The sequence below is a fragment of the Aliiglaciecola lipolytica E3 genome, assembly GCF_000314975.1.
Taxonomy (GTDB): Bacteria; Pseudomonadota; Gammaproteobacteria; order Enterobacterales; family Alteromonadaceae; genus Aliiglaciecola; species Aliiglaciecola lipolytica.
Genome location: NZ_BAEN01000046.1, coordinates 1 through 57,671, shown reverse-complemented (window position 1 = coordinate 57,671; position 57,671 = coordinate 1). Strand labels below are relative to the sequence as shown.

Here is a 57,671-nt window from a genome sequence, read left to right as displayed (position 1 = left end):
GGCTTTGAATTTAGCGGCTAAAGTCAACCCAAGTTCACCGCGCACTTCAACCCAGCGTCGAATTTCGGGTTCATTAGCCATAATTGTTTTGCTATTACCTATTTTAGTGATTGTTTCTATCCCGTTGTTGCTCGCCGAATACCCTTTATTCTTTGATACTCTAATGCTACTTGTGGCAATTCAGTTTCAACCTATTCGACGACATTTTAAAGCACTTCAGAAGGCGTTAAAAACTGACAAGAAGAATCTAGCGAGACACCATTTAAATGGCATGGTGTTACGCGAAACAGATAAACTTACACCAATGGGGATAGCAAAAGCGGCGATTGAGTCATTAAACCAACGTTTTATCTACCAACAGTTTTCAATCCTATTTTGGTATGTTCTTGCCGGCGGCCTAGTTGCTTTGATTGTGCGCATGTTTTTTGAACTAAGCCAGACGTGGAATACAAAACTAAGAAAAAACCAAGATTTTGGCGTTCCAGCAGCGCTTATTAGTCAGATACTGTTTTTAATCCCTCAGGTATTTTTCTTATTCATTTTTTCACTTGCTAACAATGTCATTGGAGCTTACAGAAGTTTAAAATCGGTTTCTCAAACGCAGCATTATAGTACTTATGTTAAGGCGATTATTGGCGGAAGTATGGGCTTTCAATTAGGTGGCCCCGCATTTTACCAAAATCTAAAAGTACGTTCTCAACGGGTAGGTGCTATCCGAGAAGTGCGCTTCGCTGATTTGCAAAGGAGTTGGAATAGTGTCAATCAGACATTACTAATGTTTTTAGCACTATTGACGTTAATATTAGCTATCATGTTTAAATTGGGTTAAGTGATCTTTTCAGTTAGTCCTACTCTATAATTGTCACAAGCAACAATTTCTCACTTACGTAAAATCGGAATTTTTTATGAATCAAGAAAATCATGTCATGGCCACCGGCGATTATAAAGTCGCAGATATTAATCTAGCGGAATGGGGTCGAAAAGAATTAACCATTGCTGAAAGCGAAATGCCTGCGTTGATGAAAATTCGTGAAAAATATCGCGCCTCGCAACCGTTGAAAGGAGCTAATATCCTCGGTTGTATTCATATGACAATCCAAACCGGCGTATTAATCGAAACCTTAGTCGACCTAGGTGCTAATGTACGATGGTCTTCTTGTAATATCTTCTCAACTCAAGATCAGGCGGCCGCAGCAATTGTTGCCGCAGGTGTACCTGTCTATGCATGGAAAGGCGAAACCGAAGAAGAGTATGAATGGTGTCTTGAACAAACCATTTTAAAAGATGGCGAGCCATGGAAAGCCAACATGGTTTTGGACGATGGCGGCGATTTAACCCAAATGCTACACGACAAATATCCTCAAGTACTAGAAAACGTGCACGGCATTACAGAAGAAACTACAACCGGTGTTCACCGTTTACTTGAAATGTTAGAAGCGGGTACGCTAAAAGTACCAGCAATTAACGTGAATGATTCTGTGACTAAATCTAAGAATGATAATAAATACGGTTGCCGACATAGTTTGAACGATGCTATCAAGCGTGCCATCGATCATTTGATGGCAGGAAAAAAAGCATTAGTAATTGGTTATGGTGATGTCGGCAAAGGCTCTGCACAATCTCTTCGCCAAGAAGGAATGATTGTGCGTATATCTGAGATTGATCCCATTTGCGCGATGCAAGCCTGTATGGATGGGTTTGAATTAGTTTCTCCTTATATCGATGGCAACAATACCGGCAAAATAGAAGATATCAATAGTCAGCTTCTGGACAACATTGATCTGGTAGTTACCACTACGGGAAATGTAAATGTTTGCGACGCAAACATTTTGAAGTCATTAAAGCCAGGGGCTGTGGTGTGTAATATTGGCCATTTCGACAATGAAATCGATACTGCTTTTATGCGTAAAAACTGGCGTTGGGACGAAATCAAACCGCAGGTCCATAAAGTGTTCCGAAGTGACGATGAACAAGATCATTTATTACTTTTATCAGAGGGCAGATTGGTTAACTTAGGCAATGCGACCGGACATCCTTCGCGAATCATGGATGGTTCATTTGCAAATCAGGTATTAGCACAAATTCTTTTATTCGAACAAGGCTATGCAAATCTTGATAGCGCGAAGCAAGCCGAAGCGTTGCGAGTTGAAGTATTGCCCAAACATCTCGATGAAGAAGTGGCGAGATACATGGTAGAAGGATTTGGTGGTGTGATCACTAAATTGACACAGCAACAAGCAGATTATATTCACGTCGCTGTTGAAGGCCCATTCAAATCAGACTCATATCGCTACTAGTTTTTTATTACTAAGGCTCTAAGCCTCCAATACACTGGCTGTTATTTGCGACAGTTAATAACAGCCAGTTATTACACCCTAAAATCTCGTTTATGCAATTTAGTTTTTTTACTATAAAGAACTAAATGCTATATTCATATTACATAATACTTATCAATCAATTTGAAAATGAAGACGGTATACCAAGGAAAGGACAAGTTCGCTAACTACACCTTGACTTATAGTGACAGGATACTGGTAGCTGTAGTCAATGGGGTTATTGGTGTAGAGCTTGCTACGCGATACAATAAAGATGTTGCTGAAATCGTAAAGTCTGTCCCAGATAAGTATTTTGGTTATATTGGCGATCTAACTAACTGTCAGGCGTATACAGCTGAAGCAATAGATATCATTCGACTTGCCCATCTATGTTCTGAACAAGCAGGCTGTGTGGTAGATGCTTATTGTGTAGGTACGGCACTGTCAATTGAACAGTTACGTCAAATGCGAGAGAAAGCCAACAATCCAGCTTCCTTAAACGACAGAATTTTCGAAAATCAACAACAGTGCATTTCATTTATCAACAGTGTGTTGAACGATATTGAGCAATCTCATGCAACCGCCGAATAGACAGGAAATCGAATTTTCACAACTGTCCCCATCTCACTTTGAACGCATCATAACCCTTGGAAATCAAGTTCATGGGGATAATTACCTTGATGCTAAAGGTATAGAATCACTCTATAAAAAGTCCTTTAAGGATGATATTAACGCCAGTTACGTGTCACTAATTGGAGACAAATTAATTGGATTTAGACTGACAATTGCTGCTACAAAGTGGACCCCAGACAAATGGTGTACTCCAGAAAAATGGAATATCCCAGAGCATCAGGTTTGTTACTTTAAATGCAACACCGTTGATAGCGCTTACCGTGGGGAAGGTGTCGGATCAAAACTACTGCAACTATCAATTCAAAAAGCGAGTCAACAAGGTGCATTAGCCGGTCTGGCACATATCTGGCTAGCCAGTCCCGGAAATAGTGCATTTCAGTATTTTTCAAAATGTGGCGGTGAGTTAGTAAAAGAACACCCAGAGAAGTGGCGAGCCATGAGTGTACATGAAGGGTATTGTTGTCCGGTATGCCCTGATATTTGTGAATGTGTCGCAGCTGAAATGCTTTTGAAATTCTAATAATTTTATCTTTTGGAGCGTTTTTCATAATGGGCTGCCAACAATAAGTTGCTTATGTGATATTCATAAAAATCGCTCGAACCGTATAAAACTCAACTACGTTTATAGGCCTAGTAAAATATGTATGACCCTATCGTTGAGCCCTATCCTCAATCTTGGCAACAATATCCTGACTCATATTGGGCCAGAAGTATCACAACATTTCCCGAGACAACGTCACTAGTCAATGACATTCAAGCAGACGTAGCCATTATTGGCGCAGGCTACACAGGCCTTTCTTGTGCATATCATTTAGCTAAACAATACGGTAAATCTGTAGTGGTCCTTGAAGCGAATGACCCTGGTTGGGGCTGTAGTGGCCGCAATGCCGGATTTGTACTTCCCGGTACTGGCAGACTGTCGCTAACAGATATGGAGGTCAAATGGGGGGAAGCTAAAGCCTATGGTGTTTTTCAGGAATACATGGAATCCATAGATTGTGTCAACGACTTCATCGAAAAAGGCCAAATTGATTGTGATAAAACACCAGGAGGTTATCTCAAGCTTGCCCATAAGCGAGCGAAAGTAGCAGGGCTACGAGAGCAGGCTGAAAAATTAAACGAACGTTATGGCGAGTCAGTCAGTTTTGTTTGTAGTAAAGATGTGAGTCGATCGTTTCTCAAAAGTGCCAATATGTATGGTGGAATATACTTCGATAAAAGCTTTGCCGTAAATCCGATGAAATTAGTGTTGGGTTATTATCAAATGGCCACAGAAGCGGGGGTGAAAACCTTTTCGAATTCACCGGTTATAAATTGGCAGAGTAAAAGTAATCACCAATGTTTGTATACACAAAATGGCCGAGTAACAGCAGAAAAAGTGATCATAGCCTCCAATGGTTACACAGGCAAAAAAATGCACTCATTAGTGAACAACTGCCATTTCCCTGTACTGTCGAGCATTATAGTTACACGACCTTTAAGTAGTGAAGAGCTAGAGAGTATTCAAATAAAAGCGGGTCTCATGGCCATGGATACTCGCAGAATGAAATATTATTACCGACTTTTGCCAGACAATAGGATCCTATTTGGTGGTCGCGGCGCAATTAGTGGCAAAAAGGCAGATAACCCTAAACATAAAAAACGCTTAACAGAAGGCCTCAAACAAACGTTTCCAATTTTGAATGGGATTGAAATTGATTATTTTTGGAGTGGATGGGTTAGCGCTACCTATGACAATTACCCCAGAATCCATCACAATAAAGATAAAACTGTCTACTATTCTATGGGATATTGTGGTTCAGGTTTAGCTTTTTCATCGTTAGCAGGAAAACGTTTAGCACAGAGTATGTATGAGCCGGAGTTACTTCCAGATTTGCCTTTTTGGCAATCGCCTCTTCGCAAGTTTCCGTTTTCTCGTTTCAGACGGGTTGGACTTAGTGCCTATTATACTCTGGCCTCTTTACGAGATTAAAAAAAAATGGGGCAGTGATAATCACTGCCCCATCAAAATCTTATTTAACAAATTGGCCGGAAATTACGAGTTAATGTAATCTAAAAGCTAAATTAGCTTAGTGTTATTTTGGCGAACTTACGTTTTCCTACTTGATAAACAGCTTGGCTTTCACTTGCTAGATGCAATCGCGTATCTTCGACTTTCTCGCCATCAATTTTAACAGCACCTTGTTTAATCATGCGCATAGCTTCAGAAGTTGAACCCACTAAATTAGCTTCTTTCAATAAATTGGCAATCGGCATCCCTTCGCCATTCGCTTCCACTTCTATCTCGGGAATATCATCAGGAATCGCATTTTTCTGGAAACGCTGAATAAAATCCTGATGTGCTCCTTCTGCGGCTTGCTGTGAATGAAAACGCGCAATAATCTCTTTTGCTAGTTCGATTTTAACATCTCGCGGATTTGTGCCGTTATCAACCGATTCCTTAAGTTGCGTTATTTCAGCAATTGGACGGAAGCTAAGTAAATCAAAATAACGCCACATAAGCTCATCAGAAATGGACATGATTTTACCGAACATATCGTTTGGCGCATCGGTAATGCCAATGTAATTGCCAAGAGACTTAGACATTTTCTGGACGCCATCTAATCCTTCAAGTAACGGCATCATCAACACTGTTTGCTGGGATTGTCCTTCCGATTTTTGTAATTCTCGTCCCATCAATAAATTAAAGCGCTGATCAGTTCCCCCTAATTCAACATCAGACTGCAACGCCACCGAATCCCAGCCTTGCACTAAAGGATAAAGGAACTCATGAATCGCGATCACTTGTCCGTTGTTATAACGCTTTTTAAAGTCGTCACGTTCCAACATACGTGCAACCGTTTGTCTTGCCGCTAATTTAATGAGTCCTGCCGCACCTAAGGTGTCCATCCACTCTGAGTTAAAACGTACGGTAGTTTTTTCAGGATCGAGAATTTTAAATACTTGCTCTTTGTACGTTTCAGCATTGGCGATTATGTCTTCTCGGCTTAAAGGCTTTCTGGTGACATTTTTACCCGTAGGGTCACCAATCATGCCGGTAAAGTCGCCGATCAAAAAAATCACTTCATGACCAAGTGTCTGAAAAGTTCTAAGTTTATTAATTAGTACTGTGTGACCTAGGTGCAAATCAGGGGCGGTAGGATCAAAGCCAGCTTTAATTTTTAAGGGTTTTCCCTCTTTTAGCTTGGCAATGAGCTCTTCTTCAATCAAAATTTCGTCCGCACCGCGCTTAATCTCACGGATTGCGTCCTGCCAATTTGTCATTTTACTACCTCAGTTTTCACAGTTTTAATTTTTTAACAGCCGCGCATTTTACCCGTGCAGAGTCGATTGTGAAAGGAATTCTGTATATTTTTATATAATCATGTAAGCTGTTGTATACTAACTCAACTGGTTATTTTTTAACCTGCATCTAGAAAATTAGCGCAAATCGTTATATTCTCAACTTAGCAAACTAATCAGAGATTTTCGTTACGTGGTACAAAGAACTTTAAAACGCTTACCAGCTAAACATAAAGCCCTATTGTCAGGCTTTGCATTATTTTTTCTTCTGTTGTTATTTATTCCAACCGAGTCGGCTAAAGCTTCAAAAAACAGTGTCATTCTAGAAATTGGCAAGCGCTATGACGTGCCACTGACGATTAATTCACAAGAAGAACTAGTCCAAGCGTTAGATGACGAACCCTTGCAGTGGCAAACTTACACTGTGGTCAGTGGTGACAATTTAGCTAAAATCTTCAAGCGCGCAAAATTAACTCCCCAAGAGACCTATTACGTTAGCGGTGCGGGGAAAGACGCCAAAAGACTATTAAAAATGCGTCCTGGTGATCATCTTCAATTACTTGTAGACGAACAAGGTAAACTCGAATCATTGCGTTATGAGTTGTCTTCAACTGAAACATTGTTTATCGAACGTCAGGCAGCAAAAAACTTTGCGAGTAGAGTCGACACGAAACAACTAGATACCCGATATAATTATGCTCAGGGCGAAATTACAAATAGCTTCTGGAATGCCGCAGTTAAAGCGAATTTGTCGGAAAAACATATCATGAGTCTGGCCGGTATTTTTGGTTGGGATATCGATTTTGCACTAGAACTGCGCGAAGGAGACAGTTTCAATGTTGTGTTTGAAGAACATTTTATCGATGGTGAATTTGTTGAAAGTGGCAAAATAGTCGCAGCCGAGTTCATCAATCAAGGAGAAGCATTTACGGCGATTTTGTACGACGATGGGAATTACTACACTCCCGAGGGACGTAGCATGCGCAAGAGTTTTTTGCGTGCTCCTGTAAATTTCAAATACATAAGTTCGAGCTTTAAGAAAAGACGTTTCCATCCGGTTCAGAAACGTTGGAAAGCCCACCGAGGCGTAGATTACGCCGCCGATAAGGGCACCCCTGTCATTGCTGCCGGAGACGGTAAAGTTATCCGTTCTACTTATGACAAATACAATGGAAACCATGTATTCATCCAACATGGTGAAAAATATGTAACTAAATATCTGCACTTTACTAAACGCGCAGTCAAACTTGGCCAATCTGTTAAACAAGGACAAGTTATAGGTTATGTAGGTGCGACTGGATTAGCTTCAGGCCCACATTTACATTACGAATTTTTGGTTGACGGTGTACATAGAAACCCGCGCACTGTTTCATTGCCTAAAGCACTGCCGATAGCAAAGTCGGACGCCCCTATTTTTGCGAAAATAGCAGAAAAGCGTGTGAGCCAATTAAACAATACAAAACGGATTATGCTTGCAATGAACCGCTAGCAATAGGAGCACTATGTCAAACCTGTATATAGGATTGATGTCTGGCACCAGTATGGATGGTGTTGATGTGGCGATTGTGGACTTTTCAAAAATTACCCCCAGTATTTTAGATTTTAAAACCTATGAATATCCTGCGGCATTAGTCCAAAAACTGAATTCATTATGTGCGCCTGCCACTAATGAACTGGTAAGCATGGGACATGCAGATCGAGAAGTCGCCGCGGTTTTTGCTTCTGCGGTCAATGACATGCTGCATAAAAATTCGTTAAATCCAACCGATATATGTGCCATCGGCTCCCATGGACAGACGATTCGACATCATCCAGATGGATACAAAGGGTTTACCATGCAAATCGGCGATCCTAATTCAATTGCCGTATTAACAGGTATAGACGTAATTGCCGATTTCAGACGCAAAGATATCGCTTTAGGTGGTCAAGGTGCACCTCTTGCTCCTGCGTTTCACCAAGCGGTATTTCGCCATTCCCATCATTCTAGAGTTATTTTAAATATCGGTGGTATTGCCAATATCACTTACATTCCTAGCGACGCATCAAAGCCGGTATTAGGTTTTGATACGGGTCCTGGAAATACTTTGATGGACGCGTGGTGTCAGAAACACTTAAAACAACCTTTCGATGTCAATGGCGCTTGGGCGGCAAAAGGAAGCCCTGACGCACAGCTACTCAAAAAACTATTAAGCGACCCCTTCTTTGCTTTACCCGCACCGAAAAGTACAGGCAGAGAAACCTTTCATCTACAATGGCTGGAACAACTTTTAGAAAATCATCCCAAAACAGATTCCAATGAATGCGTGCAAACGACACTTGCAATGTTAACCTGTTGTTCAATAGCTCAACAAATCAACCAGCTTGATGATGTAGACGAAGTTTTTGTGTGTGGTGGTGGGGCACGAAATGATTTCCTAATGGAATGTTTAGAGAATGAACTAGTTGAATGTAATTTATTCACCACGGACGTATTAGGGATATCTTCCGACAGCTTAGAAGCAATTGCCTTCGCATGGTTAGCCTACGCATATAAATCGGAAATACCTGGAAATATCCCTTCGGTTACCGGTGCTAATCGATATGCGATATTAGGCGGCTTATACCCAGCCAACTAAATATCGCTAACACTTATTAACTTATAAACGAAATAGAATTAAAAACGTGAAAAACCTTCAACGCACTTTAGATAAAACAGACTTGCAAATTTTAGCAGCTATGTATGAAGATCCGAGTTTAAGTAATAAAGATATTGCGGCGAAAGTGAAACTTGCCCCCTCCTCTAGTTTAGAAAGAATTAAGCGTTTGCAATCGGACGGAATAATTGAAGGCTTGAGTATGCGGGTCAATTTAAATTCTTTAGGTGGTCATATTCAAGCTATGATTTCAGTGCGTTTAAAAGATCACAATCGTGCAACCGTAGATAACTTTCAAATGTCGCTACTGCCCTTACCAGAAGTGATGAACATATTTCATATGGGGGGTGAGAACGATTTTTTCGTTCATGTTACTGTGGGTGATTCAATTCACCTTCGTGATTTTGTGTTTAACGCGATAACCGCTAGACCTGAAGTAAATCATGTTGAAACCGCGTTAGTTTATGAACACCAAGTTAGCCACACTTTACCTAACTTTCAATAAACTAGATTCGTGCATCTAAAAAGCACACTAGCGAACTCAACTTCACTAGTGTGCAAATTTGTTACGATGCTTTTTTATTTTCGATTGAAGCTTCTTGATACACTAGCGATTCCATTTTTGCTCCAGAGCTATAGTGCTGCATACATACCTGCATACTAATCTCCATATAGAGTTTATCAATCTGCTCTGGACTCATAAACTTCTGACTGAAATCTGAAACATACGGGTCGATATGTAGCCTAGCACTGTTGATGAAATGTGCCATTAACTCCTTAACGTTGTCAGTCCCCATAGCAATACGCATGGTAGTCATGTGAATTCCCGCTTTTTGTTGTTCTAACTGCGAGAGTTCTGAGTGAGATGTTAACGCCGGACACAATATTATGGTATTGCTCTGTCCTATACTCACTTGATGGCTAAAAGCAGGCTCTAATGCGTCAAAAAAGCGCACAAATGCCGCTCTGGGTAATTTAGCTTTTTCAAGATCAACGGTAAATAGTGCGCAAGGCCAGCCATGACGCATTTGGCTTTCACGAATATCTGCATTGGGATGATCAGACAACGCATGACTATTTACATTCAATGCTGGATGCGAAGCCAAAAATTGACTGAATATCTGTGTATTAATTACCTTGTTCATTACCCTTTGCTCAAGGGTTTTCATTCCGCTTAATACGTCGAACGCTTTTTCAGAATCTAGAAATGCACCTTTAATGTAGTACACATCCCAAAACATAGTGCGTGACCAATCAAAGTCATTTACACAATCTCCTTTTGGCTGAAACATACGATAGCCTTCACCTATTACCACGCCGGCAGTAGTAGCCCCAGTACCACAAATGTCTTTGGTATAACTATGCACAATATAGTCTGGCCTTCTGGCTTTATCTTTTTGCTGCAATGGTTGATGTAATATCGGTGTCGCCAATGTTGCATCTAACATCACCAAATGGTTTTCAGCGTGAGATATTTCACATATTCCAGCCACATCCAAAACATAGCCATGCGGGTTACATGGAGATTCTAAATACACATGTAATTGATTTTCTTGTAATCTCGATTGGTGCTTGCTTTTTACCTGTTGAATAAAGTCGCTAAACTCTTGCGCGCTATAACCATCAAACCATTCTAGTTGAATATTTAATCTATTTTCACGAGCAAAATAATCGTGTAACAGCTGATACACCCCGCCATAAACATTGCGCGACACAATAAGTACATCAGAATGAGAAAGTACATTTGATAGCAGCGCATCAATAGCAGCCATACCTGAATTGAAATTCCACGCTAAATAATCTGCTGAGTAAGGACCGGCTTCTAAGTCAACGATGGCATTCGCTAAAGATATATTGGTTGGATTTAATAATCGAGAATAAATCTGATGCGTAAACTCTTTTCCATGAAAAGCATCGTCAACCCACTCTGTACATGCATAGACATAAGTCGCAGTACGCACGATAACCGGCGTAGCAGAAAATAACGCGGGGACATTATCAAAAAGAGGATAATGACTTTTAGATATCTGCGAACCTGTTTGTTGCGTCATACTTTGGTATGTAGCGCGAAATGGATTTTGCAAGGTGTCTAATATTTTAGCTATTTGAAATGAAAGAAACTTTTTCGCGTTGAAATACGCCAGCTTATTTTCTTTACTTAGCCCGTCAAGTGTCTCACTGGTAATAGTCCAAAGTCGATTAACATCTACTTGAGCAAGATAAAAGTGCTTGGCTGTGTCAAACAATGCTTTACCATATTCAGAATCTGCGTCGATACCAAAATGAGCGAGCTGCTCCTGGGCAAGCTCATCGATGTTTAACGCTTCACTGGTATTACGTCTTGGCGAAAGTAGTTTGGCTTGGCTGACTTGTTGTTCATTATTCATTGGATTACTCTGCTTTAGTCATAGTGGATGACGGTTTAAATTTCCATAAAAACAATAATAAACAATATTATTCGGAATAAAACACATTAATCCGAATATTATTCAATATGCGAATGCTAATTTAGGAAAGATAAGTTTACTGTGGAGAATTGAGGTGACTAATTTATTGATCGCAAGCAAAGATGCTGATGCTTATTCAACCCTAATTGAACAAGCCAATCTTCCAGATCTCAACATATGGAAGTATCCACAACCTTATCTATCATCTGGTCATGAACAGAATATTGACATTATTTTCGGTGATCCAAACCTATGTGTAGAAGCGTTAGAAATTTGTCCAAATGTAAAATGGGTTCAATCTACTTGGGCAGGCATTAAACCGTTACTTAGTCGGTCGCGCCAAGACTTTATTTTAACGGGCGTTAAAGATGTATTTGGCCCCCAGATGCGAGAGTATGTCTTTGCTTATTTACTGTATTTTTCGCGACAAATTCAGAACTTTCAAAATTTGCAGAAAAAAACAACATGGACACAACTAGAACCGACGAGTTTAAACCATAAGACCATGGGGATTTTGGGGTTAGGCTCAATTGGTAGTGAAGTAGCAAAAACTGCGAAACATTTCGGTATGAAAGTAATAGGAATTGCACAAAACCAGCGTAATGAAACCTTTATCGACGAGTTTTATCGATTTGAGCAATATCAAACCTTCGCACGTAAATTAGATTATTTAGTTGTTTTGCTTCCTCACACTGAAAATACCGAGCGTATTATCGACAAACAATTTTTGGCCTTTTTGAAACCCGATTGCATACTCATTAATGCTGGCAGAGGACAAGTAATTGATGAACAAGATTTAGCGGATGCGCTTAAACACAATCAATTGAAAGCGGCAGTATTAGATGTATTTCAACAAGAACCCTTACCCGAAAGTCATCCTTTTTGGAAACTAGATAATCTGTTTATTACGCAACACACAGCGGCAATTTCTCAACCCTCGGAAATATGCAAAATATTCTTACGTAATTTTTCGCGATTCCAACAAGGTAAAGACCTGCAATACCGCATTGATTGGGCTAAAGGTTATTAAGGGTATTTTACCAAACACGCTCAACTCCCTTTTGTATTGCAAATAACTAAGCTTTTCGATTTTACATAGTAATATAATTAAGCATATATGTTGACTTGGGACTTTGTTATGCTGTATTAAAATCGTACAGAGCATTAACGAGTGATTAAAGCATCATAAAGGATGCATGAATTATGATTACGCATTCTGAACCCAGTAAGCGCAGCATTGAAGAATCCATAATACTTACGTTGAGTGGAGTAAGCAGTGTAGGTGTTATGCCTTTTACTGTACTACGCTTTATGCAATCTGATTGGGCTGTTGCCTTTCTAGACTTATTTGCAGTTTTGGCTTTAGGTTCATTATTTATCTACGTCTATCGGACTCATAAAACCGAACTACCTGCGCGCATTCTGGCATTTCTTTCGATGTTTATCGTTTTCGTCACAATATTATTGAAAGGCATTGGCCAGTTGATGTGGATATATCCTGCTTTAACTGCGATATTTTTCTTATTGCCAGCCAATATTGCCGCACTTTACAGCATTTCAATCTTGATCGCGATCGGCTATGTTTTGCGCGAACAGCTTACTTTGTTTCTTACTTTAGAGTTTTACATTTCTACGATTGCCACACTTTTATTTAGCTATGCTTTTTCCGATCGCATGCGGAAACAACAACTACAATTAACCGAGTTGGCCACCAAAGATCCATTAACCGATGCTGGCAATAGAAGAGCGATGGAACAAAAACTGTTGGAAGTGATTGCATTTCAAAGACGTGAACAAAATTTTCCAGCGTCACTAATATTAATGGATTTAGATAATTTCAAAAAGGTAAACGACGAATTTGGCCATGCTAAAGGCGATGACATTCTTAAAGTATTCGTCAACACAATTAAAAACCGAATTCGTTCCACGGACAAGCTTTATCGTTTTGGCGGAGAAGAGTTTGTCATTATTGCAGAAAACACCCCCCTAAAAGACGCAATTCTGCTCGCTGAGGAACTGCGGAGTTCTGTAGAAAAAGAAGGCTGGTTAGCGAAACACAAAGTCACTATTTCAGTAGGAACCGCAAAATACGAACCACACGAAACCGCTTTTGAGTGGTTGGGGCGTGCTGACCGTGCTATGTACCAAGCAAAAGAATTGGGGCGTAACAGCTGCTGTGTCGCTTAAGCTTTGCTAGACACTTTTTCCCAAGAAACTATTTTGTATACCTTTTCTTCACTATTCAGCGTTACTCTCAACGTAGCGCTTTAAACTGTTCAACTGAATATTTTGGACATCTGCTACAATTTTCGCTAATTGCTTAAAGCCGTCCTTATTTATGCCAGTCACACGATAGCTTAGCGTCACCTGGGTTCCTTTCGCTAATTCTTCAAATTGCCAATCAAGCGCGCCATGCATACCCATGCCTTGCAATGGACCAAGTCCACCCGTCATTCGTAAAAGTTTATTGGAGTCGACGAATGCAATATGCATATGTTCCGCTGAACGTTCTTTAGCGTTCTCACAAAAACAACCTCCCGCTTTAGGTTCGATAGAAAAAGTACCTTCTTCTCCCCACCAGCTATGACTTTTCGGCCACCAGAGATCTACATCATTAATCAATGCATCCCACACTTTTGCCGCCTCAACATCAGTCTCAAATTTGTTTTCTACAATAAACCCATTGTCAGAAACATATTTAACATTATCTTGCGCCCAGCTAGCTATCGAAAAAATGCATAAAAAATATAATAAAAAAGTTTTCATCAGTTGCCTCACTTTTAAAGCTCTGCACTTACCTTAACGACAAACTCTTGAAATTGAAATCTAAATCAACCGTCTTATTGAAACTGGAACAATCATGATAAATTTGTATTGCACCTAGATACGTTAACGATCAAAATATACCCCTTAAAGCGAACCAACAAAGTTGATTAAATGCCTTCGTCCGATAACCAGCCTAATTTTCTAACCAAATATTTAAGCAAACTTGAAATGTTTGGTTGGTTTTTATGTATATCATCGATGTTAACAATCATATTCGCCAAGGAAATAATGCCAACATTGCTTCCATTTGCTTGGATAGGGGCAATTGCAGGCGCTGGTATCATTGGCTGGGGGGCGGGCCAAAAACATAAAAGACGCTAATGTTTATTAGAGTATTCATTTGGCCTTCACAATATTCGTACTAATTGAATTTTAAACAACGACAATTCGATACTAAAATTACGTACAAACAACATATTTAGTGATATAAGATTTATGTTGTTTAACACTCTATGCTAGCGGAACTCAGCAAGTGATTAGATTCATTTTTATTTGCGAAAAATATCTAATTATACGCTCTTCAATAAGGAAACAATTATGCCTACTCAACTTAACGATGTTATTCAAATGTCACCAGAAAAACGGCATGCTTATTTGTTAACGCAGGTAACCATTCACCAAAAAATCTGGATCCTCACCGACGAACATGGTTGCGTAATGCTAAACAGTGAAGACGAAGATTGCGTACCAGTTTGGCCATCTCAAGAATTCGCTGAATACTGGGCAACCGGTGATTGGGCGAATTGCACACCTAAAGCTATCGCACTGAAAGATTGGTTTGAACGCTGGACTGGTGGGTTAGAAGGAGACGGCGTAAATATAGCGGTGTTTCCAAATCCAGATGAAGAAGGAATTGTCGTCTTCCCTGACGTATTTGACTCAGAACTAAGAAAAAAGAGCCAATCTAAATTAAATTAATCTTAAAAACTAAGTGAGGTACATCGCCTCACTTAGTTAATTTATACGCCTTTGCTTGGCTCTTTTGAACGAAAGTTATCTTTCAAGGCTAATAAGCACGGAGTAAGCACTAAAGTCAGCAAGGTTGCGAAGGCTAATCCACCAGCAACTGCCGTTGCTAATTGCGACCACCATTGTGTAGACGGTCCACCAACATCTACATTGCGTCCAATAAAATCAATATTGACTTCTAGAACCATCGGCAATAACCCCAGAATTGTCGTAACAGTCGTCATCATAACAGGCCTTAAACGCTGCGCACCTGTGCGAAGTATTGCTTCAGTTGTATTTAGCCCTTCCCTTTTTAGAATATTATAAGTATCGATAAGTACAATATTATTGTTAACAACTATACCTGCCAGTGCGATGACGCCGACCCCTGACATAACAATGCCAAAAGGTTTTTGAAATACGAGTAAGCCGAGAAATACTCCCACAATGGAAAACAACACTGCACTTAGAATTAAGAATGCTTGATAAAAACTATTAAACTGAGTGACCAAAATGATGGCCATGACAAAAAGAGCAATTAGAAATGCGTTTTGCAAAAAGGCTTGTGACTCTTCTTGTTGTTCATTTTGACCTTTGATGGTGATGTCCACACGCGGATCAAGCTCCAATGTAGGCAATTGCTTTTTGAGCTCGGGTAAGGCAATACTAAGCAATTCCCCAGGTACCATATTCGCTTCAACTTGCAGCACACGTTTGCTATCCACGTGACGAATCACATCCGTTTTTGGCTGGGCTTTGCGCTCGACAAAATTACTAATCGGCACTAACCCTGAGGCTGTCTTCAAGCGTAACTCATCGAGTTTACCAATGTACCTGTCAGTGCGTGGAAATCTTACTCTAATATCCAATTCATCATCCACATCATCGGGACGATACTCACCTATTTTCAGACCAGTGGTCACAAATTGTACGGTATTTCCCACCAGCGTCGCATCCGCGCCAAACCTTGCAGCATCACTGCGGTTTACTTTTAATTGCCATTCAATTCCAGGCTTAGATGCTGTATCTCCTATTGAAGTGAATTTCGGATTTGCATCTAACGCTTTGCGAATTTTTAAGGCCGCGTCGTTGAGCAATTCGGGATACCTAGAAGAAATTTCAATCTGTAGATCTTTTCCCGATTGAGGTCCTTCTTGATCAGGTGCGATTTCCACATCAAGGCCAGGCAAATCGCCAATACGTTGTTCAACTTCTTTAAGTATGTCATCTGAATGAGAGCGTAAATGCCAATCCACTAGATTCATGCGTAGATAGCCAATTTGATCCTGCCCCCCCGAGCGAGAATACAAGGTTTCAATTTCCGGCATATCGATAATTTTACTCTCTACCTCTTTAATTATTTTGTCTTTTTCATACACCGAATAATCTCCGGCAGACCGCACGGTAACGTTTACTCCGCGACTATCTACATGGGGGAAAAACTCAACACCTAAACCAGAAGAAAAATACCCTGTGAAACTAACAACACCTATTACAATTGCAACTAATAGACTTTTTAAAGGATTCGCAATCGCCAATGACAAGAACCGCACGTAGCGTCCGGTGTATCCACTCAGGGAGTGTATATCTCCAGATTCGGCTTGAATTAATTGTTGTCTAGTTGCCTCACTTACGTATCTAGGTTTACCAAACACAGCACCTAATGTCGGCACAAAAACAAGAGCCATCAGCAGGGAGGCACTGAGAACCGCGATTAAGGTGAATGGCAAATATTTCATAAATTCACCCATCATGCCTGGCCAAAACATCAAAGGTGCAAATGCTGCCAATGTGGTCGCTGTGGAGGCGATAATAGGCCAAGCCATCCGCCGTGCTGCGTTCTTATAAGCAGATTTTTTATCTTGCCCTTCACTCATGCACCTATCTGCATATTCAGTGACAACGATAGCACCGTCCACCAGCATTCCTACAGCCATGATAAGCGAAAATAACACCACCATATTTAATGTATAACCAAACATGGAGATAACCAGTATTCCAGTTAGGAAAGATCCTGGAATGGATACCCCTACCAAAATCGCTGTTCTTACCCCCAAAATTGCAACGATGACAATGGCGACTAGCACGACAGCGCTAGAGACATTATTTTGTAAATCCCCTAACATCATATTGACATCAATTGACTGATCCCCGGTGTAGGTCACTGTCACACTATTTGGCCATATTGAGGATTGTTGGGCCTGTTCAACAAACCCTTTAACTTTTTCAACAGTGATCAACAGGTTTTCCCCGGGACGTTTTTTCACTTCTATAGAAACAGAAGGATGGGAATTTAAACGCGCGAAACTTGAAGGATCTTTGTAAGAACGCCGCACCTGAGCAACATCTTCAAACGTAATAACCCTATCTCCATCCACTTTAACGGGCTGCTCTAGCACATCTTTTACACTTTCGAAGACCGAAGGTACTTTGACAGCAAAGCTGCCCGCGCCGGTATCCATAGTACCTGCAGGAACCAAGCGATTGTTCCGTGACAAGAGATTAAAAATGTCGTTTTGGTCAAGGCCATATGATTCTAGCAGTAGTGGATCGACAATAATTTCAACTAAATCTTCTCGATCGCCGCCAATGTCGACTTCCAGAACTTCAGAAATGCCTTCTAAGCCATTTTTCAACTCCCGGGCTGTTGTAACCAACGCTCTTTCAGATACAGGCCCAGACAACACCACAGTCAAAACTGCTTGCTGCCCCGCCATAGTGACTTCATGGATCGTGGGCTCTTCAGTCTCATCCGGTAACTTTGCTCTTGCCACTGTGACTTTATCACGCACATCTGCTAACGCATCTTTGGAGTCAAAACCAGCGATGAACTCCATCGTAATGCTGGCGTGTCCCTCTCCAGCAGTTGCTTTCATTTGCTTAATACCTTCAATAGAACGTAACTCTCGTTCCATTGGTTTAATCAGCATTCGTTCTGCATCTTCGGGCGCGATACCATCATGTACGATTGACACATAAATAAATGGGATCGGTACATCAGGATTCGATTCTTTGGGAATATTTAGATAGGTCACAGCACCTGAGACGATCAATAAAACAAAGATCATTAATACTGTGCGGGTATGGCCTATTGCAGCGGAGATTATATTTTTCATAAAACGTTAATTTAGTTACTTCTTGTCTGTTTCATCGTCTACCACGTCGACTTTGTCTCCATCTCGCACAAAACCTTGTCCACGTGTAATAATCCGTGCTTTCTCGCCAAGTCCCGCTAGCCACACACCTTGACTATCACTTTTCACAATATCAATTGGAACAAACTTAACTACATCCCCTTCTACGGTTTTTACACCTAAGTTTCCAGCTTCGTCTAATGCCATTACCGCTGGTGAAATTCTAATCGCCCAGTCTTGCTTAAGTGGAATACTGACCTCTGCACTCATACCAGCCAACAATTCTCGTTCAGGATTAGCGACTTCAACTTCCAGATTAAAAGTATTAGTGCCTGGATCAGAAATACTGGAAATATAACGAATTGTCCCGGTTGCTGTTTGTCCAGTGGTTAAGCGGCCATTTGCTGGTTGGCCCAAATAAAGTTTTTGAATCCAACTTTCAGTCACGTTTGCAGAGATTATCAATGGATCTAAATCTACCACTGTGGCTATGGTATCTCCCTCTCTTAACAAATCACCTATTTCTACTTCGCGTTTATTTAAGACACCATCAAATGGCGCAAGGATAACGGTTTTGGTCACGGCTAGTTGTAATCGTTCAATTTCGGCTTTTGCCGATGCTACATTCGCTTCCGCCTGAGCCAAAGCAGATTGAGATTGGAACCCTTTTTTACCCAGTGACTGAGCAGCACCGAGTTCAATCTCACGCTGTTTTAAAATGGATTTGGCTGAGTTTAATTGCGCGTTTAAATCATTACTGTCAATAGTGAGTAATTTTTGTCCTTGTTTAACCAGATGCCCTTCTTGAACATGAATCTGAGTTACTTGTCCTTTAATCTCCGAGCGCAAAGTAGCGATTCGATCTGGTTCAGTTCGGCCATACACGTTAATTTCACGGCTTACAGATTCTGCCGAAAAAGTTTCCACTTTCACTTTCGTCAATTGCTCTGTTGGTTCAATTTTTTTCTGTTCTGCTTGTTCTGCAAATAAATGTCCAGATGCAATCCACAGCGTTAGCAAAATAAAAATAAATAGTGCAATCCACGCTGGCTGTTGTCGAACTTTACTTATAACTTTAGACATTCTAACTCCTAGACATACGCAATTAACGGTACTCCGTCACGGCAGGAACTACCATCATTAATTCGTATCGAAATGTGTACAAAGTATCGTAGACACAAAAAAGCCAGCATAATGCTGGCTTATTAAATATTTTATGGATTTAAACACTAAACGATGAACCACACCCACATGTCGTAGTTGCATTAGGGTTATTGACTAAAAAGCGTGAACCTTCTAAACCTTCGGTATAGTCAACTGTCCCGCCCACTAAATACTGCAAGCTCATGGGATCAACAACTAACGTGACCTCGTTTTTATCAATAGTCATATCGCCTTCATTTACTTTTTCATCGAATGTGAAACCGTACTGAAACCCAGAGCAACCCCCTCCGGTTACATAGACTCGAAGTTTAAGATTAGGATTCTCTTCCTCTTCTATCAACGAACGAACCTTTACGGATGCGGCTTCAGAAAATTCAATTGGCACCGCCATTTCTACCGACATATATTACCTCTACCTTAACTAACAGGGGAAATACCCTATTGATATACCAATTATCTAATACCTGAGTAATCTAATCAACTATTCTGTGCTGGTTTGTAATACTTCAGCATTCCAATCAAAGGTCTTTTCCAGCTCACCTCGTTTTCTATTAAATTGAAAGATAGTGGATTTCACTTGAACTTTTTCCGGTGAAAAGTTTTTCGGTAAAATCATCTCTCCCTGAATCGTTTGAAAGTATTTGAAACTAAAACTTAGCGAAGGCGATTCCTCAGTCAACAACTCTGAGAGTTTATATTGGCGTGGTTTGCCATCTTCGCTTCCGATGACATTAATCTCGACGGTTCCTTTTACGACATTTTTAATTTTATCTTGCTGCATTAGTACTAGTTCAAACCAGTAAGCTCGATCACTCAGAGATTTCTTGATATCAAACGCTTCGATCAAAAAGCCATCCTGCTCCAACTCTGGAGCCATAACCCGCTGATAAAATTGTATTTCTTCTTTTAATCTCGCTTCATTTGAGAGGCCTTTTTCAAGTAAGTTTTGCGATTTTCTTACTGCCAGCCTTTGAACTTCAAGTTCCACTCCAAGTATATTGAGTTGTTTAGTCAACCGCTGATTTTCAGCGTTCAAATTTTCTATTGTATGTTCCAACGTACTTATTTGCGCTTTTTGAACATCAAAATGATCATTACCGTACATAAATGCAAAGTAAACCGCACCGGCCAATAGCGCCAGCAAGACCGAATAAAACTTAAAAGCGCCCCAAGTTTTACGAATTTCGTCAGGTATCAAAACTTCATTTTTCCTAAAATAATTTTATCATTGTTAACAAGCACTTGTGATAAGCTAAAAGCTGCCTGAGGGTGCAATGAAATAATTGTACACTACACCATTATTACCTATTGAAAGTGTAAGCCCAATACATAATGACATTAAAATCATTTAGACAGGAATTAGCCAATCCACGCACATCAATTCAGCTCTGCATTTTAGGCATAGTCGGTGGGATGAGTGCAGCTTCTTTAATCATATTATTCCGGTTATGCGTTGAATGGATTCAGTTGTCTTTTCTAGATGAATTAAACCAGTTCTCTGATCTTCCTCCGATGTTGCGTTTTGCTTTACCTATAATAGGTGCATTGTTAATTATATTATTCGCTTTTCTGACCGGCTTTAAACATTATCGAATGGGCATTCCTTTCGTTATTCACCGCTTAAAACAGCGCTATGGACATATCCCACTACGTACAACAATTAATCAATTTTTTGGTGGGATGGTTGCGCTGGCTAGTGGTTTTGTTGTGGGCAGAGAAGGACCATCCGTACATTTAGGTGCAGCCGGTAGTAGCTTTATTGGGCATGGCCTGAAATTACCTTATAACAGTATACGAATTTTGTCTGGTTGTGGTATAGCTGCGGGCATCTCTGCGTCATTTAATACGCCTTTCGCCGCGGTTATCTTTGTGATGGAAGTGGTTTTACGAGAATATCGAATACATATTTTTATACCTGTAATGTTAGCAGCTGCTTGCGGTTCCTTGATGACTAGAGCAGTTTTCGGCCAAGTTCATGAATTGTCATTTTTGTCATTTCAAAATATCAGTCAGTGGCATTATCCATACTTAATTGTTTTAGGTATCACTTTGGGTTTCATTGCTACCTTATTTAATAATCAATTGATGAATGTCATGCGGCTTTTTAGGCCGGTAAAAATGATTTGGCGCATTTTGATTGCGGCGGTTATTACTGCCATTTTCGGATATTTTTTACCAGAATCACTCAGTGCCGGTTTAGACACAACTCACGCATTCGTCAGTGGGGAAACGACAGGCATGTTAATCGCAATTCTGGTCGCCAAATTTATTCTTGCACTAGTGGCAATAGGTTTGGGCGTACCTGGCGGTCTAATTGGGCCCGTTTATGTCATCGGTATGCTCGCGGGTGCTGTATTAGCAATACCTCTGGGATTTGTTTTGGCGGAAAATATCGACTATAGCAACAGTTTTGCATTACTAGGTATCGCTGGCCTACTTACTGCTGTATTACATGCGCCTTTAGCCGCGTTATCATCGATAATGGAATTAGCCTACAATCCAGAGGTTATTTTACCCGCTATGCTTGTAATAGTGCCGGCTTATGTGACCTCTACTCAATTGCTAGGCAATCGTTCAATTTTCATACGGCAACTTGAATATCAAAAGCTCTCTTATACTATTTCGCCTATTCGTGAAGCACTGCAAAAAACCGGTGTGCTTGCCGTGATGGACACAGAATATAAACTATTTATAGATGCGCCAGACAAATACATTATGGAGTTTTTGGACACTTCTCCAAACCATCCTGTTGTATTACGTTCATCGTTCGAAATAGATGTGCAATATTCCTTAGTACAATACGAATTGAGTTTGAATCACAACAGCGCTCCTTTAGCTTATTTTGATATGGAGGGAGTCCCAAGCCAATCTACTCTTGCTGAGGTATATGAAATATTACAGGTGAATCGTGACGGCGCTGTCTATGTATATGAAACGGTTCCTTCCAGTATTATTGGCGTAATAACCTGGAACACATTACGAAGTTATTTGCATCAAGAAAAATTTTAAGTAGAAGGTAAAAATGTCATTTTTTTGGATAAAAGCATTGCATATTTTTTTCATGATCGCTTGGATGGCGGGGATTTTTTATTTGCCCAGACTGTTTGTTTATCACGCGCAAACAAACAGTCATGAAGTGCGAGAGCAATTCAAAATCATGGAGCGTAAATTATGGTTCTTCGTGACTCCCTTTGCTGTTCTCACCTTAATATTTGGTGTAGTGCTCATATACATGCACGGTAAAGACTGGTTTTCAGCATCTAAATGGTTACATGTAAAGCTGACCTTAGTTGCTTTGGTTTATGTATATCACGGTTATCTATTTGTTTTAATGAGACGTTTTGCGCAAGATAAAAATACACATTCTGCACGATTCTATCGATTTTTGAATGAGGCACCTGTGGTAGTGCTTTTTGCGATTGTTGCTCTGGCTGTACTCAAGGCATTCTAGTTAAACCAAGTAAAAACAAAAAAACACACCTGAATTCAATTTAATATTTGCTTTCACCAGAATCATTGACCAATATATAGCCTAGTTAGTAATAGATAAATGGAACTAAGACGAAATGGATGTCAATAATCGCCAACTTACTCAGCTTCTTGATAAAACAGACGCCACGTTTAAACGTTTACTTGATAACCCTGGTTCTGCGGAACACACTCTTGCTTATGAAGAAGCTAAGCAGGAATTAGATTTTTATTTAGACAATATGCGCGATTCACTTAAGAAAAAGTACAAAGATTTTTAACGACAATAAGCATATCTAATTCAGCTCGAAATATTCTTTTTCACTCCCCCACTAACAATAAAATACCTGCTTCCTTGCTAATTCTGTTGATATTTAATTTACATAACCCTTTATCACTGCCTACAATGTTAACTAATTTAATATTTTATTAACATTTTGTATACATAATGTGAAGTTCGCATTTGCAGTGATAGATGGAGTCAACTTGAAAAAGTTTATCGTATTACTATTAATTTGCTTAACTCCTTTGGTTGTTGTCGCAAAAACGCCATTGACGTTAGACGATCTTAATCAAATTCGGAAAATTAAAACGGTGCAATTTGCGCCGGACAGCAGAGCAATCGCTGTAACCTTGAACTTACCTGATGACAGCTATGATGGAATTGACCTAGTCAGTTTGCGAGAACTATATACGGTTTCTAAAAGAGGCAAAATATCTGCTGTGCTGCAAGGCGGGCATTTACTTGGCCATGTAAGATGGGCCACAGATAGCGAAACCTTATACTTCTTAGCTAAACTGCAAAACGACAAGGCCATTTCATTATATCGAATTGATGCGACTGAATCAGACTCTGAACCAGAAAAAGTATTTGGCTTTGCCCATGACATTATTGGTTTTGATTTAAGTCAGCAAAATGATGCCATTGTATTCTGGAGTTATTCGACGATTGATGAGCAGCAAAAACGTCTATTGAACGTTGGTTTTAATGTTGAAGTCGTAGATGAATCGCAAAAAGGCGCAGAACTCTGGCTTCTTAACTTACTTTCACCCCCCAACAAAGCTCAGTTAATTTACAACGAAACTCATGTTTTGAACGCAAAATGGGTTCCTCAATCTAACCAAATTGTGTTGCATCACTCCCCTTCCGCAATTGCTGATGACACCATCATGGAAAGCTCTATCTCGGTGTTAGAATCAAATGGACGAACCGTACTGACTAACGCGCATAAAGGAAAAATAGGGAAAATCGAAGTTTCTCCTGACGGAAATTATTACGCTTTTATCGGTGGTGAAGATGAATCAGATCCAGCCGATGGTCAATTATGGCTAAGTCAGATTACATCAGAGCATGCCACTAATATATTGGCAGGATTTGAAGGACACATTTCTGATATAGCTTGGTTTAACGATTCCTCTATCGGGTTTGTTGCTACGCAGAATTTAGAAACCTTTATCGCCAACAAAGATATTGAAGATATCTCAGAGCCTTTCCGAGTGCGCGTAAAAGATAAAGGTAATATAAAAGCCTTGAGTGTTGATGGTAAAGGCTACAATATTGCCTATATCGCTGACTCTCCTGAACATCCCGCTGAACTATTTTTAAAAACCAAACACAGCAACAAACGCATGACGAACTCCAACGTGTGGTTGAAAGATCGAGATTTACCCAAGCAGAAAGAGGTGTCGTTTACAGCTAGAGATGGGACGGTTATTGACGGAATTTTAATCCCCCCTTTGATTGAGTCAGATGCGTCAACTGCCGCCATTATTTTTGTCCATGGCGGACCAGAATCCCACTTTAGTTTGGGCTGGAATAACCGCTACTCACATCCGATTGCTTATGCCGCGAGCAAAGGCTTTTATAGTTTTTTACCTAATTATCGTGGCTCTACAGGTAAAGGGGTCGCTTTTTCTAAACTCGGCCAAAAAGATTATGCTGGAGCTGAATTTAATGATCTTTTGGACGCACGCACATTTTTAATTGAAAATTATGCTATTGACCCACAAAAAGTGGGTATCACTGGCACGTCATATGGTGGTTATGCTGCGGCATGGGCAGCGACCAAACAACATAACTTTTTTGCTGCAAGCGTCTCTGGCATGGGGGTATCAAATCAGATTTCTAAGTTCGGTACTACCGATATACCTTCAGAAATGTTAAAACAACACGCGATAATTGCGCCTTGGCAAGATTGGACTTGGTATTTGGAAAGAAGCCCAATTTTTCATACCCAAAGTGCCACCACCCCTTTATTACTGTTGCACGGCGCATTGGATAAAAGAGTTCCCGCAAGCCAGTCTCAAGAACTATATCGGTATTTTAAGTCGAATGCGTCAGCTCCTGTCCGTTTAGTATTGTATCCTAATGAAGCTCATGGGTTATCGCTTGCTCCAGCAAAACTCGACTATAGTATGCGTTTGATGCGCTGGATGGAGCATTTTGTTCTTCAGCAAAAGAAATCTAAGCCAGATTATCAACTTATTCATCCAGACATACCGGATGCAGAAATGGCCAGTGAATAATCCTCTTTGATATGTTGCGATCCTTTTTTCACAACTGAGCGTAACAGACCTATAGAATTGGAATTATTTAACTATCACGTATTTGGTTTTTCTAATATCTACATAATGTTATAATGCTGGGCTGTTTAACAAATTTCGGCATTCTGAGAATTCAGCTTATTGCTAATGAGACCACTAATTAATGTCACAAGAACTACAAGACCACTATGCTAACATTCTGGAAATTTTGGGTGAGGACACAACTCGAGAAGGGTTAGTCGACACACCTAAAAGAGCTGCCAAGGCAATGCAATTCCTAACGGATGGATATCAAAAAGATATTCAAGGAGTTGTTAATGGCGCTATTTTCGAGGCAGATACTGATGAGATGGTGATTATCCAAGATATTGAATATTATTCGCTATGTGAACATCACGTCCTCCCTTTCATTGGCCGCTGCCATATTGCGTACTTACCTGATGGCAAGGTACTTGGGCTATCTAAGTTTGCCCGTATTGTTGATATGTTTGCCCGCAGACTGCAGATACAAGAAGGTCTAACCAAACAAATTGCTGATGCCGTTCTTGAGGTAACCGGAGCGAAAGGTGTTGGAGTTATCATGGAAGGTAAGCACATGTGTATGATGATGCGCGGTGTGCAAAAACAAAATTCGTCTATGATCACCTCTGTGATGTTAGGTTCTTTTCGAACATCGCCGGCGACAAGAAATGAATTTTTGCGTCTTATCGGAAAGTGATTAAAAAAGGGACTTCAATCATGAAGTCCCTTTATAAATTCGTTCTAAACGAAGTGCGAAAACTACAAATCTAGCTCTTTCAATTTTCGAGTTAAGGTATTTCTTCCCCAGCCGAGTTTTTTGGCCGCATCCTGTTTGTGCCCGTTAGTATACTGCAATGCCCGCTCTAACATAATTTTCTCAAAATCATGGGTTGCTTCGTCGAGTATATTTTGTCGTCCTGAATGGAGTTGTTTGTCAGCCCAACTCGCAAGCAAGCTTTTCCAATCGCCTTCTTGATTTGCAGCCTGCGGACCAGAGGGTTTTGTGTTTATCTCTGGCGGTAAGTCATTGATTAAAATTTCTTGACCACTGGCCATGACAGTTAACCAACGACACATATTTTCCAACTGACGGACATTTCCCGGCCAGGATAATTGAGAAAGCACATTCGCAGCTTCTTTACTTAACGATTTCGCATCGACTTCCAATTCTTTAGCGGCACGACTCAAAAAGTGCCTTGCTAATAAAGGGATATCTTCGCGCCGCTGAGCAAGCGTTGGAATATGAATTTTTATCACGTTTAGACGATGATAAAGATCTTCACGAAACTTCCCATCCGCAACCCGTTGCTCCAAATTCTGATGAGTCGCCGCAATAATTCTTACATTTACACTTACTGGATTATGACCACCAACACGATAGAATTGGCCATCTGCAAGTACACGCAGTAAACGAGTTTGTACATCCAGAGGCATATCACCTATTTCGTCTAAAAATAAGGTTCCACCATCAGCTTGTTCAAACCTGCCTTGACGTGCGGCTTGCGCACCGGTAAATGCACCTTTTTCATGTCCAAACAATTCTGATTCGATTAAATCTGCTGGAATTGCAGCCATGTTTAAAGCAATAAATGTATTACTTTTACGCGGACTATGGCGATGTAAAGCTTGTGCTACCAACTCCTTACCAGTACCAGATTGACCATTGATTAGGACACTAATACTCGACCGTGATAATCGACCAATCGCGCGGAAAACTTCCTGCATAGCAGGCGCTTCACCTATGATTTCGGTATCCTTTACTTCAGGCTCAGCATGACGCTGTGAATTTTGTTCGCGTGAATGAGCTAGCGCTCTTTGCACCAAAGCAACAGCTTCATCTATATCAAAAGGTTTTGGTAAATATTCAAATGCACCACTTTGATACGCATTAACTGCACTATCTAAATCTGAGTGAGCAGTCATGATAATTACCGGAATATCTGGGAAATGACGATGTACTTCCTGCAACAAAGTCATGCCATCCATCTGCGGCATTTTAATATCTGATACGATCACTTCCGGTTGTTGGCCTGAGTGCAATTGCAACAGTAAATCTTCTGGATTTTCGAAACTAAAACAGGGAATTTGCGCCGATTGTAGCGCTTTTTGTAACACCCAACGAATCGAGCTATCGTCATCTACGACCCATACTGGTTCAGCGCTCATTGAACTACATCCTTTTTCTCTATAGGTAAATAAATTTTAAATGCGGTATGACCTGGCCAACTCTCTACATCAATCTTCCCTTTATGGTGATCTACCAATGATTGTGCAATGGAAAGCCCTAAGCCTGTTCCGTTCGATTTTCCGGTAACCATGGGGTAGAACAACGTATCTTTCAGTTCCACTGGAATTCCTGGACCATTATCAATAATTTTCACTTGGGCAACTAACGGGTACTTCACCCCATGAATAGTAAACCGGCGTTTAATTCTGCTACGAATGGTAATTTCACCGGGGGTTTCACTACCGTCTAATGCCTGAATGCTGTTCGTGACTATATTCAGCACGGCTTGTTGCAACATATCCTGATCTAGATACAAATCAGGAATACTAGGATCATAATCACGCTCTATAACGATATTATGGGTGGCATCGAGCTTCACCAGCGTTCGAATTTTTTCTAAGACCTTATGAATATTAACCCATTCAAAATTCGGTAATGAATTAGGGCCTAACAGTCTGTCTACCAAATTACGTAAGCGGTCTGACTGTTCTATAATGACTTGGGTAAACTCTTTTAAATCTGGGCTGTGTAATTCTTTTTCTAATAGTTGCGCTGCACCACGTACACCACCAAGTGGATTTTTGATTTCGTGGGCTAGCCCTCTAATCAACTCCCGAGCAGCCTGCAACTGAGCCCATTGTTGACTTTCCTGGCTTATTCTCTTCTGTTGATCAATGACTTTAATTTCAACCATTAATGCCGATTTTTCTTCAAAATCAAACGTTGTCACTGTCACATCAGTTAGTACATGCCGACCATCAGCGAACGCAAATAGAACCTCTCCATCAGAAAATCCTTGGTCACGGTCAAAGGCTTTCTCTAGGCGCGCAAAAGTCACACTGGAATGAGAAACAAATTGTGTTAACGGGCAACCTAATAGTTGATTTTCGCTTAACTCAAGAAGCGATTGCGCAGCCAAGTTGGCATAGCGTATAGAGAGATTCTCATCCAACACTAATACCGCGGTAGCTAAGCTTTCCAATAAATATTTAAATTGTTCACTCAAAGAAATTCATCCAATCTCGTTTTTGCACCACATCAGTGCACACCATTAACTTGATTAAGTCAATGTCTTTAGTGAAGCATGCTACAGGCTTCTAAAACGGTTAATTTGGATTGATTAACACTGATGCCTGGTGCATGTAAAACACACTAGGCTTAGACAATGCAAGGATCTTGCCTGTATGGTGAATAAATTTAACTTGAATGGAATGTTCTCCTCGAACTACATTTTGTAGCTGAAAAGAAGGGGCTGGGCTGGTTTGTGCTAACACACCATCTAAATAGAGTTCGAACTTTCCGTTACCTACAGGTTCAAGCCTCGCGGCAACAGTTACTTTACCTAGATTATTTCGAATGGTTTCTTTATCAGAGGGAGTTAAGACTTCGAGTTTATACTCTGGAAATGCCTTTTTCTGGTTTTTAGATTGTTGTTGCCCTTGGTTGGCGTCGGCTAACGCGGGCATGATAACGCTATTGGTGAGTTCTAAATCTAGCTGCACTGCGCCATTTTGCGGTGTATCAGTATAAGTAATCGAGCCGTCAGCATTGACAACTTTATATAGCTTACTACCGCTGGCAGAAACTGTAAAAATTAGTAATATGGCGAGCACTATTTTCTTCATTCTTGAATTGTAGCCTTTTCTTGAACAAAAAAAAGCCCGCTTAAAAGCGGGCTGGTATGAAAAATAATAACTAAAGCAATTAGCAGCTGTAGTACATGCCAAACTCAACTGGGTGAGTAGACATATTTAGAAGCTGTACATCAGCAGTTTTAAGCTCAATGTAAGCGTCAATCATATCATCCGTCATTACACCACCAGCAGTTAAGAACTCGCGGTCACTATCAAGCGCTTCAAGAGCTTGCTCTAATGAGCTTGCAACTGTAGGGATGTCAGCAGCTTCTTCAGGAGGAAGATCATATAAATCTTTATCCATTGCTTCACCTGGGTGGATTTTATTTTTAATTCCATCAAGGCCAGCCATCAACATTGCTGTGAATGCTAAGTATGGGTTAGCTGTTGGATCTGGGAAGCGTACTTCAATACGACGAGCACGTTCGCTAGTCACATGAGGAATACGAATAGATGCTGAACGGTTACATGCAGAATATGCCAACATTACTGGTGCTTCAAAATGAGGAACTAAACGCTTGTACGAGTTAGTTGACGCATTTGCGAAAGCGTTAATAGCACGAGCATGTTTGATGATACCGCCGATGTAAAACAATGCATCTTCAGACATACCAGCATATTTATCACCAGCAAAAATGTTTTTGCCACCTTTGCTAATAGACTGGTGACAGTGCATACCAGAACCATTATCACCTACCAAAGGCTTAGGCATAAAGGTTGCTGTTTGACCATATGCATGAGCAACGTTGTGTACAACATACTTATAAATTTGAATTTCATCTGCTTTCTTAACAAGAGTGTTAAATAAGCAAGCAATTTCGTTTTGTCCAGCTGTTGCTACTTCGTGGTGATGAGCTTCAACTGTAAGACCCATTTCTTCCATAACCAAACACATTGCAGCACGTGTATCGTTAGAAGAATCAACTGGAGGAACTGGGAAGTAACCGCCTTTAATACCAGGACGATGACCCATGTTGCCGCCTTCGAATTCAGCACCAGAATTCCAGCTTGCTTCTTCAGCGTCAATTTTAAAGAATGAGCCAGACATATCAGTATGATATTTCACATCATCAAACATGAAAAATTCTGGTTCTGGTCCAAAATAAACTTCATCACCAATACCAGTTGACTTCAAGTATTCTTCAGCACGACGTGCTACAGAACGCGGGTCACGGTCATAACCTTGCATAGTAGAAGGTTCAAGTATGTCACAACGGATATTAACTTGAGTTTCTTCAGCAAACGGGTCAAGAACTGCAGACTCTGGGTCAGGCATAAGCACCATGTCAGATTCGTTAATGCCTTTCCATCCTGCGATAGAAGAGCCATCAAACATTTTACCTTCTTCAAAGAAGTCTTCTGTTACTTGATGAGATGGGATAGAAACGTGTTGCTCTTTACCTTTAGTATCGGTAAAGCGTAAGTCAACAAATTTCGCTTCGGTTTCTTTGATAAGGTCTAAAGCCTTTTCTACTGACATTGTGTCCTCCTGAAAATAATCAAAGATTATGTTGGTGTTCAAACTTGTATTACTAGTCGCTAAACTAAGCGATTTTCATGCCATATGCGTGACATGGCTCAAATGCTTATTCTATCGTCAAAATGGTGAATTAAAGACTCAAACGCCCCAAAGTTATGCACCACATTGGTTCATCAAGATCAAATATGGTGCAACGATGCTATTTGTTCTTGTACAGCTTACTCAGACTACCTTAATTACAATTAGATAGGCACTATATTTATAAACTATCAAGAAACAAATAGTTATCAATCTTGTGCAAACAGCTTAAAACTTCGCACCAAACCACGCCCAAAGTTTATCAGTATCCACACGACCGCTTTGACCTGAATAGGCTGCGTATTTAATTCCAACTGTATAGTTGCTCGATACCTTGTAGACATACTGCAAATCAATCTCACTGCCGAGATCATCAACTGTTTCACTGGCGTCATCGGCTTTAAAGTCATGATAAATTGCCGTCCAACTTCCACCCGCTGCTTTTCCCGAAAGACTAAACGAAAGATCAACCAACCCTTCCGAAGGCGTTCCTAGAAAAATATCCGCCCAGCCATTAAACTTATGCAAAGTTGCCAACGGAGTAGAAAAGCCATAATTGCCGTTGTCAGAACCGAGAACTTCATATCCAACCTTTGCAGTAACACCAGAAAATACAGCGCCAGCCTCTAACATTAAATAGTCAGCATCAAAATCACTGGACGCTGTTTCACTGCTTTGTTTCGCGTATTCCGCAGAATATAAAATTTTGGTTTTATCGAATTCACTACCACCGTCAAATCGAATACCAAAGGTATCTAGGGAGTTATCTGTGTTGTTATCAACTTCTAACAAATAACCATAAGCTGTAAATTTACCTACAGAAGTTTTATACGAAGCATTAAACAAATGATCTTTCGCATCAAAATCGGCTGCTTCAGCGAAAATTCTATTGCGTTGGGTTAAATATGCATATTTAACAGATACTGCTTTTGAAGGACTGTAATCTACACTCACACCATCGAATGTTTGACGATCTTGACGCCAACCAACGTGACCAACGAAACGATGATTGTCCATAGTGATAACCTGTCTTCCCACTTTTGCGGTAAAGACTTCTGTTGAGTACTGGACATAACCTTGATCTAACTCTGTATGCTCAGGATCAGCAATCACTGAATAAATACCTGAATTATAACCAGTAGGTCCAACGGTATAATCCCCCTGACCTAACACAATACGCGTATCTTCTACTTCAATGTTAGCCGAGAAGTTTTTATAACTAGCTGATTTATAACTGAGTAAAGTGCGGAGCGTCAAAGCACTAGCATCTTCAACTGCGTTATCCTGATCTACCGCTTCGTAACGCAACAGTAAATCGACCCCAGCGGTACCGCTAGTCATAGCTTCAGTAATACTTTCAGCCGCGTGTAGATTAGATGCACATGTGCCTAATAAAGCTAAAGTCACAGCAACATTAAGCGTGGTTTTGGATGTGGTTTTCATGTTTCTCTCTCTTATTTTAGGCATAACTTAACCAAAACCTATTCAAGCCAATTCGTAAATTTAATCCGCTTAGATTAGGTTTGGTCTACTTAGTGTTTAATGGTTTTTGTGACTACTCTTTGTCAGAACCTGTTTTTAAAGTTACTGGTGAAGCGTTTTTTTGTTTATTTTTTCGATGAGAATCAACCGATTCAACTTTTCGTTGCTTTTCGTACAAGAACTTCAGTACTTCATGACGATAATGGTTGTACTTCGCGTCATCCGCCAATTCGATTCGATTTCTAGGTCGTTGTAATTCGATTGGCAAAATTTCTCCGATAGTCGCAGCAGGACCATTTGTCATCATAACAATGCGATCAGACAACAAAACTGCTTCATCTACGTCATGGGTAATCATGATCACTGTATTGCCCAGTTTGCTATGAATTTCCATCACTGAATCTTGTAGATGTGCGCGTGTTAACGCATCCAGCGCACCAAAAGGTTCATCCATAAGCAAGACTTTAGGTTGCATCGCAAGTGCTCGTGCAATACCTACACGCTGTTTCATTCCACCTGATATTTCAGAAGGCAATTTGTCAGCAGCATGGGTCATATGCACAAGTTCAAGATTATGTTCGACCCAGTCTTTAATTTCTTTTTTACTACGACCAGAACGTGTTTGCTTTACTGCCAACTCAACATTTTTATAGGCTGACAACCAGGGTAAAAGCGAATGGTTCTGAAATACTACTGCTCTTTCCGGACCAGGTTCGTTGACTTCTTGGCCTTCGAGAATTACGCCACCAGTAGTTGCTTGATTTAGACCAGCAACTAGGTTCAACACCGTTGATTTACCGCACCCTGAATGTCCAATCAACGAAATAAACTCACCTTTTTGAATTCGCAAATTCACGTCAGTCAGTGCTGTAAAAGGACCTTTTGGCGTTGGGAAGTCGATGCCTACTTGAGTTAGTTCAAGCTGATGTTTAAAAGTCATGTTCGTCTCCTCTAACGCAACGTTGCTGTTTTGTCCCAACTCACCCATTTCTGGAGTTGCAACATTAGTCGATCAAGAATAAATCCGATGATGCCAATGGTGAGCACGGCTACCATAATTCGAGCCAGAGATTCAGAACTTCCATTTTGGAATTCGTCCCAAACGAACTTGCCAAGACCTGGGTTTTGCGCCAACATTTCAGCGGCAATCAGTACCATCCAACCTATTCCAAGGGAAAGACGTAATCCTGTAAAAATGGCAGGAATCGAAGATGGCATGACAATTTTCAAGACATGCTGAAGTGGGTTTAAGCGCAGTACTTTACTGACATTCACCAGATCTTTATCGATACTGGAAACCCCAACTGCGGTGTTGATCAATGTAGGCCAAAGACAACACAACGCAACAGTGGCTGCAGAGGTAATAAATGATTTAGAAAACATTGGATCATCAGTGATATAAACCGCACTAACTACCATGGTGACCAGCGGTAACCAAGCCAACGGCGAAATGGGTTTAAATAATTGAATCAAAGGGTTAATTGCAGCATAAGTGGATTTACTCAAACCACATACAATTCCCAGAGGCACAGCAATTACCGACGCCATTACAAATCCAAACATCACCGTGTATAAGCTAGTCCAAATCTGCTCAAAAAAAGTCGGCGCGCCGGTAAAATCCCGAATTTTTGGTTGATAATTAGGATCTTTCGCCACGCGTTCAGCGTTACGTTTTTCCTGACGCTCATAGAATTCAGATGCTCTGGCTTGCTGCGCGTAGTGCTCATCGACTAAGACGTTTGCTTGTTCCCAAACAGCCGCCGTTCCCGGAAACTGTCCTAAAGATGTGTCGATATTTTTTGCCATTCCGTTCCACAATCCCAGGAATAACACCAGACCTATAATTGGCAACAAAATGGGTTTAGCAAGACCTGTAAATTTATTGAAGTCCACCAGCTTCTGTTTTTCGCTAATCAGTGGAATAGCTGCTTGTTTCGACATGCTGTTTCTCCTTTGGTAAAACTCAGCTCGGGTTAAAGCTGAGTGTCACCTTTTAAGCCAATTTTGAATTTTTCCAAATACGCATTCGGCTGGGTACCGTCATAAACGATATTGTCGATAAAATGCTTTTGGGCAGGTTTATAACCAGTCTCAGTCGCAAACTCTGGGAAATCTTTTGCATCAGCTTTACCTTCAGCAATGAGAGCTTTGGCTGCCTGCGCATAGATATCGGGACGATAAACTTGCTTAGCGATATCTTTAAACCAAGAGTCTGGCTTTTGTTCACTGATTTGTCCCCAGCGTCGCATTTGAGTTAAGTACCAAATTGCATCACTGTAATAGGGATAAGTGGCGTTATAGCGAAAGAATACATTGAAGTCAGGCACATCACGCTTATCCCCTTTTTCGTATTCGAAAGTTCCAACCATGCTATTTGCAATAACTTCAGCATCTGCCCCAACATATGCACTTTTAGCCAAAATTTTCACTGCTTCTGGACGATTAGCATTATTGTTTTCATCTAGCCAAATCGCAGCTCTGATCATCGCTTTGACGACACGGATGTGGGTGTTTGGATTTTCCTCTGCCCATGCTTTACTGACACCAAACACCTTTTCAGGGTTGTCTTTCCAGATTTCGTAATCAGTAACAACCGGCACACCGATTCCCTTAAATACGGCTTGTTGATTCCATGGCTCTCCCACGCAATACCCTTCGATAGTGCCTGCTTCCATAGTTGCTGGCATTTGCGGTGGTGGTGTGACTGACAACAATGCATCAGCACTTATCTGTCCACTGGTATCACCTTTATGAGGCGCGTAATAACCAGGATGGATATCACCGGCGGCCAACCAGTAACGTAATTCGTAATTATGTGTAGACACTGGAAACACCATTCCCATATTGAATGGCTTACCTGCATCTTTAAATCCATCAATAACGGGCTTTAAAGCGTCAGCCTTAATTGGGTGCACGGGTTTTCCATTTTCATGAGGGATATTGCTTTTCATTTGCTTCCAAACATCATTGGAAACCGTAATGGCATTCCCATTCAAATCCATACTAAAAGCAGTAATGATATCTGCTTGCGTACCAAACCCAATAGTTGCACCTAAAGGCTGACCAGCCAGCATATGTGCGCCGTCTAACTGTCCATCAATGACTCTATCAAGTAGTACTTTCCAATTGGCCTGAGCTTCTAAAGTGACGTACAGCCCCTCATCTTCAAAAAAGCGCTTTTCATAGGCAATCGCCAAGGGGGCCATATCTGTTAATTTGATAAATCCAAATTTTAGCTCTTCTTTTTCGGCATAACCTATTTCTTCAGCAGCGACATTAACACTACAAAAAGTCACGGCTAACGGCGCCCATTTAACTGTTTTGCGAATCGATGATGCCAATTTAACAAGGGCATCCGACCAATTTGTTTGAGACATTATCCACTCCAATTTTTTCCAAAAAAAAACCCACGTGAACTCCAAAACTTTGAAGTTCACGTGGGCTACTTTGCCGTACCAATCTGCTGCATCATTGCAGCGGCTTGATATTATGTTAGTTAAACAATGCGAAGTTTATTTTATGTTCGTCTAAGCATTTGCTCACTTGACTTTCCTTTTGCATGACTAATGCCAACTATTTTTTACTATACATTTCAATGTTTTACATTTTACAAAAACCATTTTGAACGATATAAAAGCTCAAAACAGTGCAATTTGCACTGCAAAATTGCCTCATTAAAGTGCTAAGCGCGGAAAAATATCAGCCTTTTTTATCAATTAACAGGGCGAGTTGAGCGTAAATATCGCTTCGAAAAATACTTTCGATGACACCATCGGTCTCAACATCTGCGGATATTTGCTGACAATTTTTAATTTTTTCGAGCAACCAAAATCCGTGTTTTATATCCGGACGGTTAATATCTAGTCCACCAAGCGTCGTTGAAAATTGGTTATATGACGGCACGTGACGAGGTGATAAACCCTTTTTGGTCAAACAGCTACCTAATAAGGACGGAGCGATGACTTCTAAGGGCTCACCTAAAATGCCTTCTCGACTCATTATCACCGCTGTTTCAAAGCGATTTGGTGTCGAATCGAGCCAAGTACATGCTTGTTTAAGAGCGGCACAAATTGCCAACACAGTCTTGGGATGACTTGTAGCAAAGCTAGACAGGAAACCAAGAACTTTTTCTGGATAATCTTGCCAAATATCGTATGAGGTAATAACGGTCACGCCGCTTCCACCGCGAACAGCTTTCGCATTCCAAGGGCCGCCAACACAAAAACCATCGATATCTCCACTTAACATCGAGTCCACCATATTACTGGGAGGCACAACAATAATATTGACGTCTTCAAAGGTAATATTACCGCTAAGTAGCCAATCTTGAAGTTGATAATGGTGACAGCTAAAAGGAAATACACTGGCAAAACACAACTTGTCTGAGCCATGTTGTTTTCGCTTTTCGATGACGTTTTTTAACAGCTTGGCATCTAGGGGGAAAACAAGTTCAGAGATCTGATTAACCGCTAATATTTCTTCGACCAGTGATTCAGATAAGGTTATGCCATTGCCATTTTGACTTAATATCATGGGTGCAATGACATGCATCGGCGCAACCCCCAACCCTAAAGTACTGGCAATCGGCATTGGTGCTAACATCTGCGCAGCATCTAATATTCCTGCATGCAGTTTGTCACGAAGAGTGGCCCAGGAATTCTGCTTTTGTAAAGTGACATCTAGCCCCCACTGTGCAAAATACCCTAAATTTTTAGCCACCACGAAAGGGGCACAATCGGTAAGTGGACTAAATCCAATGGTTATATTTGTTTTTTCAGGTTTTATCATCATTTGCATTACAACGTATTAAACATCGATATTATTGTTTTAGCCACATCGTCAAGTTTCTGGCCAGTATCCATGGCGGTTTTACGCATCGTTTGAAATGCTTGTTCTTCACTTATATTTCTATTTTTCATTAGGATACGTTTGGCATGATCAATGTTTTTACGTGAGCTGAGCTGTTGCTTAGTCTCACTTAATTCTGTTTTTAATTTTTGATACTCGCGAAACCTCGCCACAGCGGCGTCTAATATTGGTTTTACTCGATGTGGCTCTAAATCCCCTACCACATACGCACTTACCCCAGATTCGATACTTTGATTGATGGTATCCGTATCTTGCTCACTGGAAAACATAACCACAGGTTTAGGATTAATATTTTTAATCGTGTTCAAGCTTTCGAGAATATCCCGACTTGGCGACTCAATATCAATGACAATAATGTCTGGCTGTAGTTGATCAACTTGCTTTAATAAAGTACCACTAGGGCTGGCTAAATGACTGATTGCATATCGAGAATCCCCTAACGCTGCAGTTACTAAATCTGCACGGTGGGTATTTTCATCGATTAACAAAATCCGCAGATCTTTAGTGCCTGAGGATAATTGCTTTTCGTTTTTACGGCTGGCCAAGAGTAATTTCCAGATACGAATTGAAAGGACCAAATAGATAAGCTAGTCATCAGCAAACTCCGCACCATAAAATATAGTATTGAATATCAATGAGTTAAATCTAGAATAAGAATTAAAAGCGACAAATCACGTCCAAAACAGTGCATTCGCACCAAAATGGAGCGCGAATATCGCCTTAAAGTACGCTAAGGAACACTTTGCTTATCGTGTTAGAAATTAATGTGCGTAGTGTTTGCCTGTGGTATCAAATAAAGAAGTGGTTGCAGATTCTGCCGAGTTTCCAGCGGGCCAATTTTTATTGCGAACAGACCACAAGCCCTTAGCCTGATTTACTGCCTGCGGCCAATCTAAATTATCTAACAATACCAACATGATACTAAGAGTGCCTATTACTGCATCATGTGCATAGACATTTTCTTTACCTTCCCAAAACGCAATCAATTCGCTTGCAATTAGTTGTTTTGGCTTAGTTATACGAGTGTCATTGAACGCTTTAACATCTATGGTTTTTTCTTGGCTATTTCGACAAGTATGCAAAGTTACATCACGTTCAGGATTAAACTCAATTTCGCCACCTTCACCTCTAAAACACAACATATTTTGATCTTGTAATAAGGCTGCAGTAAGACGATGCTTTTCATCAACTTGGCGGTGAAAGACACCTTGCAAACTGAAATCAGCTTTAGATGGATTAAGTATTCTTGCTAGAGTATTGGCACAAGAGCGCAAACCAAATTGTGCGCGCAACTGAATAATCTTATCTAATTGCGGATTGACGCGTTCCAGCCCCATATAACTAAACCCATGACTTGCAAGTTGATCTGCGACCATTTGCGTTGAAGTCGCTTCACAAAACCCTAGATGGGGTAATACGTCATTTAAATATAATCGTTTTGAATCTGGCTCATTTGTGCCGTGCAAAAATATTCTTTTGCCTTGTTGGGCCAACACCAAAACCGCTAATAAAAACCAAGGAAGGTGACGTCGTTTACCTGCGTAACATCCCATGTCTAGGTCTACATGTAAGTCGCCCAAATCGGCAACTGTATGTTTGCGAAAAGCTTGGGTAAATCCTGCTAATTCTTCAGCAGTTTCTTCTCTGACTCTAAGCAACATCAGAAAAGCGCCTTTTTGCTCTGGCATGATTCTTTCTTCAATTAGCATAGTCATGGCATCAAAAGCTTCCTGCTGCGTTAAAGTACGCCCTGCTCTTTGGCCTCTGCCAATGATCCGAATAAAGTGCTTAAATTCCTGATTGTCGTTCATATTAGCTAACTGCACCTAAATAGTTTTTTGCGAGTATTCATAAAGATGGAAGCTTATCCTGAATCACCATCAATACATACTTTTTTACGTACCCGTTTTCAGCGGATTAAGTTCTGCATCCAATATTGTAACAGACTCATTAACGCTATGACTGCTTACGAGTTGTTTCAATTCCGTCTTACATGAGCCACAGTTGGTGCCGCACTTTAGCTTTTCCCCTAGTTTATCCACTGAACTACAGCCCTGCTTGATTGCATCAACTATGGTGTTCTCGCCAACTTTGAAGCAGCTACAAATTAGCCTGCCTTGAGCAAACGCGGGGTCAGGCATTGCTCTTAATAAAGCGGACTTTTGTTCATCCAGCAAATCAGTTTGTTTGAATAAACTATTGATCCAATTCACATCCATTTTGGGCGCAATCGAACCGAGGAAAATTGCCAGATCAAAACGTCCTTCTCGAAGTGCAAATACGTTTCTCTCGTTACCTAATTCATTCGAATGTTGGGATGAAAACCATTCTGTATACAATGGGAAATTCATGTGCAATTCAGATACCAAAATTTCATTATCGCTAGCAAAATAAACTAAGTTACCCTCTTCAATGGGTACGCTGCTCCAATAGCCCGCTAGTCGATTTAATAAGTGATGTGGAACAGAACCACGAATAAAAAGTTGGCCATGATGAGCGAAATTACATAACTCCACCTTCACTGGGGTGTGTTTAAGCTCTGGTTGCCCAGACAACGGGTCTTTAGCATCTGAATATAAACGCGCTATTGCCGAAGACGATGAGTTGGTCGCACTCCAGTGAATTGGCGCAAACAATTCTCCACGACGTTGCTGAGTTTGTAGCTTAACAGGCATTATCACTTTTGAACCAGTCCTTGTGTCATTGTGCATTTCAGAACTGCTGGACATTAACTCTACGAAATCACCTTCACATATTCCCTGACGCTCGGCATCTAGCGGATGCATATGTAAAAATGCACGATCAATGTGTCCCGTCAACTCTGCCGTTTTTCCGGTACGAGTCATGGTGTGCCATTGGTCTCTGATGCGGCCACTGTTAAGTACAAATGGAAACTCACTAGACACAACAATTTCAGGCGCTTTAGGTTGTGTCACAATGAAGTGTGCTTTTTCAGATGCGGTATAAAATTTACCGTCTGTAAAAAGTCGCGCAGTACCTTTTGGGTTTTGCGCATTGAGCGGCCATTGAACGGGCTTAAAATTATTGTATTCTTCATCGCTCAAGCTCTGCAAAGTAGATAAATCAAGCGCTCTATCACCCGTATTTTTAAATCCAGTTAACCCTGCATGTTCGCGAAATATTTCCGCTGGATGTAGGTAATTAAAGCCTTTTTCATACCCCATCGCTTTCGCTACATCACAAATTATTTGCCAGTCATGTTTTGTCTGACCTGGTGGGGGTAAGATGCCTCGCTGCCTCGATATTCGTCTTTCAGAATTCGTTACTGTGCCATTTTTTTCAGACCATCCTGTCGCCGGTAATGCCACATCAGCTAACGCAAGCGTGTCGTTTTTTGCTACACAATCGGAGACCACGACAAACTCACATTTTTTCAGGGCGCTTTCTATCTTCCCGCGGTTAGGCATGCTTACCACAGGATTCGTAGCCATTATCCAAATAGCTTTGATTTTGCCTTGCTGAATTTCATCAAACATATCGACCGCTTTCAGGCCTGTTTGAGATGGTATCGCCGGTGACTGCCAATACGACTGAACTAGCGCTCGATGCTCAGGGTTATCAATATCCATATGCGCAGCCAGCATGTTTGCCAGACCACCCACTTCTCTACCGCCCATTGCATTAGGTTGACCGGTTAACGAAAAAGGTCCACAACCTTCTTTTCCGATTTTGCCCGTTGCTAAATGACAATTGATTATACTATTAGCTTTATCAGTGCCCGAGCTAGACTGATTCACCCCCATCGTATATGCGGACACAGTGCGCTGCGACTTAGCATATAAGGAGTAAAATGCCTCAACATCTTCTTGCGGAATATCACAAAATTCGGAAACGCGCTCTACTGACCATTCTTTTGCATTTTCCAATGCAGCATCAAAGCCTTGCGTGCTAGCTTCGATAAACTGCTGATCAAGACTATCTTGTTGTTTAAGATACTGGAGTAACCCATTGAACAACGCAGTGTCGGTTCCAGACTTAATCGCTAGATGTAAATCTGCTAGCTCTCCCGTCCCTGTTTGCCTAGGGTCAATCAATACAATTTTAATGTCAGGATTACGTTTTTTAGCCTGCTCTATTCGTTGAAATAATACAGGGTGAGTCCAAGCTGCATTTGAACCAATAAAAACGATGAGATCAGCACATTCTAAGTCTTCATAATTGCAAGGCACGGCATCGGCACCAAACGCCCGTTTATAGGCAGATACCGCAGAGGACATACACAATCGCGAGTTGGTATCAATATTTGCAGTACCAATGTAGCCTTTCATGAGTTTGTTGGCGACATAGTAATCTTCAGTCAAAAGCTGTCCAGATACATAGAAGGCGACTGATCCAGGACCGTATTGCTCGATAATTTGTTTAAACTTTGTCGCAACGTGTTGTGTTGCTTCTTGCCATGAAACAGTTCGATTGTTTATTGTCGGATTCAGCAAACGACCATCTAAACTATTGGTCTCTAGAAGCTTGCTACCTTTTACACACAAACGGCCTAAATTCGCAGGATGATCTGCTGTTCCCTTTAACTGAGTTAAATTGCGCTCTTTGCTAATGTCGTCAGTTTCTACACGAATATCGACACCACAACCCACACCGCAATACGGACATGTGGTTTTCGCAAGTTGTGGCGACAATCCACATGGACTCGTTGCTTTTTCAGCATCCGTAGCAGTTAGACTTAGTAAAGTTTGTTCACTCATTTAGCTTACTATTTGTAGTTGAACTTGTTGATCTGTAATACGCGCTGGATAAACAGTAATTTTGACTGAATCATCATCCACACATTCGCCTGAACTCAATTTAAAACGCTGTTTATATAACGGAGAGGCAACGAAATGTTCATCCATAATTGAACCTACTAAGCCGCGATATAACACGTTCGCTTTACCAATCGGATCCCAATTACTCACCGCGTAAATAAACTGTTCTTCACCCTGACAAATTTTAAATAATGCGATTTGCTCATCATTTACAAGCGCACAAATACCAGAATTGTCTACCAAATCACTAGAGGTACAAACGTTAATCCAATTCTCACTCATGTTCATAACTCCTTATTCAACTTCAACGATATTGATTGATGTGGCTGCAGCTTTCACTGGTTTCTTTACACCTAAAATTTGATCAATTTCAATTTCCGTTGCCGGACGAATTTGATCACGCTCTTCTACAAAAATAATATTAGCGTCTGATTTTTCACTGTTAACAAATTGACGGAAACGCTTGCGTGATTGTTCAGAAGTGACGGCGGTTTTCCATTCACATTGGTATGTATCAACTACGTGCTGCATTTGTTGTTCAAGCTCAGCACCTAGACCTAATGAATCATTAATGACCACATCTTTTAAATAATCTAAACCGCCTTCCATGTTTTCCATCCACACCGATGTACGCTGTAATCTGTCGGCGGTACGTACGTAAAACATCAACACACGATCTATATATTTTACTAAGGTTTCAGTATCTAAATCAGTTGCAAATAAGTCTGCATGACGAGGCTTCATTCCACCGTTTCCACAAACATAAAGGTTCCAACCGTTTTCAGTAGCGATAACACCAATGTCTTTACTTTGCGCTTCTGCACATTCGCGAGTACAACCTGACACTGCAAATTTTAATTTATGTGGGGAGCGGAGTCCTTTATAGCGATTCTCTAAGTCGATAGCTTGACCAACTGAATCCTGCACACCATAGCGGCACCAAGTGCTTCCTACACAAGATTTAACGGTTCTTAATGATTTAGCATATGCGTGGCCCGTTTCGAAACCGGCCTCAATCAACTCTTCCCAAATTAATGGAAGCTGTTCGACGCGAGCACCAAATAAATCGATACGCTGTCCGCCAGTAACTTTAGTGTATAAGTTGTATTTTTTAGCCACTTGACCCAGAACGATCAGTTTGTCTGGGGTTATTTCGCCACCAGCAATTCGCGGAACAACGGAATATGTACCATTTTTTTGCATGTTAGCTAAGTAGGTGTCGTTGGTGTCTTGTAATGTCACATGCGGCTTTTCAAGAACAAAGTCATTCCAGATAGAAGCTAATATTGATGCCGCAGCAGGTTTACAAACCTCACAACCAATTCCACTTCCATGTTTAGATAATAATTCGTCGAAAGTTTTAATCTGACCAATCTGAACCATGTGATACAGCTCTTGGCGTGAATAAGCAAAGTGCTCACATATATCTTTTTTAACTTCTACACCACGTTTTTCAAGTTCGCTATCAGTGACTGATTTGAGTAACGCTGCACAACCACCACACCCGGTACTCGCCTTTGTACAGGACTTAATCTCAGCTAAATCACAAGCACCACCATCTAGGCTCGCAATAATGTCTCCTTTGGTCACATTGTGGCAGGAACAAATCATTGCCGTTTCAGGCAATGCGTCGGCACCTAAAGTAGGTGCAGCGTCACCAAACGAAGGTAAAATCAAGCTTTCAGGGAATTCTGGTAGGTCGATTTCATTTAATGCATATTGTAACAGGGTATCGTAATCACCGGTGTCACCTACCAATACAGCACCTGTCAGTTTATTGGTTTCTGCATTAATCACTATTTTTTTGTAGACACCCGCAACTTGGTCTTCATAGGTGTAGGTTTGCGCGCCATGTTCTCTGGCGTGTGCATCACCAATTGAGCCCACTTCTACGCCCATCAATTTTAATTTGGTGCTCATGTCAGCACCTTCAAAGACCACGTCTCCACCAACAATATTGCTAGCCGCTGCACGAGCCATAGTATATCCAGGCGCAACAAGACCAAAAATAAAGTTGTTCCAAAGTGCGCACTCACCGATGGCGTAAATATCTGGATCACTAGTAAGACAATGGTCATTAACGACAATACCGCCTCGCTCGCCAATGACAATGCCAAACTCACGAGCCAGTTTGTCTTGAGGACGAATACCCGCAGAGAATAGGATCATATCAGTTTCAAGTATTTCACCATCCGCGAAAACCATTTTGTAACGGCTATTTTCACCCGCTTCTATACTTTGTGTGGCTTTTTGGGTGTGCACTTCGACGCCCAGTTCTTCAATTTTATCTTTAAGTACGCGACCACCACTGACGTCCACTTGCACAGCCATAAGCTGCGGAGCAAATTCAACGACATGCGTTTTTAATCCTGCTTCTTTAAGCGCATTGGCAGCTTCAAGACCAAGTAGTCCGCCACCGACGACAACACCAACTTTACTCACTTTGGCCGAAGCACTGATTGCTTCCAAATCTTCAATTGTTCTGTACACCAAACAATGAGGTTGATCATTACCCGGAATTGGCGGAACAAAAGGAAACGAGCCAGTGGCAAGAATAAGCTTGTCATACTCAAATACAGCACCACTTTCAATGGTGACCATTTTGGCTTGCTTGTCTATTTGATCAACTCGAGCATTAACCTGAAAGTCAACGCCTAGTTCTTGATAGTGCTCAGCACTGGTTAGCGATAATTCATCTGCAGTTTTGCCAGAAAAATATTCTGATAAATGAACACGATCGTAGGCTAATCTTGGCTCTGCAGAAAGCACGGTAATATGAAATTGGTTTTTGCCGTACACTTCGTTGCTTTGCTGAATGAGTTGCTCAACAAAATGGTGACCTACCATCCCGTTTCCGACGATAACAATGCGAGTTAAATGTTCATTTGTGGTCATAATGTGCCTCTGATTTAATAACCCCAGAAACGAAAAAAGCCCGCAGCATCTGAAAAACAGATACTGCGGGCTTCGTTGCCGGGTATAGCTAACCGCCATGGCTAACTATTGAATTTGGTTAATAGACTCAATCAACAATGTTTTTGTCTATCTCTTGAATAACATGAAGCATTTTTTGCGCCAAAACCACCAACTCTTTAAATATCAATAAGTTAATTAATTTCGCAATTTATCCACGCTCTTGGGCTGCTATGTAATGGTGCATTTTTTAACTATTATGGGGCAATGTCTTTTTGAACTACCCACTGCTGATGATTAACCAAATAATGATAAGGAATTCGATTCCTGCAATTATTTTGAAAAGCGTCAGTGGGTGACGTTGAATCAAAGGTCGATGTTCAATTTGATTTAACATTGCCGTATTAGGTTTAGTCACATCCATTAAAAATTCTGAAAATGCCTGATACCGCAAGTCAGGATTAATCGCCAGACCTTTGGCCAATGCGATATCTAGCCACTGTGGCAGTTCCTGCCTGCGTTTTCTAATCGATATATATTGCCAATTTTCGACATTCATTGATGATGGGTTTTGTGTATCGTAATTTTTAAAGGGTAATGCGCCGGTTAGCATTTCATAACAAACAACAGCCACTGAAAATAAGTCTGAACGGAAATCAAACTGATTTTTAAGTAAATATTCTGGTGCTACGTAATTTACCGATCCCACCGGCACATGTTCCTCCAACAATGGCTGAGTTTCAGCCATTGCGCCTACAAAAACAGTTCCAAAATCAATCAGTTTTACTTCGCCAGATTTGGTTATCATTACATTTTCTGGTTTGATATCTCGATGCACCATATCTTGTCTTTGGAACACTCGAAGCGCCGCGACTAACTGTTTCAAGATGCTACGAACTTCGAGAATTGAAGGTTGAGGGTTATCCAACATCCACTGACGAAGGGTTTGTCCTTCAATATATTCACACACGTGATACATAAACTTGGCATTATCTAACCTCGGAGTAATACGCATTATGTTCGTGTGTTTTAATTTTTGACCTATCCATTCTTCGCGTAAAAATCCATCTAAATAAACAGGATCATCAACGAAATATTGAGAAGGCGTCTTTAAACAAAAAAGTTCCTGTGTGTCTTCTTTTATGACTTTGTACAAGCTGCTTCGTGTGCCATTAAATATTTGTTCAAGGACACGATATCCTTCTAGCTTCATGCCTTCTTGTAGTGCTGGGGGCATTGCCAATCGGGTGAGTTGACGGTGGTATTCGTTGACATCTGCCTGAGGAAGTTGAGTGACGTGAACAAGTAAACAACTCAAATTATCGTCACTTCCTGCGGCCAAAGCCTTCTCGACGATATTTTTGGCCAAGCTCTCCAATGATTGTGTTGGATTCTCTAACCAGTTCAGTAGCATTTGTTGGATTTGTTTTGCGCCAATAAACTCATGTACGCCGTCGGTGGTTAAAATATACAAATCGTTTTTAGCTAGCTCAAACGAGCAAAAGTCCACTTCTAAATTTGCTTCGATTCCGATCGCGCGGCTGAGGACTTTTTTATTGCCAAATCGCGCATGATGATCGGTTGAGAGCTGTTCAAAATCGCCATTTTGTAAACGACAAATTCTACTGTCGCCGGCATGAAATAAAAATGAAGTGGTTGATTTGAATATCAGTGCACTAAAGGTGGTTACCATTTGACTATGACCACCTAGCGCATATTCATGTTGACCTGCACACCAGCGATTTAATCCCTGTAGTACTCGTGTAGCCGCACGTTTCACCGTCCAGGTTTCGGGAGTTTGGCTGTAGTCTTGGATAAAGTTAGTAGCACATGTGATTGCAGCTTCTTTGGCTTTGCTGCATGAACTCACACCATCAGCAATTGTCGCTACGGCCCCTTTACTCGACAATTGCCCGCCTTTTGGTAACCAGGCGGCAAAAGCGTCTTGATTTTCATCTTTAACGCCTGCCGTTGAATAGCCACCAAATTCGAGGTGAAGTTTTTCCAAGTTAAAATACCTGAATAAAAAATAGGTTATACATATTATGTGACGTTAATCAGCTCAACACTACCGTCTTCTCTCACTTCTGTAATAGTACCGCTAGGCTCTTTCATAAACAGCAGCGCCACAAAACCCAACACCGCGGTTCCCGCGATAACCAAGAAGAAGGTTGAGGTTTCAACCAGAGAATAAATAGTTAGATACACTACTGCTCCGACGTTACCATATGCCCCTGTCATTCCTGCGATTTGTCCGGTTAAACGACGCTTAATCAACGGCACAACTGCAAATACAGCACCTTCACCTGACTGCACGAAGAAAGAACAAGCCATAACCACAATTACCGCTAACCAAATAGGCCAAGTTACATCAATAAAACTCATCGCAAAATAGCCAAGCGCTAGGCCAGCCGTTAGAATTAGCAGTGTTGGCTTGCGTCCAAATTTGTCAGAGATTAAACCGCCACCTGGGCGAGACATTAAGTTCATGAATGCATACATACCAGCCAGCAAACCTGCCGTCGCCATATTCAATGAAAAGGTCTCAGCAAAAAATGCCGGTAGCATTGAAATCACAGCTAATTCAGATCCAAAAGTGGCGAAGTACAGAATATTTAATACTGCCACCTGTTTAAATTCGTACTTGTGAATATCCGGAACCGGAGTGACAAAGACATCTTTGTTTACTTGATAGGTTTTATAAACATCAAATACATAAAGCACCACAAGTGCCGCATAAATAATTACTACAACTTCGTCTGTTAACAACGACACACCGTTTGGAGAAAGCTTCCAGTTGAGTAGTGCCAATGCCAAGTACATTGGCGTTTTCATTAACAATAGGAAATAAAAATCCTTAACACTGGTAACTTCAAGTCCACCGAGGTTTTTAGGGCGGAAATAAGTCGAACCTTTAGGGGTATCTGTGGTGTTTTTGTAGTAAATGAAACTAAAAATTAGACTCATACAGCCGGTGATACCAATTGCATAGCGCCAACCGTTTTCGCCGCCAAACAATAATGCAATAGTAGGCAATGAAAATGCAGCTGCTGCTGAACCAAAATTACCCCAGCCGCCATATACACCTTCTGCAGTACCCAACTCTTTAGGTGGGAACCACTCACTGACCATGCGTATTCCAACCACAAAACCTGCACCAATACAGCCCATGGCAAATCTTGCAATGAGTAACTGCTCGAAACTATCAGCTAGGGCAAATGCAAAACAAGGTATCGAACATATTGCCAACAATGTTGAATAAACTAATCTCGGTCCAAACTTATCGGTAAGCGAACCTATTAATACGCGAGCAGGAATGGTTAATGCGACATTGATTATCAACAACGTTTTCCATTCGCTGAGAGTCAGACCAACGCCGTCCACAATTGCCTCTTTTAGCGGTGCCATATTGAACCACACCACAAACGTGATAAAAAAGGCCATCCAGGAAAGATGTAAGGTTTTCATTTTGCCGGTAAAGGACAAGAGATTAAATTTTTCAGCATTCATTTGGTATTACCTAAAACAGGATTTGCTTTTAAAAGAACAAAAAAAAACCCACTCGATCTTCCAATTATAGGAAAATTGTGTGGGCTTCGTTGCCTGACGTCAATCATACGTTTTAGCAGATCACGTCATTATGTATTGAGTGCAATAATCTACACTAAATATATTAGTGCCACTTACGCTGAACTTTACAAAGCAATAATTATTCCAATCACAACAATCAATATTAAATTCATTAGTTTCAATCACTTAACAAAGTAGCTTGTTAGTTAAAAATCAACTTTTTCTTCATCATGGTGCAAAAGTGCACTTTCAAAGTGCCTTCTAGTACTTTTCGATCCAGAAAATTTCACGATTAAATCATCAGTGACACGGCTTTTTTTAGCCGGCTCGGTATAAATCTTTGGATAGTTTTGGAAGATTACAAATAAAAGGGGCACTGCTCACTAATTACCTGTATAATCCGCGCCCAAACGCAACCCTCGGCAACTCCAATGAAAGCATTGGGTAAAAGATGGCACTCCCAGAGCATATTTTAAGTACAGGCTTACCGAACAAAATGAAAGATATTAGTAAATTAAGAAACATTGCAATCATTGCGCACGTTGACCATGGAAAAACGACCTTGGTAGACAAGTTGTTGCAACAGTCAGGCACTTTGGAGAGCAGAGGCGAAGCCGAAGAACGTGTAATGGATTCTAACGACATAGAAAAAGAACGTGGTATTACCATACTTGCTAAAAACACAGCAATTAACTGGAATGATTACCGTATTAATATCGTCGACACTCCAGGACACGCCGATTTCGGTGGAGAAGTGGAGCGCGTAATGTCTATGGCTGACTCTGTACTTCTTTTGGTTGATGCACAAGAAGGCCCAATGCCGCAAACACGCTTTGTTACCCAAAAAGCGTTCGCGCAGGGTTTGAAACCAATCGTTGTTATCAACAAGATTGATAAGCCTGGTGCTCGTCCTGATTGGGTAATGGATCAAGTATTTGATTTGTTTGACAACTTAGGTGCAACAGATGATCAGTTAGATTTCCAAGTTGTTTATGCATCAGCATTAAATGGTTGGGCAACAAGAGAAGCAGACCAGAAAGCGGAAGACATGACAGATTTGTTCCAAACAATCGTTGATGTTGTTGAAGCGCCAAACGCTGACCCTGCAGGTCCTTTCCAAATGCAAATTTCGCAACTTGATTACAACTCTTATGTGGGTGTAATTGGTGTTGGTCGTGTAACTCGTGGTGCTGTTAAACCTAACCAACAAGTAACTATCGTCATGGCTGATGGCACGAAACGAAATGGTAAAGTTGGCCAAGTACAAGGTTACTTAGGCTTGCAAAGACACGAAGTCGATTCGGCACAAGCAGGCGACATCATCGCAATTACCGGCTTAGGTGAATTGAAAATTTCAGACACTATTTGTGACCCAAGTGCAGTTGAAGCACTTCCGCAACTTTCGGTTGATGAGCCGACAGTAACGATGACATTCCAAGTGAACACGTCGCCGTTTGCAGGTAAAGAAGGTAAATACGTTACCTCACGTAACATTCTTGAGCGTTTGCAAAATGAATTAGTACATAACGTCGCATTGAAAGTAGAAGAAACTGAAGATCCGGATAAATTCCGCGTTTCAGGTCGTGGTGAATTACACCTAGGTATTTTGATTGAAAATATGCGTCGTGAAGGGTACGAATTAGCAGTTTCACGTCCAGAAGTAATTTTGAAAGAAATTGACGGTGAAACCCACGAACCTTTTGAAACCTTGACTATTGACGCTGAAGAAGAGCATCAAGGCTCAGTGATGGAGCAAATCGGTCTTCGTAAGGGTGAGCTAACCAATATGTCTCCGGATGGAAAAGGCCGTATCCGTATGGACTTTATGATCCCAAGCCGTGGTTTAATCGGATTTCAAACCGACTTTATGACCATGACATCAGGCTCTGGTTTGATTTATCACACATTCGATCATTACGGACCGCACAAAGGCGGCTCTATTGGTCAACGCAAAAATGGTGTATTGATTGCCAATGCTACCGGTAAAGCGTTAACCAATGCATTGTTTAACTTGCAAGAGCGTGGTCGTTTATTTATCGGTCACGGTGTTGAAGTTTACGAAGGAATGGTAATTGGTATCCACAGTCGCGATAACGATCTAACCGTTAACGCACTAAAAGGTAAGCAGTTAACTAACGTTCGTGCGTCTGGTACTGATGAAGCACAAACTCTAGTTCCACCAATTAAAATGTCACTAGAGCAAGCGCTTGAGTTTATCGATAACGATGAATTAGTAGAAGTGACGCCAGTGAGCATTCGTATTCGTAAGAAGTTACTAACTGAGAATGAAAGAAAACGCGCTAGCCGCAGTAAAGAGTCATAATCAGACCATAATAAAAGAAAGCCGGCGATATAAGCCGGCTTTTTTGTGGCTGACTTTTTATGGCTAATTTCTTGGTCGATTGCATAATCCTGTAATTGGTTAATAATAGACACAGAATATGTAAGCCACTTAGACGTAACAATGCAAATAAAAACATTTCCAGTATTTGATACCCCGCGACTTAAACTAGACCAGCTAACTAAACTTGACAGGCAAGCCATATTCGATGTTTTTTCAGATCCTAAAGTAGTTGAGCATTATGATGTTGAGCTATTCAAACATATTAATGAAGCTGATAAGTTAGTTGACTACTTCGACTCTCGATTTTCAACCGATAGCGGCATACGCTGGGCGATAAGAGAACAAGAAACGGGGGAATATATTGGTTCATGTGGTTTTACTCACTGGAACAAATATGATCACAGTGCTGTAATTGGATATGAAATAAGTCAAAACAACTGGGGGAAAGGTTTCGCTTCAGAGGCTGTTGCAAAAATCATAGATTATATTTTTTCCTCCGACTTCCACTTTTATGTACACAGAATTGAAGCGTTAGCATTACCGTCAAATATTCCTTCCGGTTCATTGTTAAAAAAACTCGGATTCAAATTAGAAGGAACGTTACGAGGGAAATGTTATTGGAACGATGATTTCCACGACATGGACATGTATGGATTATTGCGTGAAGACCGTCCCTTAAAGTAACGACTCAAAGTTTTTTGGACTAAAAAATCCAACTTAATATCGCCGCAAACACAAACGCGATTGTACCTAAAAGCGTTTCCATGACGGTCCACGTTTTAAACGTTGTTTTGACATCAAGATTTAATAAACGACTAACCAACCAAAAACCCGAGTCGTTAAAATGAGAAAGCACGGTCGATCCCCCGGCGATTGAAATAACGATGAAACATAAATCTAATGAACTCAAATCAGGCGACACGGACACCATTGGCGCAACTAATGCCGCAGTAGTGGTCAGTGCTACAGTAGCAGAACCTTGAGCGACTCTAAGACTAGTCGCAATAATAAAAGACGCAATGATGATTGGCATTCCGGTATCGGCCATTAACGAAGCTAAGGAATCGCCTATTCCGCTTGCTCGCAGTACGCCGCCAAACATTCCACCTGCCCCCGTCACCAAAATAATTGCACAGATAGGAGCTAAAGAATCGCCACACATTTGTTCCAATTTTTTCGCACCAAACGGTTTCGCAAATATAATTAAGCTGCATACCAGGGTGATAAGTAACGCAATCGGTGTTTGACCAATAATAATAAATATTTGAACAGCGGTACTTTGACTATTCACCGAACCAGTGGCAATTAGGGTATTCAAAATTGTGTTAAATGAAATTAATAACACAGGCAACAATAGAATAAAAAGCACCGTGGTAAATTTTGGTTGTGAATTTCCAGTAACCTGAGGTTGTTGCCCAAATATTCGATTATCCACTGGAATATGAAATTTTTTGCCACAATAAAGCGCGAACAAATATGATCCTAAAAACCAAGTTGGAATGGCGATCGCGAGACCGACTATTAGTAGTAATCCTATATCAGCGCCTAGGAAACCTGCGGCCGCAACAGGTCCGGGATGCGGAGGGACAAAGGCATGCATCACGGCAAAAGCGCCAGCGCATGGCAGGGCATAAAGTAGTAATGATCCGGAAAAACGTGTTGCCACACTAAAAATAATTGGCATTAAGACAATTAATCCGGCATCAAAAAAGATCGGAAAGCCGAATAATAAGGAAGCAACACCTAGCGCAAATGGCGCTCTTTTTTCGCCAAATCGTGCAATTAGTGTTTCAGCAAGTATCTGTGCCCCTCCACTAACTTCAAGAATTTTGCCAATCATTGCCCCTAAACCAACGAGTAATGCTATTGAAGCTAATGTTCCACCAAACCCTTGCATCAACGTAGGAAGCAGCATTTCAGTGGGGATTCCGGCAGCAATCGCAGTAAACAAACTCACTAAAATTAATGCGACAAAGGCATGTATTCGGAATTTAACAATTAGGATTAATAATGCAAAAACAGAAAAAGCAGCAACGGTTAACAAGTAAGTGGGGGAAAGAGAAACTGCGGACATATCCATACGTGCAAGAGCCGATTAATGTAATTTGTCCTACAATGTCATAATCATCTAAGCTATTTCAAGTTCGGTGTTGAATAAATGAACAGTAATTTCGTCTCATTCATCATAACAACGTCAACCCCTACGCGTTTTGGTCAATAAAACTTGTTTTAGAAACGGCTTCTAAACTGCCTTCTTGGGTTACATTAATCGCACGAATTGGATATGGTATAACGATGCCCTCCTCTGCAAAGCGTCGATGTAATGCTTTAATAAATTCGGATTTAATAAAAAATCGATTAAAGTACTCTTGAGCTCTGAGCATCACCGTAAAATTAATACTGGAATTATCAAAAGTGTGGAACACAACAAAGGTTTCATAATCATCAATACCCCATTTATGGGTTTTTAATATTTCTCTTGCTACTTCCAACGTCACTCTTTCCACATGTTCTAAATCAGAATCATAGTGCACACCTACATCTACTGGAACAGACAATTGTTTTTCAGGGTAGTAGTAATTAATTATTTTGGACTGAGCCATTAGGCTGTTAGGCATTATTACAATGTTATTAGGCAGCATTTTAATCCATGTCGAGCGCCAACCTATTTTTTCAACGAAGCCCTGTTCTCCTGAGTCCAGTTCAATGTAGTCCCCCACTCTAATCGGTTTATCTGCTAACATTTGGATACCAGAGAAAAAATTTTCTAGAGTAGGCTGTAATGCCAACGCGACTGCAAGAGATCCAATCCCAAGGGAAGCAACGATCGGCGTGATGGATATACCAAGTGTGCTCAATACAATGAGCGAGCCTATCGCATAAATGATAACTCTTGCCGTTCCTCTTATTAAATTCCCACTGCTTCTTAGCATTGGTGAGCTATTTGAGTAACGATATAAACTTTCACGACTAAATTTATCTGCAAAAGTAATGATTGCTAATATAAGAGCAAGTTTACTAACAACAGAAAATGACTCTTCAAAAGCACTAACATCATCAACCAATCGCACTAAAACGAGTTTTCCCAGTAATAAAGAGGCAGCTATGATAACTAATGTAATTGGTCGACTGGCGGAGTCCAATAAAATGGTATCCAAGGTAAATCTACTCACATTGGACAATCTTCTTAAATAAAAGAAAATACCGCGTTTAACTAACCAAAGTATCAAAAATAGGCTGCCAATAACCAACACAACAATCGACCAAACCGGTGACTGGTCCAAAACGGCTTCAACAAACGCTAAAATATTTTCCAATTTCGATAGCCTTATAATTACTTAAGAGCACGCAATTCATGATGTTATTATCTTTACTTATGCAAATGATGAACCAGCGGAATGCCTTCAAAAAAAGTGGACAATTGCGGTCTAGCTAACTTTTTTTGCACCAAAATGATCAATTAGTCGCATAACTGGTGAAAATTGAAAAGTATGTGGAGAGAGTTTTGTCCGATATAGAAAGTCGTCCAAAAGGACCAAAGGACTAATTTTGATTTGCGCTTAAAAAACCACAAAAAATGCTTTGTGAAAAGTCATTACAGACCCTTGCACAAAGCATGTTTGAAATTTAACTACTTAATGCTTATTTAGATTTTGTTTGTATGTATTGATCAACAAGGCGCTCTAAAATATCCAAAGGTACAGCGCCATTTTTTAACACCACATCGTGATATTCGGATAAATCAAATTTGTCACCTAACGCTGCTTTCGCTTTTTCCCGCAGTTCTAATATTTTCATCATACCTACTTTATATGAGGTGGCTTGACCAGGCATAACGATGTAACGTTCTATCTCAGACACCACGTCACTCTCTGCTATTCCAGTGTTGTTTAGCATGTACTCAATTGCTTCTTCTCTGGTCCAGCGTTTTGCGTGTATTCCGGTATCGACAACTAGTCGTACAGCTCTGAATAACTCAGCTTGCAAGCGCCCTATGTTGTCATAAGGGTCTTCTTCAAATCCTAATTCCCATGCTAAACGCTCAGCGTATAACGCCCATCCTTCGGTGTAAGCAGTAAATGGCGATAAGGTTCTGAAAATAGGCAAACCTTCAAGTTCCATGGAAATACTCACTTGAAAATGATGTCCTGGAATACCTTCGTGATATGCCAAAGTGCGCATTCCATATTTAGGGGTCGCTTTAATATCATAAAGATTGGCATAAAATACACCAGGTCTTGAACCATCCATTGAAGGTTGTTGATAATAAGCACCAGGCGCAGTTTTTTCCTTAAATTCAGGAATACGTTTCACTTCCATTCCTGCTTTTGGCAGAACGTTAAAGACCTCTCCCATAGAGGCGTTAATTTCATCGAGTATAACTTGATAATCGGCGAGTATTTGCGCGCGCCCCTCATCAGTATCTGGATAATAAAACTGCTCATCTGCTTTGAGAGCTTCAATAGCGGTAGTGAAACCTTGCGAAACATCAAATCCTTCAGATTCAAGAATGGTTAATATCTGCCCTTGAATGCGTTCTACTTCTGCCAAGCCAGTTTCATGGATAAAGTCAGCTGAATAATTTGTCGTGGTAAAAAACTGTAACGCTTGCTGATAGGCTATGTCACCACCTTCTAAACGCCAAAGACCGTCATCTGTTCCTGCTTTACTTTTTAATTTCTCGAAATAGTCGATATACGATTGGTAAGCAGGGTAAACATGCGACGTAATGACTTTAGCCGTTTCGTTTAATACCCGCGTTTTTTCGCTACTTTCAATTTCGTTTGCGTCATTTAATTTCTTTTCTAACGACGTATAAAGAATATTTTCTTCTGGAGCTGAATCTACAAATGCTTGCATTTCATCTAGAACTCGGTCAATTACAAAGCGCGGAGGAATAATATTTTTCTGCTCACGTACTTTTAACCCTTCCATATTCTGTGCAAATTTAACGTCAACTTTATGCAATCTAGAAATATAGTTGTCTGCATCTTCTACAGTATTAACTTGATGTTGAGAATCCATAAAACTTGGAAAATCACTTTGTAAACCAAATAATTGATTAACAGGATAGTTATGGAATCTATATGCCTCAGAAGCAACGCCCGCATCTAATAAGTAAAGCGCAATTTCTTTTGATAAACGCTGTGATTCATCTAAAGAATCATCAGAATAAGACAGTAAGGTGGTTCGAACTTGTTTCATAAGTTCAAACATTTCATCTGCTTTTTCTAAACTATCATTATTTAACTCTGCATTGTGGCCTTTAAAACCCATTGAATCTAATACGCCAATTGACGTTAAAAGCTCAGGGTTATCTAGTGCAACTTTAATTAAAGTACGATCTAGAAAAGCTCTAAAGAAAATAGGTTTCTTGGCATACCATTCATGAGTAGCCAGAGCACTACCTATTAAAATAACGGACAAAAGTAATATGCCAGTCCACTTAAAGAATTTTTTCATTTTTAATCCAATTGTTATTTTTGTAATCCCGCATCTACTATGACAAAAAACGATTTATTATGAAATTAAAATGTTCGTTTACCCGTAAGACAGTTGCATAAAGGGAGGGGATTCGAGGTTATAGGCTGGTATTTATGCTGGTGGGGAGTTTTACGGGCTAAAGCCCATGCTACAGGTTTGCGCGTTTCTCTACTCTCACATGGGGGTAAGCGAGGATGTTTTAGGAACGCAGTTCCGCCCGAGGGCACGACCGACATGGATGTCGGGCTAGGTGCAGCCACAGGGATGTGTAACACCTAACAGTATCTTACGAGAGTATTACATGGACAGGCATTGCATGACACTAGATGGGTTAGGTTTCTCTGCGAGATGGTTCTTTCGCGGCAGCGCTTAGAAGGAACGCTACCTATATCAATGTGCATAAAGGTGCTTCGTTAAGTAGAGCAGCATTCCACGGGCTGAAGCCCGTGCTACAGGTTAGCGCATTTCTTTACTCTCACATGGGGGTGAAAACGGGGCTCTCTGGAGCATCGCTCCAGCCGTTTGAACGACTCAAGCTGTGCTTGAGGCTGGGAATCCACTTTGTGACGGTTGACTGCGGGAGTAGATTTCGCGCGGCAGCGCTTAGAGTAAGGGCTATCCAACTGTGATGGAGATATCCGCCTAAGATGTAAAGTCTGTAAATGCAAAAAAGAGCTACCCTTTCGGATAGCCCTTTCTCTAATTGGAGTCTGGCGCACTGGCCGTGGGCATGAATACTACTCTCACATGGGGGTAAGCGAGGGTGTTTTAGGAACGCAGTTCCGCCCGAGCGCACGACCGACATGGATGTCGGGCTGGAGATAGCCACATGAATGTGTGACACCTAGTTGCCTATTACATGGACAGGTATTGCATAACACTCGATGAGTATGGTTTCCCTTGGGGTGCAATTGCGCGGCAGCGCTTAGAATAAGGCCACCTTAATAATTTTCGATATATACGCGGTTATTTTACAGGCTTCAGAAACGAAAAAAGCCACCCTATTAAGGTGGCTTTATTCTAAATGGGAGTCTGGCGATGTGCTACTCTCACATGGGGAAACCCCACACTACCATCGCCGCTAACACGTTTCACTTCTGAGTTCGGAATGGGATCAGGTGGTACCGTGTCGCTAAGGTCGCCAGACATTAATCGTGCAAATTCATCGAAGCATATTGCGTCGCGAAGCGACTGCTGCTTTTCAAGATGACATTTGCGCAAGGTGACTATCATTACCTACATTCATTTAGGTATGTCCTCACCTTGTCAATAAACTTGTCGTTATTTAACAAACTTGGAAGCTGTGTAATCAAATCGAGTTGCGTACTCTGTGCTCTATTGAGCCATTTTGTGTTGTCTTGTCACTCAAACAACGCCAAACCTTTGTAAACTGCTTG

44 protein-coding genes and 1 rRNA gene (1 of these 45 running past the window's edge) are annotated in these 57,671 nt (G+C 40.8%); 18 read left to right on the top strand and 27 right to left on the bottom strand.

Annotated features, from left to right (window positions below; genetic code table 11):
* The 5 genes from GLIP_RS11835 to GLIP_RS11815 all read left to right on the top strand — a co-directional run.
* Positions 1-829 carry the 3' portion of a cobalamin biosynthesis protein CobD/CbiB gene (locus GLIP_RS11835; protein WP_008844868.1) on the top strand. Its footprint begins 131 nt before the window's first position, so the window shows 829 of its 960 coding nt (coding positions 132-960); its start codon lies beyond the left edge, outside the window; the stop codon is at positions 827-829.
* A 76-nt stretch (positions 830-905) separates the two neighbouring features.
* On the top strand, positions 906-2,297 hold the full coding sequence (gene ahcY, locus GLIP_RS11830) for an adenosylhomocysteinase (RefSeq protein WP_008844867.1): 1,392 nt from the start codon (positions 906-908) through the stop codon (positions 2,295-2,297).
* Positions 2,298-2,465: 168 nt separating this feature from the next.
* Positions 2,466-2,906 (top strand): hypothetical protein, encoded by a 441-nt coding sequence (locus tag GLIP_RS11825; RefSeq protein ID WP_008844866.1) that lies wholly within the window; start codon positions 2,466-2,468, stop codon positions 2,904-2,906.
* Positions 2,890-3,468, top strand: a complete 579-nt coding sequence (locus GLIP_RS11820) for a GNAT family N-acetyltransferase (protein WP_008844865.1) — start codon at positions 2,890-2,892, stop codon at positions 3,466-3,468. The genes GLIP_RS11825 and GLIP_RS11820 overlap by 17 nt, the downstream gene beginning before the upstream one ends.
* A gap of 120 nt (positions 3,469-3,588) precedes the next feature.
* Complete coding sequence (locus GLIP_RS11815; RefSeq protein ID WP_008844864.1) at positions 3,589-4,920, top strand: NAD(P)/FAD-dependent oxidoreductase; 1,332 nt, start codon at positions 3,589-3,591, stop codon at positions 4,918-4,920.
* Positions 4,921-5,012: 92 nt separating this feature from the next.
* On the opposite strand, the gene tyrS is transcribed toward GLIP_RS11815, so the two are convergent.
* Positions 5,013-6,212 (bottom strand): tyrosine--tRNA ligase, encoded by a 1,200-nt coding sequence (tyrS, locus tag GLIP_RS11810; RefSeq protein WP_008844863.1) that lies wholly within the window; start codon positions 6,210-6,212, stop codon positions 5,013-5,015.
* 211 nt (positions 6,213-6,423) lie between these two features.
* Between tyrS and GLIP_RS11805 the strand changes: the two genes are divergently transcribed.
* From GLIP_RS11805 to GLIP_RS11795, 3 genes are read left to right on the top strand one after another with little or no spacing between them, the layout of a single operon-like run.
* Positions 6,424-7,719: a peptidoglycan DD-metalloendopeptidase family protein gene (locus GLIP_RS11805; protein ID WP_008844862.1), complete on the top strand. Its 1,296-nt coding sequence runs from the start codon at positions 6,424-6,426 to the stop codon at positions 7,717-7,719.
* Positions 7,720-7,732: 13 nt separating this feature from the next.
* On the top strand, positions 7,733-8,845 hold the full coding sequence (locus tag GLIP_RS11800) for an anhydro-N-acetylmuramic acid kinase (protein WP_008844861.1): 1,113 nt from the start codon (positions 7,733-7,735) through the stop codon (positions 8,843-8,845).
* A 46-nt stretch (positions 8,846-8,891) separates the two neighbouring features.
* Positions 8,892-9,368: an Lrp/AsnC family transcriptional regulator gene (locus GLIP_RS11795; protein WP_008844860.1), complete on the top strand. Its 477-nt coding sequence runs from the start codon at positions 8,892-8,894 to the stop codon at positions 9,366-9,368.
* A gap of 61 nt (positions 9,369-9,429) precedes the next feature.
* On the opposite strand, the gene GLIP_RS11790 is transcribed toward GLIP_RS11795, so the two are convergent.
* Positions 9,430-11,250 carry a trans-sulfuration enzyme family protein gene (locus GLIP_RS11790; RefSeq protein ID WP_008844859.1) on the bottom strand — a complete coding sequence of 607 codons (1,821 nt, stop codon included), beginning with the start codon at positions 11,248-11,250 and terminating at the stop codon, positions 9,430-9,432.
* A gap of 154 nt (positions 11,251-11,404) precedes the next feature.
* Here GLIP_RS11790 and GLIP_RS11785 point away from each other — a divergent pair, with 154 nt between their 5' ends.
* Together GLIP_RS11785 and GLIP_RS11780 are read left to right on the top strand one after the other, a co-directional pair.
* The gene (locus tag GLIP_RS11785) at positions 11,405-12,340 is read left to right on the top strand and encodes a D-2-hydroxyacid dehydrogenase (RefSeq protein WP_008844858.1); all 936 of its coding nucleotides are present in this window, start codon (positions 11,405-11,407) and stop codon (positions 12,338-12,340) included.
* A gap of 173 nt (positions 12,341-12,513) precedes the next feature.
* On the top strand, positions 12,514-13,497 hold the full coding sequence (locus tag GLIP_RS11780) for a GGDEF domain-containing protein (protein WP_008844857.1): 984 nt from the start codon (positions 12,514-12,516) through the stop codon (positions 13,495-13,497).
* Positions 13,498-13,548: 51 nt separating this feature from the next.
* Here the strand turns inward: GLIP_RS11780 and GLIP_RS11775 are convergent, their stop codons facing one another.
* The gene (locus GLIP_RS11775) at positions 13,549-14,076 is read right to left on the bottom strand and encodes an SRPBCC family protein (RefSeq protein ID WP_008844856.1); all 528 of its coding nucleotides are present in this window, start codon (positions 14,074-14,076) and stop codon (positions 13,549-13,551) included.
* Between the two features lie 597 nt (positions 14,077-14,673).
* Here GLIP_RS11775 and GLIP_RS11765 point away from each other — a divergent pair.
* A complete protein-coding gene (locus GLIP_RS11765) occupies positions 14,674-15,054 on the top strand; it encodes a DUF2750 domain-containing protein (protein WP_008844854.1) in 381 nt (126 codons plus the stop codon).
* Between the two features lie 41 nt (positions 15,055-15,095).
* On the opposite strand, the gene GLIP_RS11760 is transcribed toward GLIP_RS11765, so the two are convergent.
* From GLIP_RS11760 to GLIP_RS11745, 4 genes are all read right to left on the bottom strand, one after another.
* Positions 15,096-18,200: an efflux RND transporter permease subunit gene (locus GLIP_RS11760; protein WP_008844853.1), complete on the bottom strand. Its 3,105-nt coding sequence runs from the start codon at positions 18,198-18,200 to the stop codon at positions 15,096-15,098.
* A gap of 15 nt (positions 18,201-18,215) precedes the next feature.
* Positions 18,216-19,301, bottom strand: coding sequence for an efflux RND transporter periplasmic adaptor subunit (locus GLIP_RS11755; protein ID WP_008844852.1), 1,086 nt, complete (start codon positions 19,299-19,301; stop codon positions 18,216-18,218).
* 139 nt (positions 19,302-19,440) lie between these two features.
* A complete protein-coding gene (erpA, locus tag GLIP_RS11750) occupies positions 19,441-19,785 on the bottom strand; it encodes an iron-sulfur cluster insertion protein ErpA (protein ID WP_008844851.1) in 345 nt (114 codons plus the stop codon).
* A 78-nt stretch (positions 19,786-19,863) separates the two neighbouring features.
* On the bottom strand, positions 19,864-20,580 hold the full coding sequence (locus tag GLIP_RS11745; RefSeq protein WP_008844850.1) for a DUF6776 family protein: 717 nt from the start codon (positions 20,578-20,580) through the stop codon (positions 19,864-19,866).
* A gap of 134 nt (positions 20,581-20,714) precedes the next feature.
* Here GLIP_RS11745 and GLIP_RS11740 point away from each other — a divergent pair, with 134 nt between their 5' ends.
* The 5 genes from GLIP_RS11740 to folE all read left to right on the top strand — a co-directional run bounded on the left by GLIP_RS11740 (position 20,715) and on the right by folE (position 26,112).
* Positions 20,715-22,391 carry a chloride channel protein gene (locus GLIP_RS11740; RefSeq protein ID WP_008844849.1) on the top strand — a complete coding sequence of 559 codons (1,677 nt, stop codon included), beginning with the start codon at positions 20,715-20,717 and terminating at the stop codon, positions 22,389-22,391.
* A 13-nt stretch (positions 22,392-22,404) separates the two neighbouring features.
* Positions 22,405-22,833 carry a protoporphyrinogen oxidase HemJ gene (gene hemJ / locus GLIP_RS11735; RefSeq protein WP_008844848.1) on the top strand — a complete coding sequence of 143 codons (429 nt, stop codon included), beginning with the start codon at positions 22,405-22,407 and terminating at the stop codon, positions 22,831-22,833.
* Positions 22,834-22,948: 115 nt separating this feature from the next.
* Positions 22,949-23,131: a hypothetical protein gene (locus GLIP_RS11730; protein ID WP_008844847.1), complete on the top strand. Its 183-nt coding sequence runs from the start codon at positions 22,949-22,951 to the stop codon at positions 23,129-23,131.
* A 205-nt stretch (positions 23,132-23,336) separates the two neighbouring features.
* Positions 23,337-25,376, top strand: coding sequence for an alpha/beta hydrolase family protein (locus tag GLIP_RS11725; protein WP_008844846.1), 2,040 nt, complete (start codon positions 23,337-23,339; stop codon positions 25,374-25,376).
* A 181-nt stretch (positions 25,377-25,557) separates the two neighbouring features.
* The gene (gene folE, locus GLIP_RS11720) at positions 25,558-26,112 is read left to right on the top strand and encodes a GTP cyclohydrolase I FolE (protein WP_008844845.1); all 555 of its coding nucleotides are present in this window, start codon (positions 25,558-25,560) and stop codon (positions 26,110-26,112) included.
* Positions 26,113-26,174: 62 nt separating this feature from the next.
* Here folE and glnG read toward each other — a convergent pair whose 3' ends face one another.
* The 16 genes from glnG to GLIP_RS11640 form a co-directional block, all read right to left on the bottom strand.
* Positions 26,175-27,581, bottom strand: coding sequence for a nitrogen regulation protein NR(I) (gene glnG / locus GLIP_RS11715; RefSeq protein ID WP_008844844.1), 1,407 nt, complete (start codon positions 27,579-27,581; stop codon positions 26,175-26,177).
* Positions 27,578-28,654 (bottom strand): nitrogen regulation protein NR(II), encoded by a 1,077-nt coding sequence (glnL, locus tag GLIP_RS11710; protein WP_040522755.1) that lies wholly within the window; start codon positions 28,652-28,654, stop codon positions 27,578-27,580. Before glnL ends, glnG begins: the two co-directional genes overlap by 4 nt.
* A 94-nt stretch (positions 28,655-28,748) precedes the next feature.
* Complete coding sequence (locus tag GLIP_RS11705; RefSeq protein WP_008844842.1) at positions 28,749-29,267, bottom strand: DUF4124 domain-containing protein; 519 nt, start codon at positions 29,265-29,267, stop codon at positions 28,749-28,751.
* Positions 29,268-29,346: 79 nt separating this feature from the next.
* The gene (glnA, locus tag GLIP_RS11700) at positions 29,347-30,756 is read right to left on the bottom strand and encodes a glutamate--ammonia ligase (RefSeq protein ID WP_008844841.1); all 1,410 of its coding nucleotides are present in this window, start codon (positions 30,754-30,756) and stop codon (positions 29,347-29,349) included.
* A gap of 306 nt (positions 30,757-31,062) precedes the next feature.
* Positions 31,063-32,277 carry an alginate export family protein gene (locus tag GLIP_RS11695; RefSeq protein ID WP_008844840.1) on the bottom strand — a complete coding sequence of 405 codons (1,215 nt, stop codon included), beginning with the start codon at positions 32,275-32,277 and terminating at the stop codon, positions 31,063-31,065.
* Positions 32,278-32,389: 112 nt separating this feature from the next.
* Positions 32,390-33,256, bottom strand: a complete 867-nt coding sequence (locus GLIP_RS11690; protein ID WP_008844839.1) for an ABC transporter ATP-binding protein — start codon at positions 33,254-33,256, stop codon at positions 32,390-32,392.
* Between the two features lie 11 nt (positions 33,257-33,267).
* Positions 33,268-34,257 carry an ABC transporter permease gene (locus GLIP_RS11685; RefSeq protein WP_008844838.1) on the bottom strand — a complete coding sequence of 330 codons (990 nt, stop codon included), beginning with the start codon at positions 34,255-34,257 and terminating at the stop codon, positions 33,268-33,270.
* A 32-nt stretch (positions 34,258-34,289) separates the two neighbouring features.
* Positions 34,290-35,693 (bottom strand): CmpA/NrtA family ABC transporter substrate-binding protein, encoded by a 1,404-nt coding sequence (locus GLIP_RS11680; protein WP_008844837.1) that lies wholly within the window; start codon positions 35,691-35,693, stop codon positions 34,290-34,292.
* A gap of 322 nt (positions 35,694-36,015) precedes the next feature.
* Positions 36,016-37,104 (bottom strand): CmpA/NrtA family ABC transporter substrate-binding protein, encoded by a 1,089-nt coding sequence (locus GLIP_RS11675; protein ID WP_040522769.1) that lies wholly within the window; start codon positions 37,102-37,104, stop codon positions 36,016-36,018.
* 8 nt (positions 37,105-37,112) lie between these two features.
* Positions 37,113-37,730, bottom strand: coding sequence for an ANTAR domain-containing response regulator (locus GLIP_RS11670; RefSeq protein WP_008844835.1), 618 nt, complete (start codon positions 37,728-37,730; stop codon positions 37,113-37,115).
* Between the two features lie 216 nt (positions 37,731-37,946).
* Positions 37,947-38,996, bottom strand: coding sequence for a glycosyl transferase family protein (locus tag GLIP_RS11665; protein ID WP_008844834.1), 1,050 nt, complete (start codon positions 38,994-38,996; stop codon positions 37,947-37,949).
* An 84-nt stretch (positions 38,997-39,080) separates the two neighbouring features.
* Positions 39,081-41,903 (bottom strand): nitrate reductase, encoded by a 2,823-nt coding sequence (locus GLIP_RS11660; RefSeq protein WP_008844833.1) that lies wholly within the window; start codon positions 41,901-41,903, stop codon positions 39,081-39,083.
* Positions 41,904-42,251, bottom strand: coding sequence for a nitrite reductase small subunit NirD (nirD, locus tag GLIP_RS11655; protein WP_040522752.1), 348 nt, complete (start codon positions 42,249-42,251; stop codon positions 41,904-41,906).
* A 6-nt stretch (positions 42,252-42,257) separates the two neighbouring features.
* On the bottom strand, positions 42,258-44,858 hold the full coding sequence (gene nirB / locus GLIP_RS11650; protein ID WP_008844831.1) for a nitrite reductase large subunit NirB: 2,601 nt from the start codon (positions 44,856-44,858) through the stop codon (positions 42,258-42,260).
* A gap of 298 nt (positions 44,859-45,156) precedes the next feature.
* Positions 45,157-46,884, bottom strand: coding sequence for a bifunctional protein-serine/threonine kinase/phosphatase (locus tag GLIP_RS11645; protein ID WP_008844830.1), 1,728 nt, complete (start codon positions 46,882-46,884; stop codon positions 45,157-45,159).
* A 35-nt stretch (positions 46,885-46,919) separates the two neighbouring features.
* Positions 46,920-48,386 (bottom strand): NarK family nitrate/nitrite MFS transporter, encoded by a 1,467-nt coding sequence (locus GLIP_RS11640; RefSeq protein ID WP_008844829.1) that lies wholly within the window; start codon positions 48,384-48,386, stop codon positions 46,920-46,922.
* A gap of 556 nt (positions 48,387-48,942) precedes the next feature.
* Here GLIP_RS11640 and typA point away from each other — a divergent pair.
* Both typA and GLIP_RS11630 read left to right on the top strand, forming a co-directional pair.
* Positions 48,943-50,769 carry a translational GTPase TypA gene (gene typA / locus GLIP_RS11635; protein WP_040522768.1) on the top strand — a complete coding sequence of 609 codons (1,827 nt, stop codon included), beginning with the start codon at positions 48,943-48,945 and terminating at the stop codon, positions 50,767-50,769.
* 141 nt (positions 50,770-50,910) lie between these two features.
* Entirely contained in the window at positions 50,911-51,474 is a 564-nt protein-coding gene (locus tag GLIP_RS11630; protein WP_008844826.1) for a GNAT family N-acetyltransferase, read from the top strand.
* A gap of 19 nt (positions 51,475-51,493) precedes the next feature.
* On the opposite strand, the gene GLIP_RS11625 is transcribed toward GLIP_RS11630, so the two are convergent.
* The 4 genes from GLIP_RS11625 to rrf all read right to left on the bottom strand — a co-directional run bounded on the left by GLIP_RS11625 (position 51,494) and on the right by rrf (position 57,420).
* Complete coding sequence (locus GLIP_RS11625; protein WP_008844825.1) at positions 51,494-52,870, bottom strand: GntP family permease; 1,377 nt, start codon at positions 52,868-52,870, stop codon at positions 51,494-51,496.
* Between the two features lie 121 nt (positions 52,871-52,991).
* Positions 52,992-54,107: a mechanosensitive ion channel family protein gene (locus tag GLIP_RS11620; RefSeq protein ID WP_008844824.1), complete on the bottom strand. Its 1,116-nt coding sequence runs from the start codon at positions 54,105-54,107 to the stop codon at positions 52,992-52,994.
* A 325-nt stretch (positions 54,108-54,432) separates the two neighbouring features.
* Positions 54,433-56,253 carry a DUF885 domain-containing protein gene (locus GLIP_RS11615; protein ID WP_008844823.1) on the bottom strand — a complete coding sequence of 607 codons (1,821 nt, stop codon included), beginning with the start codon at positions 56,251-56,253 and terminating at the stop codon, positions 54,433-54,435.
* 1,051 nt (positions 56,254-57,304) lie between these two features.
* Positions 57,305-57,420, bottom strand: a 5S ribosomal RNA gene (rrf, locus tag GLIP_RS11610).
* Positions 57,421-57,671 lie beyond the last annotated feature (251 nt).

Coding starts and splice junctions, on each gene's coding strand:
- ahcY (WP_008844867.1), top strand. CDS start 906: ATGAATCAAGAAAATCATGTCATGGCCACCGGCGATTATAAAGTCGCA.
- GLIP_RS11825 (WP_008844866.1), top strand. CDS start 2,466: ATGAAGACGGTATACCAAGGAAAGGACAAGTTCGCTAACTACACCTTG.
- GLIP_RS11820 (WP_008844865.1), top strand. CDS start 2,890: ATGCAACCGCCGAATAGACAGGAAATCGAATTTTCACAACTGTCCCCA.
- GLIP_RS11815 (WP_008844864.1), top strand. CDS start 3,589: ATGTATGACCCTATCGTTGAGCCCTATCCTCAATCTTGGCAACAATAT.
- tyrS (WP_008844863.1), bottom strand. CDS start 6,212: ATGACAAATTGGCAGGACGCAATCCGTGAGATTAAGCGCGGTGCGGAC.
- GLIP_RS11800 (WP_008844861.1), top strand. CDS start 7,733: ATGTCAAACCTGTATATAGGATTGATGTCTGGCACCAGTATGGATGGT.
- GLIP_RS11790 (WP_008844859.1), bottom strand. CDS start 11,250: ATGAATAATGAACAACAAGTCAGCCAAGCCAAACTACTTTCGCCAAGA.
- GLIP_RS11780 (WP_008844857.1), top strand. CDS start 12,514: ATGATTACGCATTCTGAACCCAGTAAGCGCAGCATTGAAGAATCCATA.
- GLIP_RS11775 (WP_008844856.1), bottom strand. CDS start 14,076: ATGAAAACTTTTTTATTATATTTTTTATGCATTTTTTCGATAGCTAGC.
- GLIP_RS11765 (WP_008844854.1), top strand. CDS start 14,674: ATGCCTACTCAACTTAACGATGTTATTCAAATGTCACCAGAAAAACGG.
- GLIP_RS11760 (WP_008844853.1), bottom strand. CDS start 18,200: ATGAAAAATATAATCTCCGCTGCAATAGGCCATACCCGCACAGTATTA.
- GLIP_RS11755 (WP_008844852.1), bottom strand. CDS start 19,301: ATGTCTAAAGTTATAAGTAAAGTTCGACAACAGCCAGCGTGGATTGCA.
- erpA (WP_008844851.1), bottom strand. CDS start 19,785: ATGTCGGTAGAAATGGCGGTGCCAATTGAATTTTCTGAAGCCGCATCC.
- GLIP_RS11740 (WP_008844849.1), top strand. CDS start 20,715: ATGACATTAAAATCATTTAGACAGGAATTAGCCAATCCACGCACATCA.
- hemJ (WP_008844848.1), top strand. CDS start 22,405: ATGTCATTTTTTTGGATAAAAGCATTGCATATTTTTTTCATGATCGCT.
- GLIP_RS11730 (WP_008844847.1), top strand. CDS start 22,949: ATGGATGTCAATAATCGCCAACTTACTCAGCTTCTTGATAAAACAGAC.
- folE (WP_008844845.1), top strand. CDS start 25,558: ATGTCACAAGAACTACAAGACCACTATGCTAACATTCTGGAAATTTTG.
- glnG (WP_008844844.1), bottom strand. CDS start 27,581: ATGAGCGCTGAACCAGTATGGGTCGTAGATGACGATAGCTCGATTCGT.
- GLIP_RS11705 (WP_008844842.1), bottom strand. CDS start 29,267: ATGAAGAAAATAGTGCTCGCCATATTACTAATTTTTACAGTTTCTGCC.
- glnA (WP_008844841.1), bottom strand. CDS start 30,756: ATGTCAGTAGAAAAGGCTTTAGACCTTATCAAAGAAACCGAAGCGAAA.
- GLIP_RS11695 (WP_008844840.1), bottom strand. CDS start 32,277: ATGAAAACCACATCCAAAACCACGCTTAATGTTGCTGTGACTTTAGCT.
- GLIP_RS11690 (WP_008844839.1), bottom strand. CDS start 33,256: ATGACTTTTAAACATCAGCTTGAACTAACTCAAGTAGGCATCGACTTC.
- GLIP_RS11685 (WP_008844838.1), bottom strand. CDS start 34,257: ATGTCGAAACAAGCAGCTATTCCACTGATTAGCGAAAAACAGAAGCTG.
- GLIP_RS11680 (WP_008844837.1), bottom strand. CDS start 35,693: ATGTCTCAAACAAATTGGTCGGATGCCCTTGTTAAATTGGCATCATCG.
- GLIP_RS11675 (WP_040522769.1), bottom strand. CDS start 37,104: ATGATAAAACCTGAAAAAACAAATATAACCATTGGATTTAGTCCACTT.
- GLIP_RS11665 (WP_008844834.1), bottom strand. CDS start 38,996: ATGAACGACAATCAGGAATTTAAGCACTTTATTCGGATCATTGGCAGA.
- GLIP_RS11660 (WP_008844833.1), bottom strand. CDS start 41,903: ATGAGTGAACAAACTTTACTAAGTCTAACTGCTACGGATGCTGAAAAA.
- nirD (WP_040522752.1), bottom strand. CDS start 42,251: ATGAACATGAGTGAGAATTGGATTAACGTTTGTACCTCTAGTGATTTG.
- nirB (WP_008844831.1), bottom strand. CDS start 44,858: ATGACCACAAATGAACATTTAACTCGCATTGTTATCGTCGGAAACGGG.
- GLIP_RS11640 (WP_008844829.1), bottom strand. CDS start 48,386: ATGAATGCTGAAAAATTTAATCTCTTGTCCTTTACCGGCAAAATGAAA.
- typA (WP_040522768.1), top strand. CDS start 48,943: ATGAAAGATATTAGTAAATTAAGAAACATTGCAATCATTGCGCACGTT.
- GLIP_RS11630 (WP_008844826.1), top strand. CDS start 50,911: ATGCAAATAAAAACATTTCCAGTATTTGATACCCCGCGACTTAAACTA.
- GLIP_RS11625 (WP_008844825.1), bottom strand. CDS start 52,870: ATGGATATGTCCGCAGTTTCTCTTTCCCCCACTTACTTGTTAACCGTT.
- GLIP_RS11615 (WP_008844823.1), bottom strand. CDS start 56,253: ATGAAAAAATTCTTTAAGTGGACTGGCATATTACTTTTGTCCGTTATT.